The sequence below is a fragment of the Thalassospira sp. ABL2_045 genome (assembly GCF_056161285.1).
Map to the genome: position 1 here is coordinate 1 of NZ_JBSWYV010000014.1, position 57,671 is coordinate 57,671.

The window sequence follows — 57,671 nt, forward strand, 5'->3', positions numbered from 1 at the left end:
GGATCCGGGAGCCTGCGTATACGCAGGCTCCCAAATGAAAAGAGGCACGAACATCATACCAAATGTTCGTGCCTCTCAATGTATAAGGGCGGAAGAGACGCCAAGCGCGACCGATCCACTGAACGGTATCGAAATTACCAGTTACGTCATAGACAATACCACTCATCTACGCACCAAAGAAGATGGGCGCATGATCAATTTGTTCTTCGATGCGAACAACCATGGGATACTCAATCCGCTTACGCAGGTATCTTACGCGCCGGTCAATTTCGCGCAGGCATTTTGCCATAGATTTAATCCCCGTTTTCCGAACGGTCCTCATTGCGGGCTGCCCAATGGACATGGCCACGGTTTCCGCCGTTCCTTTTTCCAAAGGAGGTCTAGTTCGGATTTAAGGGCATTGAGCCCTTTGGGAGTGATGTAAATCGGTCTGTCCATGGACTGCGTTTTAGCGCAACTATCGATGTTCGAAAAGATGCAATGAAAACGCGGCTGGCAGGGCGGTGTGATTGCGGCAGAGGCTAAAGACTTTGACGATAACGGGCTTCCATTTCCGATTGGGTTTCGGTTGGTCCATCAGTGTTCATCTGGTCCCTGAGCATTTGCCCCATGGTCGGGAGTTCTGAACGGTCAATAATGGCGTCGGCTGACCACAGCGCGGATCGCATGAACGCCTTGGCGCAATGCAGAAACGCACATGTTACCGTGATGCTCAGGACAGAACGTGGCGCGATATCATTTTCGGCGAAGCGCGCGCAAATTTCAGGGGCAGTCACCAGCTCTGCCGTTCCACGGATGCGCAGGGTTTCATTGACGCCGGGGATCATGAAAAGCAGGGCAATTTGCGGGTTTTCGGCAAGGTTTCCCAGATTGTCCAAGCGGTTGTTGCCGGGACGGTCAGGCAGGATAAGGGTGTTGTCGTCTTGGATATAGACAAAGCCCGGTAGTCCCCCGCGCGGACTTAAGTCCGGCGCTGCATCTGGTGTCGCTGTTGACAGAATGCAAAAGGGCGAAAGCGAGATGAATTTCTTGCAATGGATATCAAGCTTTTCAAGCTCTTTTGCCTTTGCCCGTGCACCAGCCTCGGGATAGTGCGACAGGATTTGAGAACGCAGTTTGTCCGCTGACGACATCTGGGCGCTTCCTTTGTTCTAAAAGTAATATTTAACAATGTCTTGGAACTTCATCCCTGACAACAGATGAACTCGGGATTCGTTCATTAAAAGATCAAATTATTTTCACAATCACAGACATGTCTTACGGATACAAAACGCAGCGACAAGCAAAACTTGTCGCTGCGTTCACCGATCATGATCGATCAAAACCGAACCTGATCAGGCAGCCTTTGCCGTACTGCGTAACTCCCGGTCATCAATCGGCATATGGACCAGGGCGGCAAAGACACCAAGTGCAACCGAAACCCACCAGACGGCATCGAAATTACCGGTCATGTCATAAACAATCCCGCCCATCCAGGCGCCAAAGAACGCACCGATCTGATGGCTGAGCATGACGATGCCAAACAGGGTGGCCATATAGCGCGGGCCAAAGACCTGTGCGATCAGGCCACTGGTCAGCGGCACGGTCGACAGCCAAAGCGCGCCCATGGTGGCCGAGAACAGCAAGATGGTTTCTGATGTTTTCGGCGCAAAGATAAAGATCAGAAGGACGACAGCGCGCATGCCGTAAATAAACGACAGGCCGTATTTCTTGCGCCATTTGCCGCCGGCCCAACCCGACGTAAGGGTGCCGATAATGTTAAACAGGCCGATCAAGGCCAGACCTTCGGCGGCAACCGAACGCGGCAGGCCGCAAAGCTCGGTAAAGGTCGGCAAGTGGGTGGCAATCACCGCGATATGGAAACCGCAGACAAAGAACCCGGCATTGAGCAACACAAAGCCGCGATGTTTGCGGGCTTCGTGAAATGCGGCCATCAGGCCTTGCGGACCAAGGTCGGGGGTGGCGGTCGGGCTATTGCCTTCGGCCTTGCCGGTCATGGCAAAAGCGGCCGGGACGATCAGCATCGAAATACCCGCAAGGATCACCAGTGCGGCGACATAGCCAAGCGAACTGTTCAGTGCCTGCGTGGTTGGTGCCATCACCAACTGCCCAACCGATCCCCCGGCCGATGCGAGACCCAGTGCGAAGCTTCGCTTTTCCGCGCTGAATACCCGACTGATGGCGGCCAGAACAATCGGGAAGCTTGTTGCGCCGACCCCGGTACCGATCAGGAAGCCTGCGGTGAAATGCAACTCACCGGGTGATTGCGACGTGCCCATCATATAAAGGCCAAGGCCATACAGAACCGCCCCGCCAATCAGGGTGCGGGTGGTGCCAAAACGGTCGGCAAGCGCGCCAGCAATCGGGGCGGAAATGCCCCACATCAGGTTCTGAATGGCAAAGGCCAGACCAAAGGTGGCCGCGTTCCAGCCGGTGTCATTGAGCATATCGGGGATAAACAGGCCAAGCGACTGGCGCACCCCAAGATTGAGTGACAGAACAAGGCAACCTGAAAGCAGGACCAGCCACGGGAACCATTTGGTGGCACGTAACAGCGCCATGCGGGCAGGGCTTTGAGTGGGGCTCATGATGACATTTCTCCGGCAGGCTATTTGTTTTATTGGTGGCGATATTGAACGCGTTGGTGGCATGCGTCCAATTCATTCCGATTATGATGCTGATAACACTTGTGCATGATCAATGTTGGATATTTTATCCGCCGCAATCACGAGTTCGCCAACCTTGTCGATAATGTCATCAAGATCAGAGCTTGAGGCGGGCCGGATCAGCGTGATGGCCATGCCCCAGTTCATGCCGGGAATATCAAGAACCTTGATCCGGTCACGGGCTGGACTGTGCAGACAAAAGCGTCGCGCCATGATGCCGTAGCCCGCCCCGGCCGCGATCATTTCTATCTGCAATTCAAGAGCGGAAACTTCCAGAACCGAGGTGAATTCAACACCGTTTCGATGTGCCCATGCATTGCCAAGGGCACGGAACATGCAACCTTCGGGCATCAGGATGAGCGGATTTTGGGCGAGCTCGGCGATATCTTTCGGGTGGAGGTGATCCGTGTTGGGGCCGATGGCAACGATTTCATCATCAAGCAGTTTTTGCGCCGACAGACTTGCCGGAAGATCGCGGCTATGCATCCCGCCAACACTGCTGTTTGGCCCTTCCAACGACAGCATGGCATCAATTTCGCCCCGGCGCAGAAGCGGAAGGAGTTCCACCGACCAGCCCATTTTGACCGACAGCGACATATCCGGGAAAGCCTGATGCAGGGCGCGCAGTTCGTTGGCGGCCAGAAGCGGTGCCGCCCCGTGACTAAGGCCCAGCCGGAACGGGCCATGGCGTTTGGCGTTGCCGGCAACGGAATCACTGAACCCATCAAGCCGACGCAAAAGGTCTCGCGCCTCGGTCAGCGCCCGGTGCCCCGCGATGGTGGGTTGCAATGGTTTGGTTGTGCGATCAAACAGGCTTTTGCCAATGCGTTCTTCAAGGCGCTGGATCCGGCGGGTCACGGCGGGTTGGGTCAGGCCAAGATGATCCGCCGCACCGTGAAAGGATTGCGCGTCGGCAACGGCGATAAGGGTTTCAAGCTCGCGGGTGTCCATGGGGCTGTCCTGATCATTCCGGGATCAGGCGATTGTCCGGCAAACCGATCGGTCATGCAAGAAATCTATTATTTTTAGGTAGTCGATGCATTCTATGCATTGGCGGTGGCTTGTGCGCCTTTTCGTTTTGCCTTGAACGCCGTTGCCGCCGCCGTGTAGCCACCTTCGCCGCCATCCAGAAAATGGAAATGGGCATCGCTGGTGATGGAGGGTACGATGCAGGTCATGATGGCGCTGCGTTGGCGATGGGTGCCGAAATGAACCGCACCGTCCAGTTCTGCTGCGTGCAGATGGGCTTCGACTTCTTCGGCGCGCGCCTTGCTGCAATTCACCGTCATCCACAGCCCGTCGCCAAATTTGCGAAAGTCGGTGTTATAGCCGGTGTAATCGCGGTAACGCCTTGGATCAAACGCGCCCAGTTTCCAGCCGGTTTTCATCAGGATGGCCGCAATCAGGGCGATATAAAGCGCCTTGAGCCAGGCCTTGATATAGCCGCCTTCGTTATGTTTGGTCGCCTCGGCTTCAAGATGCAGACCGGGTGGCGGGAAAGCGACATCGGGACCGCTTGCCGGGATCGGGCTGCTTTTGCGCGGGCTGTCATCGAGGATGGCAAAAAGCCCGCTGACCGTGGCATCAAACCGGGCGCGGTCATCGCGCGGGGCCACAATGATTGACAGGATCACATCCGCGCCATCAGCCCGGATCGGTGACCAGCGACAGGACAGCCCGGTCAGGTCCGGGCGACTGCCGGGCGGAGCCGGGTCAATCAGGTTGTTGCCCTGTTTCATCTGGTCTTCGGCCCATTGCATGCCGCCACCGGCGAACATGGCATAGGATACCGGATCGGATACCGCGTAGCGGGCAACGCGGACATCGTGGTTTGCCGCGCGGATATCAGAAATCCGGACCAGACCGACGCGGAGTTCAAGGCCCAGCGTTTCAACCGCCCAGGTGGCGGTGGCGGCCATGGCATCGCGCACGGCATCGATCCGGTCTGGCGCGCAGGCAAAGCTTGCCCCGTCGCCGCCAAACAGAAACGGATAATCCGAATGGCCAAGCGCGTTGCTGACCGCGCAAATGACCGACGCCCCGACCATATTGACGTCCTTGTAGCGGCCGGCCTCAACCGCCTTGGTCGATCCGATGACATCAGACGTGCCCACCCACCAGTCATCGGGCAGGCCATGATAGACGCTGCCATCAAGGACTTTGCCGAAATCGTCAAAGGTGGGAATGTCGAGATAAAAGTTGGTCACATCGGTCTCGCAATTGCGCGGAATGGCGGCGGAAAACGACAGACCCGGCCCGCGATCAATAATGCGGCGGCGGTGCGTCGTCTTCCGGTGCTGTACGCAGGAAATCGATCATGCGTTTAATATCAGACGTCATTAATTTGTTCTGACGTTCCAGCACATCAATGCGATCCCACTGGGATTTGATCATGTCAGACAGGTCGCTGACGATGGTTTCCATATGGGCAAGCTGTGTTTCAAGCTCGGTAACGCGGCTGTCGATTTCTTCGTGGCTCATGACTTCGATCTTTTGAAAATGGTGTCATTCGGGATGTATGCCGTCACTTGCGGTCTGCGCAAGCCTGTGGCACCACTGCCCGGCGCGGACCGTAACACAATTGGATGACTGATGACCGATTTATCCGTACTGGCCCTTGTCGGAATTATTTTGGCGTTGATTGCGGTTTATGCAATCCGCCTGCGGGCGGTGCCGATGCCTTCATCGGCCAAGGCGGCGGACGAAATCATCGCCTATATCCCGAGCGACACCAAGGAGGTGACGGATTTCGGATCGGGGTGGGGCGATCTTGCCTTGGCAATTGCGCGTGCGCGGCCGGATGTCAAAGTTACCGGTGTTGAGCTGTCCCCGATCCCCTATGCCATCAGCCGCATGCGCAGCGTTCTGGCCGCCAAACCCAATATGGATTTCATCCGGGCGGATTTTCGTACCCTTGATCGTGATCCGGGTGACGTTGTTGTGTGTTTCTTGGATCCACGGGTGATGGAAGATGTGGGAGACGTTCTGGCCGAGCGGATGGCAAATGGCGGTATCGTGATTTCACGCGCCTTTGCCATTCCGGGCTGGCAGGCCTTTGGCGAGGTGCCGATGAAAACCGGGCCGGACCGCCTGTATATGTATCGGATCGGCAGTCACAAGCCCGGTTGATCAGAGCCCAATCAAAGGCGATCAATCTTCTTCATAGACCTTGATCAAGGCGGAATGATCAAGATTGCCATCGCCCATTTCGATCAGTTCGTCATAAAGTTCCATGGCAAGGCGGGTGATGGGCAGCTCGACACCGAGCTCGCTTTCGGAAAATTCAAGCGCCTGGAACAAGTCCTTGCGCTGAGTGACCACCTTGCCGCCCGGGACGAAATTGCGTTCGATCATGCGTTCGCCGTGCTTTTGCAAAATGGCGGAATCGGCAAAACCACCGGTGAGCGCCGAACGCAGCTTTTCGAGATCAACATTGGCCTCATCAGCCATGGAGAAGGCTTCGGCAACCGCGCCGATGGTGATGCCGACAATCATCTGATTAGCGGCCTTGGCAATCTGACCCGAACTGACATCGCCAACATGGGTGACGCGTGCCCCCAGCACATCAAAGATGCGGTGAACACGCTCAAAGTCTTCCTGATTCGCCCCGACCATGATCGACAGGGTGCCGGTTTCTGCCCCGTGCGTGCCGCCGGAAACCGGGGCGTCAATCCATGTGCCGCCCGCCTCATCAACCGCATCGGCAAAACGACGGGTCGCCTCGACCGAGGTGGTGCCCATGTCAATCACAATCGTGCCTTCTTCCATGCCATCAATGATGCCGTCTTCGCCCAGAAGCACGTTTTCAAGGGCGACAGTATTGGCGACACAGATGATGACGATATCGGCCTCGGCCACGGCATCGGCCGGGGTGCCGGCGGTGGCGATGCCAAGGTCTTCAAAAGCATTGAGCGTTTCGGGATTGCGGGTGTTGACGGTCAGAACCGCACCGGCCTTTTCAAGATTAAGCGCCATCGGACGCCCCATCAAACCAAGTCCGATAAAGGCAATATTTTCCCCGGAAAGAGCGGTCATGACAGCAGTCCCTTTGTTTGGCGGTATCAAAATCTTGGTCGGCGACGCAAAACCGGCCCGCACAGGATTGTGCGCAACCGGCAAAATTTCGTGGCTAGGCCATATCACATTGCGAAGGTCCTGAAAGCAGCGATTTCAGGGCGTAACGCCCACCATGCGCTTTGGGTTCCACAATTTCGATTAAACAGGCCGAACAACTGTCGGAATGCTGAGTAAAGTCCGTATCGTCAATCAGGTGTCGCAATCAAGGCGCCCCGTCATATCCAAAAATCAGAAATCACCGGGCCGGACATAGCGTGCCGCCATGGCGCGTTCGATCGCCGATCCAACCAGCCGGTCAAGATCAAGCCGGTGGCGCAGCAATTCGAGAATGCGGAGTTCTTCCTGACTGATTTCGCTGTCGGAAAGGACAATTTCACAGGCAAAAACATAGGCGGTTTCGCGCAATTTGCGCGGCAGGGCATCGCGGATCAGATCCAGCGCGCGGTCCATGCCATCTTCTTCGCCAAGCAGCTTTGCACAATCGCGGGCAACGCTGGTCACGCCATCATTGTCAAATCCGGCAAAAATCGGGAGATAACGGACCCGGCGGCCCATTGCGGAAAGTTCGGCGTCGGTAATATCGTTATCAGCGGCCGATACCATAACCATTGTGTAGATCAAGGCGTCCTGATGCGAAATCACGTTGGTTACTCCTTATCGAGAATGGTTCCCTGAACGCTGTTTATCCAGACATTTGACGATCTTGTCCGGGCAGTGTGAAAACCACCGAGCAAGAGGATGGTATGCTGATAACCATCCATGGGCAACAGTTAAGCGATGAAATTTCAGGGTTTTCATGGCGATTTTAAGGAATACGTAGTGAAATCGTTGGCATTCTGTTGTCATCGGTCGTGCGGGGTATATAAACCGCGAAAAACGAGGGGTGCGCGATCGTCAGAACAAAAATGAAGCCGCGATAAGAATACAAGCGAAATGATTGGGGTTATTGGCTCTGGTCGGGGAAAATTTGGCTTTGCACTGCATGGGGTAGCAGTTATGGTCGCGCAGCGACAACAAACATGACGAATAAAGCCGCTATGGGAGACATCAACGCAATCAATTCCGTCGGTACGTTGACGGCGTTGATAAGCCACCTGTGTTTGCCGTCTGGAGCGTATGATCCAGACGAAGGGCGTTTACTGGTAAATGCGGCCTTACGCGATGCGTGCAATGGTGAAATCCCGGCTGAAGAATGGATTGCGCTTGATCAGGCAGGTCCGCTTGCCGAACCAATCACAGAACTCACCCAATATTTTGCGGAAAATGGCGGCTATCAGCATGTTGCTTGCGGCTATCAAGACAAGCCGCAGGTCATGTTTGGCTGGAAACTGAAGATCGGTCATCGGTCCTATATCCGTTTCTCAGCCGTTCCGGCGAATGTTTCTTCGGGGATCGGGTCACTGATATCGCCGCAACCGGTGTTGCTGGTGGAGCCGAATGGCCAACTGCGCGCGGCCAACTGTGCGGCCGAGCAGCTTACCATTGAAATGGGGCTTTCATCGCCCCTTGATCTGACCCATCCCAGTGATCAGCGCGCACTGGTCAGTGAAAATGGCCCGCAATTTGATACCGACCATACCCGTACCGTGCATTACGGGCAGCGCTTCTTCCAGTGGCAGTATATCTCGCTTGATATCGCTGGTTGTCTGGTGTTGTTCGGCCAAGAACGCACGCGCGAGGAAAGCTATCGCCGCGCCCTTGAACATGCCGTTCATGGTATTATCGAGCTGAGTTCCGACGGCAATATCACCAGTGTGAACGCCGAAACGGCATCGTTGTTCAATTACGATTCCGTGCGCGAACTGACCCAGGCCTATTTCCGCCATCCCGAAACGTTTTATGCCAATGACAGTGATCGCGTTCAGCTCAGGCGTGATCTTGCATCGGGCAAGGGCGTGCATGCGCGCGATATCGAGATGCGCCGGGCCGATGGCAGTCAGCTTTGGGTGCGGGTCAATGCCACCGAAATCCGGGGCGAGGGCGGTGGATTGCTGGGCTACAGCGTCACCATCACCGACATCACCAAGAACCGGCAGGCCGAATATGACCTGCGCCGTCGTCAGGAACGCTATCGCGCGCTGGTGCAAACGGCTGGCAGCGTGATCATGTTCCTCGATGCCGAGGGACGCATTCTTGAATATAACCGCGAATGCGAATGGACGTTTGGCTATTCCTGGATGGAAGCGGCCGGGCAGAACTTCTTTGATTTCCTTCTGGTCGAGGATGAGCGTGCACGGGTGCGCATGGCGGTGCGTCGCCTGCTGTCGGGAGAAATCATCAAGGACGAGGTGTTTTCGTTCAAGCGCCGCGACGGGGAAGTGCGCCTGTTGCAATGGAATGCGCGCGCGCATTTCGGCGAGGATGGCGATGTTGCCGGTGTGATCTGTATTGGCCAGGACGTGACCGAAAAGCTGTCGGTCGAACGCGCGCTGCGCCATGCCGAAGAAAAATTCCGCGGCATTTTCGAAAACTCGGCCGAGGGACTTTATCAGAGCCTGCCACTCGGCCCGATGCTGTCGGCCAACCCGGCTTATGTCTCGATCCTTGGATATGACGCGGTTGATGACCTGTTTGCGCAGGAACAGGATGCGACCTTGCATTATCTGAACCCGGTCAGCCGGTATCGCATTACCGGGCGGCTGTTGCGTGATGGTTCGGTGCACGGGTTTGAAACCGAAATGCGCCGTGTCGATGGCAAGATCATCTGGGTTGAGGAAAATGCCCGCCTGATCCGCGATGATCAGGGACGCCCGTCCCTGATCGAGGGATCGATCACAGACATTACCGACCGCAAACGTAGCGAAGCCCGCATTCAGTTCCTGGCCCATCATGACGGGCTGACGGGGCTTCCCAACCGAACCCTGTTCCAGGAACGGCTTGCGGCAGCGGTTGAGCAAAGCAAGCGCGAACGCTGCCATTTCGTTTTGATGATGTTTGATCTTGATAACTTCAAGGACATCAATGACACGCTCGGGCATCCGATTGGCGACCTACTCTTACAGGGTGTGGGTGAACGCATGCGCGTCTGTCTGCGCAACGAGGATGTGGTCGCACGTCTGGGCGGGGATGAATTTGCCGTTCTGATCCAAGAGCCGGGCTCGATCGAGGAAGTGACCTTTGTCGCCCAGCGATTGATTGAACGCGTCTCGGAACGTTTCATGCTTGATGGCAATGAAGTCCAGGCATCGACGTCTGTGGGTATTTGCATGTATCCGCAGGATGGTCGCGATGAGAAGGATCTGCTGCGCAATGCCGACCTAGCGCTTTATTGCTCCAAGGCGGAGGGACGCAATCGCTATCACTTCTTTGAACCGAAACTCCAGGTCGAGGTTCAGGAACGCAAGGCAATGGAACGTGACCTCAGCCATGCGATTGAAAATGATGAGCTGGAGCTGTTCTATCAGCCGATCATTGATATTGGCGGGCATCGCATCATCGGCATGGAAGCCCTGGTGCGCTGGTTCAATCCGTCGCGCGGGCAGGTCAGCCCGGTTGATTTCATACCGGTGGCCGAACGCATGGGCATCATTGCCGATATCGGCAAATGGGTTTTAAACCGTGCCTGCGAACAGACCAAGGCATGGCGCGATGCTGGTTACGGCGCGCTGACCATTTCGGTCAATCTGTCGCCGCTTGAACTTGCCCGTCATGAGGACCTGATTGAAAGTGTCGGCGAAACCCTGTCCCGTACCGAGCTTGATCCCCATCAGCTGCAGTTCGAAGTTACCGAGGGTGCGGTGATGGATAACCCGCGTGAAGCGGCCATCACGCTGGGCATCCTGCGTAATCAGGGCATCCGGATTGCGATTGATGATTTTGGCACGGGTTATTCATCGCTCGCTTATCTCAAACGTTTCCCGGTCGACAAGATCAAGATCGACCGATCATTTATCATTGATATCGACAGTTCAGATGGCAATGCCGCCATCGTGCGGGCGGTGGTGTTCCTCGCGCGTTCATTTGGCATGGCGGTCAATGTCGAAGGCATCGAAACCGAAACCCAGCTTGAACATATCGCATCCGAAGGCGTGGACGAGGTCCAGGGCTTCTATTTCAGTCAACCGATCAGCGCGACGGATATGGAAAACCTGCTCAAAGCCAATCTGAGCTCGCCGGCACGGTTTCCCGTCGCCCAGCCTTGAGCCCGACCTGATCTGATCCTGCGCGAAACGCAGCCCAACAAAAAACGCACCGGAACATTGCCCGGTGCGTTTTGTCGTTTCATGGGGGTTGTGGTTTTCAGGCCGCGGATTGCTGTTGCGGGTCGCCTGCGACCTTGCACAGCTTGTCGCGGTCAATACGCATTGTCGATGGCATGCGCGGGTTGCGTTCAATCGCGCCTTCGCGTTTCAGATTGGCGATCATGCGACTGGCCGTTTCGGTCGTGGTGGCCACGATATTACCAAGCTTTTCACGGTTGGGCAGCGACACCAGATCGTTGTGGGCCGACCACAACAGGAACCGGCAAATCCGGCGCATGGCCGATCCGGTGCCAAAACTGATCTTGAGCTGCTGCCCATCCATGACCTCGCTTGCCAGAAGCGACATCACGGCGGCTTGTGCGCGGGCATCGTTTTGCTGGGCAAGGCGCACCCGCTGGATCGGGATGCGCTTGATGACCGAGGGTGCGATGGTTTCAATCACCAGCGTCGGGTCGGTCACGGCCAGCATTTCAAGGCCGATCGCATCACCCGGGCGATAGACGCGACAGACCTGTCTTTCGCCCTGTTCGGTGTATTTGCAGCGTAACGCCAGTCCGGATTGCACAATGTAAACATATGTGTGGTCCTCGGCGTGGTGGCCGATGCTGGCATCAGATGGCAATGTCAAAACGCAGGGTTCGGCAAGTTTTTCCAAGAGGTGCAAGGCGTCGTCTTTGTTCATGGGGATCTCCCATTGGCAAATTTACGGATACGCGGCAAAGCCGTCGCGTATCGACACCAGTCTGTGAACCGGGCTATGCCCGGAATATGCCGGTTTTCGGCGGGAAAAAGGGTTCAGATCGGGGGAATGCCGACATGCTGCAGATACAGTTGTGACGTTACAGGGCCATCAAGCCCGTAATGATCTGCGAAGGGCCACGATCATAACCCGATCAGATGGCAACGGGCGGCGCACGCGGTGACGCTGCAATCGGGCAGAAGTCATGCAGACGTGCGGTGATATGAAGGGCGGTGACCTTGTTCGATAGCCGTACGCGATGAACCAGTGGTAATTCCGGTTCGACCGGCATGCCGGCTGCATGGTTGCCAAGACCGCAACTCGCACACTGGAACCCGTCAAAGGCATCCGAGCTGTGCGGATTGGCGGTGCGATCTTCGGTAAGGTCGGCTGGGACCGAAATGGTTTTGATGCCATTCGCGGTACAGATAATCAGCGGGACATAGGTCTGGGAAACTTGCGCGTCGGCCGTCGGCACTGCTTCAAGGGCGACAGGCGCATGCATGAAGCCGAAAAACAGCGCGTTGACCAGCAACAGCCACGCCACACAAAGCGACAGCGTGCGTCTGGCAGCCAGGCAGTTTAACGGCGTGAAATACACGTGTTTCCATCCCGATTGGAAAGCTTGTGAATTGGAATAAACCCTTGAAAGCGCACTGTCAAAGCCTGCGATAGTGAACCAGTTATCACCATTTTTTTATAATCGTTCCGATGTGGTGAGCAAACCCGCCGCATCCTTGATCAGGCGGTTGCCTTGCGGGGGGTTCTGGCCATCGAAATGCGCAACATGACAACACCGGTGATCGCCACAATGCCACCGATCAAGGTCAGGATATCGGGTTCAATCCCGCTAAGCACCCAAGCCAGCATCACGGTAATCGGGGGGACGAGATACAAAAAGTTTGCCGCGGACGCCGGGCCAAAATGGCCAATCGCATAGCTCCATGTTGCATAGCCAAGGGATGCGGAAATGAGTCCAAGGAACATTACAGCGGATATGACGGAAACCGGTGCCACATTGATTTGCGCCAAGCCACCCGGCAGCCAGGGGGTTAACCAAAGTGCGCCGGTTATCAGCGTCCAGCAGGTGCAGTTGGCCGGGCCATAACGGGCAATCAGCCCCCGAACCAGAACGAAATAGGTCGCCGACAGGATGGATGCCAACAGGATCAGCGAGCTGCCATTGCCAAATGTCATCGGGCCCGGCTGACCAAGCGCGATCAGCACCACGCCGGAAAAACTCACCGCTGTGGCAATCCAGGCGCCAATCCCGAACCGATCGCGCAGGAGTACGGTCGCAAGCATTGCCGTCCAGATCGGCAATGTATTGATGATAAAACTTGCCGCGCCGGGCGAGACGGTTTGCTGCCCGGTATTAAGCAGCCAGTTATAGATGCTGATGCCAAGCGCACCGCCCAGACCCAGCCGGGCAAGGTCAATCAGTTTGGGCATTCCAGGACGTTTGAGCACAAGCCAGATGACAGCCGGACAAGCCGCCAGCGCAAAGCGCAGGGCGGCAAGCGACAGGGGATCAAGCCCTGCAAGTGCAACTCCGATCAGCGGGAACGCCGCAGCCCAGGACAATACAGTGACAAGGGCGCAGGCAAGGCCCAGAGTGGCGCGTGAAAACATCGGCTTATCCCCGTTTGATGTGAATCGATCTATCTCCTGCCTTGTTGATAGTCGGTTCATAGATGTTGACATAGAACATGGCTTGGGGATCAGATGTGCATATGATGCACAGCAATGATCTTTCCTTGCCACCCCTTGCATTGTTGCCGGCCGTGATGGCAGCGGCGCGCAACGGGTCCTTTTCGGCCGCGGCCAACGAAATGGGCGTGACGCATAGCGTGATCAGCCGCCATGTCGCACAGGTCGAACAGTGGCTTGGTTATGATTTGTTTGAACGCTATGGCCGTGGCGTGCGTCCGACACCCGATGGCCAACGGTTTTTGCGCGAAGCCCAGGCGGCGATTGATCTTTTGTCACAGGGGGCACAGCCATGGCGGCAACGCCGTGGACCGGATGTTGTCAAGATCAGCCTTCTGCCATCCTATGCCCGGATCTGGTTGCTTGACTTTGTGCCGGATATCGAGCGGGATCTGAATGTGCGGCTTGAGCTTGAAATTACTGAGCGGTTGGCGGATTTCGATGGCAAGCAGACCGACATCGCCATTCGCTGCGGCAAGGGGCACTGGCAGGGTACCAAAACAAGCTTGCTGTTTTCCGATGATCTTGTGCCGCTGATTTCACCGAAATTTCTGGCCGGGCGGCCCCCTGAAACCCTTGATGCGAAGGAGATTGCAGGCCTGCCACTGCTTAATGACAGCGATGCGACGGGATGGCGCCATTGGTTGGCTGAGCACGGCGTTAAGTATCGGCCCAAGCCATCTGACCGCCGATTTGAAGATTACAGTGTCGGGTTGTCTGCGGCGGATGCCGGGCTTGGCGTGATCCTGGCGCGCTTGCCCTTTTCGCGCAGTGCAATTGCAAAGCACGACCTGATCATGTTGCCTTTTGTGCCGGTTCGAAGCCCGCTTGGGACCTTTTTGGTGCAGCCCACCTATGATCAGCGCCCGGCGGTTCGCGCAGTTGCGGACCGCTTCGTCGCGGCGGCAAGGGCCTGTGAATAGGGAACTTGTTCTATGTCAGATGCGTTAGATGGGCTATGATTCGTCGCAATTTCAAATTGATATTGCGGCGCCCCACAGCAGTCAGGAGCACCTTACCATGACCTTGATCGTAAATGACGGAACGCCGGAAATGCGTGGCCTTTTAGAAAAGGGGCGTAAACGCCTGCGCACGGTCGGTGTGGTGATGCTGATCTTGGGTATTTTGGCGGTGGCTTTTCCCTTTGTGACGACGATTGCGTTCAAGACCGTGATTGGCTGGCTGTTTCTGATCGGGGCGCTTGGCCATTTTTACGGCGCCTGGAATGCCGATACGCCGACACGCCGCAGCCTTGATGTTATTCAAGGCGCCGTCTTTGCGCTGATTGGTGGTTGGCTTGCCTTCATGCCGACCGGCGGCATTGTGACGCTGACCGTTTTGTTGGCGATTGCCTTTGTCCTGCACGGGCTTTTTGAAACCATGATGGCACTTTGGCTTAAACAGTTTCCCGGCTGGAAATGGATGGTGGTTTCTGGCGGGATTTCGGTTCTGGCCGGTATCCTGATCTTCGCCGAATTGCCAAGTTCGGCAACATGGGCAATCGGTTTGTTGCTTGGCATCAACCTGCTATCATCGGGGTTCAGTTACCTGATGGTGTCCATGGCGATGGGCAAGGTCGCGCGCCCTTAAAAATGCGCGCATTTGAGGGATAAGGCATGGCAAAGGCGGCACCGGTTGGTGTTGAGACGGGCGTTCTGGACCGGTGGGACGATGCCCTGTCGTCCCCGGCCCTCAACCGTTCCATTCTGATTATCACCCTGCTGGCCATGGCGGCCCATTTCGTTCTGATGTTTGCCGGGCCAGAGATGCTTTTTGGCCAGCGCACAGCCGACCTGCCGCTTTTCATCCTGTTTGTGTTCGGCGGGCTGCCCATTTTGGGGCAGCTTGCTATCAAGCTTCTGCGTCGTGAAATGGGGGCGGATTTTCTGGCCGCCATTTCGTTTGTTACTGGCGTGGTGTTGGCGGAATATCTGGCTGCCAGCCTGATCATTCTGATGCTGACCGGTGGGCAGGTTTTGGAAAGCTTTGCCATGCGCAAGGCGTCCTCGGCGCTTAATGCGCTGGCCAGCCGCATGCCCAGTGTCGCGCATCGAAAATCGGCGGACGGCGAAGTAACCGACATTGCCCTTGATGAGGTCGAGATTGGTGATCTGATTGCGGTCTTTCCCCATGAAACCGCCCCGGTTGATGGGACTGTCGTTGATGGTCATGGCAGCATGGATGAAAGCTACCTTACCGGGGAGCCCTATGTGGTGGCCAAGGCACCGGGAACCAATGTGCTGTCGGGCGCGATCAATGGCGAGGCGGTCCTGATCATTCGCGCGGAAAAGCGCGCACGCGATTCCCGCTATGCCCAGATCATGGATGTCATGGCCGAGGCCGAACAAAAACGCCCGCGCATCCGCCGCCTTGGCGATCAGATCGGGGCGTGGTTTGCCCCGGCGGCCCTTTTGTTTGCGATATTGGTCGGCTATCTCAGCGGCGATTCATCACGGTTTCTGGCTGTTCTGGTGGTGGCAACCCCCTGTCCGCTTCTGATTGCCATTCCGATCACGGTGATGAGTGCGATTTCCATTGCCGCCCGGCGTGGCATTGTCGTGCGTGATCCGACCGTGCTGGAACGGTTGCCGACTTGTCAGACGGCGATCTTTGATAAGACCGGGACGCTGACCTATGGCCGACCGGAGCTAGTCGATGTCCTGCCCGGACCGGATTTTAGTGGCGATCTTGTCTTGCGGCTGGCGGCCAGTCTGGAGCGCTATTCCAAGCATCCGCTGGCCTCGGCGGTGTTGGCGACGGCACGTGCGAAAAAACTGCCGCTAGATGAGGTCAATCACGCCTCGGAAAAGCCGGGGCAGGGGCTAAGCGGGCAGGCCGATGGTCATGAAGTGGCTGTTACCCATCGCAACAAGCTGATGAAATCCGATCCCGAAATTGCGCGGCTTTTGCCCGAAACGGCGGCGGGGCTTGAATGCGTGGTGCTGGTTGATGGCAAATACGGCGCAACCTTCCGCTTTCGCGATACCCCGCGCGCCGAGGGCGAGAGCTTCGTCGGCCATCTCGGCGAAATCCATCATTTCAACAAGGTGATGTTGCTTTCGGGCGATCGCGAAAGCGAGGTCAGCTACCTTTCCGAACTGCTTGGCATTTCCGAAAGTCTGGCATCGCAAAGCCCGGAACAGAAAGTCGCAATCGTGCGGGCCGAAACCGCCAAGGCCCCAACCCTTTTCATGGGGGATGGCATCAATGATGCCCCGGCACTGGCCGTTGCCACGGTTGGTATCGCCTTTGGCAAGGAAAGTGCGGTGACCGCGGATGCTGCCGGCGTGGTGATCCCGGAGGCATCCTTGGTGACGGTGGATGAGCTGCTGCATATCAGCATGGCGATGCGACGTATCCTTCTGCAAAGTGTGATTGGCGGCATGGTGCTGTCCATACTTGCTATGGGTTTTGCCGCCGCAGGCTATATCACGCCGGTCGCAGGCGCGCTTTTGCAGGAGGGCATTGATGTGATTGCGATCCTCAATGCGCTCAGGCTGGCGCTTCAGCATGATATCGATGCTGATATTCACGATGATTGAGGTCTGAAGGTTTAAGAACGCGGCCCGATGTAAATCGGGCCGCGTCTTGTTTGATGGCGTTAGGCTGCGCGCAGTTTACGCTGTGGGCGGGCGACCAGCATATAATCCAGCAGCCAGATGACGATCATCGATGCCCCCACGGTCGGGTAGATGATGCCGCCAATCGCAAGGATGGCGGTGACGACGGCAATCCTGCTTCTGTCACGCGGCATGGGTGGGACGCCAAGTGCGCCCGATGGGCGGCGTTTCCACCACATCACGCCTGCCGAGATCGACATGAAAATGACCAGGGCACAGATCACCAGCAGGATAATCTGATTGGCGATGCCAAATTCCTGACCCATGTGAACATTGATGCCAAATTCCATGATCTTGCCAAACGGGCCGTAATCGTCATAGCCCATGTCGATCAGCGCCCGGCCGGAATATTGATCAAGATGGATGACCCGTTGCAGGGACAGATCATCTGGATAGATCGACGCACTGTAAACGCCGCTTTCACCGCGCGGCAGTGAAAGTGCATAGCCCGGCGTTAGTCCCATGCCGTCAAAGGTGGCGATGGCCTTGTCGACTCCAATCGGCATGGGATCGGCCATGGTGTCATGGCCGCCATCAACAGATTGCGGTAGCGGAATGTTTTCGTTGGTCCAACTCACGTCGCCGAAGGCATCAATCATCGGAATGGTCGAAAGCGGCACATCGACGCGAACCCCGGACGGATAACCATTGGGGGTGCCATTGGCAAACTGATTGGCATATTTGCCCCAAAACACCGACCAGAACATGCCGGTTGCCGCCATGAAGATAATGAAAACCCCGATAAAGATACCGGTCACCGCGTGGGCATCACGCCACCAGATGCGACGTTTGGGTGTTTCGCGAAGCGTCACAACCCCGCCTTTCTGCTTGCCGCGCGGCCACCACAAATACATCCCGGTCAGAACCAGAAGGATCGCCCAGCCCGAGGCAATTTCAATGATGTAATTGGGGATGGTGCCAAATTCCGCCAGACTGTGAATGCGCCGCACGACCCACATGATCGTGGTGCGATCGGGCATATGCCCCAAAACCTCGCCGTTATAGGGATCGACATAGACCGCTTCGCGGCCACCGGCATCGGCCGCGATCACGATTTCACTGCTGCGATTGGGGCTGGACGGGGGCAGTACCTTGGTAGCATGACCCGGAACCGCACGCAGGGCTGCTTCGATCTGGGTGCTCATGGGAAGGGCAGAGGATGCGGAGACTTCAACGAATTTGAGGTCGGCGTGATACCAGTCATCAATTTCATCACGATAGATATAGGCCGCCCCGGTGATCGACATCAGGATCATGAAGGGCAGGATCAAAAGACCGGCATAAAAGTGCCAGCGCCAGACAGCCCGATAGAGGCTTGTGTTCCCCTTTGATGCAGGGATTTTGGAATTTTCAGTCATGTTTCTTGTCCATAAGCGTGCGGGCGCGCGAAAGGTTTTCGACGCGGTAAAGCACAAGGAATTTCAGAAAAAGCAGACAGGAAAACGCCATGAACCGCGAAGGCGGTCACACCGGTTGCGTTTTCTTAAAGCTGCCTAAGAATGGATCAGGAAACAGCGGGCGGTGCGCGCGGCGATGGCGCAATGGCGCAGAAAACATGCTTGCGCGCGGTAATGTGCAGGGCGCTAACCGCATTGCTAAGCGCGATGGCTTCGAGTTGGGGAAGTTCCGGAGTGACCGGCATGCCAAAGGCATAATTGCCCAAACCACAAAGCGCACATTCATAGCCGGTTTGCGGATCGCTATTTTGCGACGGCTCATCGGGAAGACCGTCGGCACGCACCAGAATGGTTTTGAACGTCGATCCGGTGCAAATCACGATTGGAATGCGCACCACACCATCCATCACAGAGGCAAGCGATGCGCCGTTGGCCTTTGCCATCGGGATATGCATGAAGCCGAACATGATGGTATTGGCGAGGAAAAACACAGCCACCAGTGCCGAAAGGCCCTGTCTGATTATCAGACTGATCTGGCGTTTGTGCTGCACGTGTCGCGGTCCATCAAGGTTTGTCTTGATGTTCTTTATGCGCTTTGCCGAAAGGTGTCAAAGGCTTCCAGTCTTGGGAAGGTCGGTTTCCTTAACTGCTTGCGTGATTTCGGCAATCGCATTTGCGATACCGTCTTCTGCGGCAATCTGTTTTGCCAGGTGTTCGGCTTTGTCGCGATAGGATGGCGTTTCAAGAACGGTTTTGATCTGCTCAGTCAGCAGTTCAGCGCTCAGTTTCGCGGGCTTTATCGAATGGGGTGCGACGCCCAGATTATGAAGACGTTTTGCCCAAAAGGGCTGATCGCCGAAAAACGGAATGACGATGGATGGCCGACCGGCGCGCATGGCTGCTGCAGAGGTGCCAGCCCCGCCATGATGAATGACGATATCGATCTTGGGGAACAGCCAGTCATGGGGGACCTCTTGCACCGCAAGGATATTGGACGGCCAATCAATGTCATCCATCGCCCCCCAGCCGGTTGCAACAATGGCAGCGACATTCTCCTCACCGGCTTGCGAAACGGCGGTGGCAATCATCTGTGCCATTGCGGTCGGATCATTGCCACGCATTGACCCGAAGCCGATATAGATCAGCTTTTTGTGACGTTCGACAAAGCTTTGCAATGCCGGGTCGGGAAGGCTTGCTTGCGGGGCTGTATCAAGGAACCAGTATCCAGTGACACTGGCATTTTCCGGCCAGTCAGTCGGGCGCGTGATGACCGCGTTGCTAAAGGCATGGACGATGCGAAGCGCACCCGATTGGCAGGACTTAACAATGTCCAGGGATTTGGCATTGATCCCGTTCTGACGCCGTGCGGCCCAGCGGCAAAATTGCCGACGCAGCATTGCGTTCAAAAGCCTGTAGACAAGTTTTCCGGTCAGACGGTTATAGCATCGGCCAAATCGATTTGGCAGTTCGAGATCGGGCACCCCCATATGCGGGTAATCACCGGTCGGGATGAAGGACGGGATCAGTTGCGCCATCACGACCGGGATGGCGAAATGCATGCCAATCGGGAGCGCACCAAAGGTTTTGGGATGAAAAACGATGACGTCGGGTTTGCCCTGATCAATGGCCCGGAATATGTCATCAAGCAGCGTGTCCTGAAGACTGCGTGCCTTTATGCCAATGGCAAATAATGATCTCAGCTTCTGAAAGGCTGACGCCTTCGGATCTGACGCGCGGGCAAAGTGCTCATCATCCATCAGCGCAATTAGCGCATCACTGAGGGCGGTGAACCCAAGACCATGATCCGTGACAAAGCCGGCAAAACGTTCGGGCGCGGCAACGGTCACTCGGTGCCCCTTTTCGAGCAGCCCACGACCAAGCGCGACAAAGGGCTGTATGTCGCCGCGCGTCCCATAGGTCATCAGCATGACATGCATGGTCCGTCCTTCCGCCGTCACAGTCGACAAAAAAGAAACCGCTTAACCTTCGCTATCCTTGTCGTTGCCAAGGAAGCTTCGCGTTTGTTCAATCGCTTCACGCAACCCGACACGCTGCACATCGACGTCTTCGGGGAAGGCGCCCAGAAGCCTTGATGGCATGCGGTTATCAAGCAATACAAACACCCCGCGATCTTCGGCGCGCCGCACCAGGCGGCCAAAGGCCTGCTTCATCCGCAAACGGGTGAGCATGTCGTCATAGCGCGCACCATGAAACGCGGACTTGCGCGCACGGTGCAGGATGTCGGGGCGGGGCCAGGGCACGCGGTCAAAGACGATCAAGCGCAGACTATCGCCCGGCACATCCACGCCATCACGGACGGCATCGGTGCCAAGCAAGCAGGCATCGCGTTCGACCCTGAAAATGTCGATCAGTGTTGAGACATCCATGCCATCGATATGCTGAGCCAGAAGCTGCAAACCTGCGTCATCCATCGGCCCGGTCAGGCGTTCATATGTGGCCCGCAATCGTGTAATCGCGGTAAACAGTCCAAGCGCACCGCCACCCGATGCCAAAAACAGCTCGCGATAGGCCGCCGCGATATGGTCCGGGTTGTCGCGGCCCAGATCATTGACGATGAAAACGCGGGTTTGCTCGGCGTAGTTATACGGACTTTTCATCGCCGCCCGGATCGCGGGCAGCGGCATGTGCGCGGCCCCCGTGCGGTCCTGGGCCACGGCCCAGTCGAAATCTTCATCCCCCGTGCCATCGCGAAGGGTGGCGGATGTCACCACCATGCCATGTGCGGTGGGGGCAAGCGACGTGGTTAGCGGGATGGTCGGGTCAAGGTAATGACGATGCATGCCGACATCGAAATCACGGCCAAACTGGCGTTCAATCGCAAACCAGTCGACAAAGGTTTTTGGTGTTTCCTCGACCAATGATGCCAACATTTCCCGCCATGCGCCGACCTGCATGATGGCCCGGCGTTCTAGCGACCTAATGGCGGCATCCAGGCGCTGGCGTTCAGCAGAATCAAGCTCGTCAGCCTTTTCATCGAGCATATGGGCGATGATCTTGATCAGCGACTTTGCCGGTTTTTCCATGGCCTCCAACGCGCGATCGAGATCAGCTGCACTGGCAAGAACCTCGGTCACGGCGGGTTTGCAATCGGTCTCGATCGAGTAGCCGCGATCCCCATCAGATGAGCGTGCCAATACCTGCGCCCGCACATGGGCAAGGAAGGTTTCGGCCGGGCCCTTGGCATATTGTGATCCATCATGAATGCGCGATAGCCAGCCTTGCTCGGGAAGGCACTGGGCGGCGACAATCACCGCATTGACGGCATCGCGCAACTCATCACGATCCAAAATCAATGTTTCAAGCCGCTGTTTGAGGCCGCGCGCACGCGATGATCCCTTTTGCTCAGCACCGAGCAACCACCGACGGAGTTCCTGCCCCTCCATTCCGGTCAGATGCGATGAGAATGCCTTGTCGGCGGCATCAAAAAGATGATGGCCCTCGTCAAACACATAGCGTGTCGGCATGGAGGCATCATCAAGCCCGCCAAGGGCGGCCTGCACCATCACCAGTGCATGGTTGGCGACGACGATTTCGGCCGAACGCGCACGGCGCACCGTCTTTTCGACAAAGCATTTGGAATAATGCGGGCAGGCGGCATAGATGCATTCGCCGCGCTGATCGGCCAGCGCGCCGGTAAAACGATTGCCGAGCAATTCGGTCAGCCAGGCCGGGAAATCGCCGCCGACCATATCGCCATCGCGCGTGTGCGATGCCCAGCGGGCAATCAGGCCCAGCGGGGTGGCTTGATGCGGTTGCTGGGCAAGCGGCCTTTGGGCTTCTTCGAAATTCAGCAGGCAGAAATAGTTTTCCCGCCCCTTGCGTACGACGGCTTTCAGGCATTTGTCCTTGGGATCGTCATACAGGCGATCGAGTTCCTGATCGATCTGGCGTTGCAGGTTGCGGGTATAGGTCGAAATCCATACCGCACCATCATTTTTCTGGGCCCAAAGCGATGCCGGGGCGACGTAACCCAATGTCTTGCCAGTACCCGTTCCGGCCTCGGCCAGGACAATATTGGGCGCACCGTCATGCAGGCGCGGGCCAAAGGCAGAGCAGACGGACGAGGCATAATCGGCCTGTTGCGGGCGTTCCTCCGCCCCTTCGCCCAGAAGGTCCTTGAGCCGCTTGCGCGCATCCTTGGGATCAACCGGATGGTTGGCCGGTGGTGGCGGCGGGGCATGTTCGGCCCATTCACCCAGTTTCTTCCAGACCTTGAGACCCTCATACACCGCATAACGATGCGGGCCGTCGCCATCCGCCCCAAGGGCGGCCAGAACCGAAACACCCCACGGCCAATGTCCGCGCGCCATCGGCCACGCGATCGAAAGGGCCGGGCTGCGTTTGTTGCGATGAAGGGTAGCCAGTTCCTGTAAAAGGCGCTTCATGGCTTCTGCCAGGGCCTCTGCCTGACCGATCAGGTCATCTGCCGGTTTCTGGCCCGTCGCAAGCGCAATGCCGCGCGGGGTCGGCACACAAAATTGCGCCGGGCGGACAAAGGCAAACAGCTCCAACAGGTCATGGGCCGGAAACGGATCGGATTTCAGACGCCGGGCACAGGCCGGGGTATGGACCAGGATGGGGCGCGATGACCGGGCGCGCTTGGCAGCAGCCCCGTGCGGGAGTTCCTCGATCTCGCCATCGGGCGACAAAAACACGGCATGACGCAATCCAACGACCATGACAGGGGCGTTGGGCGGCATGAAACGCGGTTGGGACTCTTCGGAACGATCATCGAACATTTGGGGCACTATAAGCAGACAGCGACAGTGGCGCCACCGGGGAAATTGACCTATCTTGGAATTTATAAAGCAAACATCCGATGACAAGGCGACAGACCGCAATGGCAGCCCCCAATACCCGCAATCAGCATTTCTGGCGCGACGACGCGATGCCGTTTGTCGAGTTGCGGCGCGTGGCGGATGGGCATTCGGTTTGTTACGAGCGCCACAGCCACGATACCTTTTCGATTGGCACGGTGAAGGGCGGCTTCAGTACCTATTGGAACCGGGGCAAGACCCATGAAACCCAAGAAGGATCGGTTGTGATCCTTAATCCCGAGGATGTTCATGGCTGCAACCCGGTCAAGGGGGCGGACTGGGTCTATGACATGCTGTTTGTTGACCCGGACTGGCTGCTTGATTTGCAGATTGAACTCGATGCCGATGCGGCCGGGAAGTTCGCAATGTTTTCCGATACACTGAGCCACGATCCGCATCTTTATGACGGGTTGCTGGATCTGGCCGATACGCTTGCCAATCCGGATGTGGATATCCTTGGCAAGGAAACGGCGATGGTGTCGTTCTTTGGCGATCTGCATGTGAAGCTTGATCGGCGCGGTGTGCTGGATCGTGCGGCCGATGTCATCAATGCGACCCAGGATCGCAAGATGGCCGATGTGGGCGCGTATATCCGGGCCCATTATGCCGAGACTATCGGACTTGATGAGCTGGCCGGATTGGTTGGCTATTCAAGGTCGCATCTGGTGCGCGCGTTCAAAAACGCATTTGGTATGACGCCCTATGCCTATCTGATCAATTGCCGGGTGCAGCGCGCCCGTCATGCGCTGCGGCAGGGCGAAAAGATCGTTGATGTCGCTCTTGAAACCGGCTTTGCCGATCAGGCGCATTTCCAGCGCATTTTCAAACGTCTGATGGCGGCCACACCCCGGCAATATGCCCGGGCGCAGGCCGCCTGATTTCGGCAAAAAAGAAGGCGGGTGACTGAGACCCGCCCGGAGTTTCCACAACCCGACTATGGGAACGGGGTGCGGGGGAATGGAATGTGGTACATTATTCCAAAATCAGATAAGCCGCACTGGCCGCCAGCAACACGGCCATCGCCCGGTTGAAGGCGCGGATGCGCGACGGTTCGCCCAGAAAGCGCGATAAAAACGCACCGGTATAGGCCCAGCAGGCGACCGAGGCGAAGCAGACCACAAAATAGATCGCGGTAAATTCCCAGATCAATGCGGGCGCACCAGACGCGGCATAGGCGCCCATCCCGGCAATCGATGCCAACCAGGCCTTGGGGTTAACCCATTGCATGATGGCCCCGGTGATTGCCTTGGGCCCGGATGCGGCATCGCCTTTACCCAACTCGCCGCTGGACGTTGCCAGCTTCCACGCCATGAACAGCAAAAACGCCACTCCGGCCCATTGAATGACGATGGTCATTTGCGGGAAGGCCTCAAGCATTTCATGCAAGCCCAGCCCGATCATCAGCAACAACAGGCAAAAGCCCGCCGTCGCGCCAAAGACAAGGCGAAGCGAGGGGCGAAAGCCATATTGTACCCCTGAACTCAGCACCAGAATATTGACCGGTCCCGGCGTGATGGAGGCGGCCAAGGCAAAGGCCGCCATCGAGAGATAAAGACTAAGTGTGGCGCTGAGCATGTATGTCGTTTCCTCATTGACCGGCATTGATCGACACCCCGTGGGGCGGTGCCGTGTTTGTTATCAAGGAGGATGACGGATGTGCGCCGGGAATTATTGAAGGATATTGCTCTGGCGGTCTTAAAGACCGAATGCTTGGGCCAATGCAGACGCGCCGCCGGCAATCATGACATAGCGCGCCGCCTTGCCAATCGTGACCAGAATGATGAAGGGCACAAAGCGCACCCGCATCACCCCGGCAAACAGGGTTAATGGATCGCCAATGATCGGTAGCCAGGCCAGCAACAGCGACCATAGGCCGTATTTGCCAAACCAGTGCGAGGCACGCTCAAGCGCCGCGGCCGAGACGGGAAACCAGCGCTTGTCTTTGAAATGCTCAATATAAAGCCCAAGCCACCAGTTGATCACAGATCCCAGAACGTTGCCTGCTGTCGCCACAACAACCAACAGCCACACCGCATGATCGCCAGACGCAATCAGGGCGGCCAACGCTGCTTCGGACGTGCCGGGCAGAATGGTCGCCGATGTCAGGGCCGAGAAAAACAGCCCGACAAGAAGGGTAAATGTCGTGGTCATGGGGTTTCGATAGACCGGAATGGCGGGAGCGTCCAGCACAAGTATTTCACGTCGCTGGCTTTGGTGCGTCATTCAAACAATCAGAATGAAATTCAGATGAAGGATGAGACATGCAGGTCACGCGAGCGGGCACTAATGGTGCTGATTTCCTGCTGGATGGAGATGCCTATTTTGAGCGGCTTCACCAGACACTGGAATCCATCCGTCTAACGGGTGGTGGCGGGAACCAGTTTGTTCGGATGGCCTTTTGGCAGTTTTCGCCCGATACATTCTTGCCAGCATGCACATCCCTTGCCGGTGTCGCGATGCAGGGGCGCTATTTGTGCGACATGCTTGAAGACATTGCCACGCTTGGCATCCCGGTGCAGTTGATTGCTTGGTACGGCACGACAGCGGTGAATACTTTCAATCCGGAAATGTCGTCAAACTGGGCGATGAACCGATGGGTTCAGAACGCTAATCAGCGCAATGGCGCGGTTGTCGGATATCGCCCGATCCAGATGTATATGGAGAGTTATGGCGGGCGTCGACATATCGGGATGAGTACGCATCAGAAAATCGTTATCGCCTGTACCGGGCCTCTCAAGGAAGCATTTGTTGGCGGGATGAACCTGGCACAGAAGTATCTTTCATCTGATCAACATGACCCGGTCAATCACTGGCATGACACGGCGCTTCGTGTGACAGGCGTGATCGTCGACGATATTGAGGCCGAGTGGCTGCGGCGTTGGAACAAACAAAACCCGGCACCGGCCCCCAATGGTGTCATCATCCCGGCGGCCCCTGTGATGGGGGGCATGACCATGTCCATGTTTACCACCAACATCGAAGCCAACCCGCCTGAGACCGATATTCGCACACATATGTTGGCCCGGATCGCCGGGGCGGGGCAGTTCGCCTATCTGGAAAACTATGCGCTAACCGATCCGCAGCTGGTCAGTGCCTTAGCGGCCCGCCGGGCGCCGGGCGCCGGGCAAATTCCGGTTATTCCGATGGTCAATCATCCGCGCAACCGGACTCAGGAAGGTTTCGAGATCTTCTCCTATATGATGTTTTACACGTTTGTTGAGCTCGGCCTTGCCGATTTCGTGAGCTTTGATGCCGTCGATACGTGGTCTGCGTGGTTGCGGAGTGCCCCGGTTACCTATCCAACAGCGGGTGTCAACGGACCGGTCGTCCAGAAACTTGGTTTCCAGCCCGGCCAAACAGCGGTTTTTAATCCGGTCAACGGCTTTCGATTGCAATATACCGATGCCACAGGCGCGCAGAGACGCGTCTGGTTTCGCGATATCTGGAATCTAACACCCACGGGGTCCGTAATGTATGCGCCGCAGAATAATCATGCGCGCGTATCGGATCACTGGACCTATCTGCATTCGAAGTTGGCCCTGTTTGATGACCGGTACGTTCTGGTTGGCACCAGCAACTGGACATATCGCAGTATGCAATATGACGGTGAAATAACGCTTGAAGTCGATGATCCGACAAATGTGTTTCCACAAGCGGTTCGTGCGCAACTTTTCAATCACTGGCAGATGCCAACGGCAGCGGCCGCTGCCACGGCAGGTGTCGGTGCAGCGTGGACCGGCGATGCTGCGGCTAACCCTGCCAATCTGGGAACGAATGGGCTCGCGCGTGCCGTGCCACTGCAGATCGATGATTTTATCAACCCGACGTCGGTTCAGGCGTGGCGCAGCCTTGCGACCAACGGAACGATGGTTTCGGCCTACATGTAGGCCGTGCCGGGGCGGAGGTGCAAAGTTGAAAAGAGGATATCATGAGTAGCAATGTTTATCAGACCCTGTCACAGCAGGCGTGGAAGCAATACCAAACGGTTACCGGACGTCCTGAGAAGGAAGTCAAACAGATGCAGGCTGCTTATGGCACCTTTGAAGAGGCCGCGAAGAAGCTTGATGCAGCGGTGGTATTTTCGTCTCCTCCGACGAAGGAGCAGCTTGCCACGGCGAGTAATGCGGTTACTGTTCTTGAAAGCGCGTTTAACGGTGTGGACGCCATTGTCGCAAAACTCGCGCAGACCGATAGTGATGCGGTCAAGAATACCGGCACTGTGTCACAAGGTCAGAAAGCCGATAGCGTCAAGCGCGAGCAAGAACACGACAACAATTTTGAGCAGGCACTTGGAAACGTGCTGTATCAAGGACAGTTGCAGGTCGCAGCTGCGCTTGCCAGTGCACCAAAATAAAAGAAAAGGCCCGGTGCGGGGTAACACCGGGCCTGAAATTGCCGGTCAGCAGTTTGGGGGGAGCTGACCAGCAGGGGGGAGCTTGTGCTTTACGCGATCACGGATTTGACATCGACATTGCCGCGCGTTGCATTGGAGTATGGGCAAATCTTGTGGGCTTCCTCGACGAGTTTTTCCGCCTCGGCCTTATCAAGGCCCGGAAGCGACACATTCAGCGTCACGGCAAGGCCAAAGCCGCCGGCGTCGCGCGGGCCGATCCCGACTTCGGCCGTAACCGAAACATCATCGGGCACCTTCGGGCCGCCCTGGGACGAGACGAATTTCATCGCACCGATAAAGCAGGCCGAATAGCCCATGGCAAACAGCTGTTCGGGGTTATTGCCCTCACCGCCTGCGCCGCCAAGTTCCTTGGGGGTCGTCAGCTTGACATCAAGCGAGCCGTCTTCGGTTTTCGCCCGGCCATCACGGCCGCCGGTGGCAGAAGCGCTTGCGGTATATTTTACATCAACAGACATGGTTTCATCCTTTGTTTGAACGTTGGTTCGACTTGGTGAGAACCCGGCTGCGTTACCTTGATATGTCGCCGGGTGTGGACAGGTGCAAGAGCACCTGCCCGAAAGAGGGTGAAAGTTTTGTGTCACTCGCCGTGCAAGGCGTTGTGCAGGTACTGACCGGCCTGTGCGATGGCTGCTTTGGCGGCCGGGGTGTCAGCAAGGGCATTGAGCATGACAAAGTCATGGATCGTGCCGTTGTAGCGGGTAACGGTGACATCAACGCCAGCCTGGCTGAGTTTGCGGGCGTATGCCTCGCCTTCGTCACGCAGGACGTCGTTTTCTGCGGTGATCACAAGGGCCGGGGCCTGTCCGGAAAGCTGATCGGTGCTTGCATGGATCGGGGTAATTTTCGGATCCGTACGATCAACGCCTTCGGGCAGGTACTGGTTCCAGAACCATTGCATCGCGGGCTCGGTCAACCACGGACCATTGGCAAATTCGGTGTAGGATCCGTTGCCGAAATCAGCGTCGGTTACCGGGTAAAACAGAACCTGGGCTGAGATTTCCGGGCCGTTGCGTTCTTGTGCCAGTAGCGACACCACGGCTGTCATGTTGCCTCCAACGCTGTCGCCTGCGATTGCCAGACGGGTCGGATCGACATTAAGCTGTTCACTGTGATCAGCAACGTATTGGGTGACAGCATAATCCTGCTCGATCGCAATCGGATAGCGGGCCTCGGGGGAGCGTTCGTAATCAACAAACACCAAGGCCGCATTGGCGCGCACAGCCAGTTCACGTACCAGTCGGTCGTGGGTGCCGGTATCGCCCATCACCCAGCCAGCGCCATGAAAATAGACAATGACAGGAAGGCGATCAGTGTTGCCCGCCGGGCGAATGATGCGGACTTTGGTTGCGCCGGTCGGGCCAACGCCAAACACGGTGTCCGTGATATCAACGGCGGGTTTGTCGATTTCGCCAGACTGCGCGCCAGAAAGTACAGTGCGGGCTTCAGCCGGGGTCAGGGTGTAGATGGCCGGTCCACCAGATGCTTCAAGAACGTTGATGAAGTCCTGGGTTGCAGGTTCAAGAACCGGATCTGCGGTGGCAGCAGAGCTTGCCAATGTTGCGGAAAGTGCGAATGCAGCAGCGGCAACTTTTGATTTGAATGGGCTCATGGGTCTTATCCTTTACTGGGCCGTCCGATGGGCGGCGTTACGTTCTGTTGAATTATTAATCGCACACAATTAAATCGTGCACGATATAAAATTGAGAAAGTCAGCCATGCAATAAAATCGCTTGTGATTAAATCGCGAACGATATAAATTATATGGCTTTGATTTTTTTGATGCCCGTTCTTGATGCCGCCATTCTCATGAATGGTGTTTGGCGCCGCCGGGCAGTTTTGCTAGGTTCCGCAAAAACTGTAGTCACACAGCCAACCAGACAGACAGGACAAGACCGATGAATGACGGTTCCAAAGACGATTTGCTCCAGCTCGAGAAGTTCCTGTGCTTCTCGGTTTACTCGGCAAGTCATGCGTTTAACCGCATCTATAAGTCACTGCTGGATGGTCTGGGCCTGACATATCCACAGTATTTGGTGATGGTCGCTTTGTGGGAGGAAGACAATCAGTCGGTGCGCCACATCGGTGAAAAGATGTATCTGGAATCAAGCACACTGACGCCTTTGCTCAAGCGTCTTGAAACTGCTGGTCTGGTAAACAGAAAGCGTGATCCAAAGGATGAGCGGTCTGTGCGCGTCAGCTTAACCGAGGCGGGAAAGGCGCTCCGCGCCAAGGCCGAAGAAATTCCGACCTGCATTCTTGAGGCGACCGGCCTTGATATTGAAACCGCCAAACGGTTGAACCGCGATTTGCGCACCATGCGTGATCAGATTGACGCGGTTGTTCAAAAGCTTTGATCGGGGTTATTTGCCGGGCGTCTTGCGATCGCGGTGGTAGGTCAGCGCCCAGCCAAGGGCGGTTTTGATCGCCGGTTCGGGCAGGGGGCGATCAAGGGGGAGGAGGATCGCACGGTTGCCTTCGGTGGCAAGGTCGTCTGAGAGCAGACTGCGCGTGCGATCAATCAGGTCGGTTTTGCAATCAAAAAAGATCATTACCTGATCGGGTGTCTTGGGTTTCCAGTCGGCCCGGATGGTAATGCCCGATCCCGATTTCGGGCGCCAGGCCGGTTCCCCCCATTTAAGGCTTTCGGCTACGGGACCAACCCCGTCGATTTCGCCAGCCAGTTCAAAGATCCAGTCGCGTATCGACATCAAGGCGCGCCGGGCCGCAGCCGGGCAGGCATTGAATTTTGCTGCAACGTCGGAGCTGGCGAAATCCCCTGAACCCATCACATACCTGCAGAACTCAGGTTGCCAAAGGACTGGATCAGCAGCCAGACGCCACAAATTGCCAGGGTGATGTGTTGCATGACCATGGCCGGTGCGATGATCCTTTTGGAACGTTTAAGCGTACCAATCGCATGCAAAATCCGGCTTGCGATCAGAATGGCCGCAACAATCCAGATGCTGTCAGATGTCGCCAGGATCGCCTCAATGGCAAGCACCAGAAGAACACAAAGCGGGGCATTCTCGACAAAATTGCCATGCGCGCGAATGCGCCGACGCAGGGTGCTGTCATCGCCATCGCCACTGAGGGTATTGAGCTGAAAGCGCCGGACGGAAACCATCAGGCTGAGCACGGTCAGCATCAGAACGAAGACGGCAGTTATGCAGATTGTTACAGGAAGTGGCAGCATGAACGGTTTCCCGATTTGTTGGGGCAAATTGTAATAGGTGAGGGTAATTCAATCACTGAATGACGTGTTGATCAAACAAAAGGACGGCACCCAAACAGATGCCGTCCTTTGTGGTGTGTTACTTGAACTTCCCGGAAGCCTAGATGTTCCGCAGGCGATCAAGGAAGTTTTTGACCTGTTCATCAAGATTGCGGGCTTCTTCGGCAAGTTGGGTTGCACCTGCCTGCACGTTGGAGGCTGCTTCACCGGTTTCCTGCGATGTGTTGCGCACAATTCCGATGGAAGAAGATACCTCGTTCGTGCCTGCGGCAGCCTGTTGCACATTGCCGGAAATTTCGGCGGTGGCAGCGCCCTGTTCCTCGACCGCAGAGGCAATGGCCGTGGCAATTTCATTGATGCTGGAAATGGTTTCCGTCACCCGTTCAATCGCCCCGACTGTATTTTGCGTCTCGGACTGGATGGAGCCGATCTGCTGGGCAATGTCCTCGGTCGCCTTGGCCGTCTGATTGGCAAGGTTTTTGACTTCCTGGGCCACAACAGCAAAGCCCTTGCCCGCTTCACCGGCACGGGCCGCCTCGATCGTGGCATTAAGTGCCAGAAGGTTGGTCTGGGCGGCAATGTCATTGATCAGGCTGACGACTTCGCCAATGCGATCTGCGGCCTCGGCAAGGCCGGTGACCATGGCATTGGCGCGTGATGCTTCGTCAACAGCCGTGCTGGAGATATCCGACGACTTCGCGACCTGGGAACTGATTTCCTGGATAGAGGCAGACAGTTCTTCGGTGGCAGAGGCCACGGTCTGGACATTGGCGCTTGCTTCGTCCGCAGCCGCGGCAACGACAACCGCCTGTTCCGAGCTTTCATCGGCGGCACGGCGCATCTGGCGTGATACGGTTTCCATGTTGCCCGCACTGTCAGAAACATTGACAACGATGGACCCGACCGACTTTTCAAATTCGTTGGCCATCTGCAGTCGCGTGCGGTTACGCGCATCGCTGGCCTTCTGTTCGGCTTCAAGCTTTTCGCGTTCAGCCATCTGCATGCCAGCGGAGGCTTCTTTGAAGGCCTCAAGCGCCTTGGCAATTGCCCCGATTTCATCTTCGCGTTTCAGATAGGGCACAGTGACGTCAAACTGTCCTTTCTGAAGATGATCGATGACACCCGCGACACGGGTCATCGGGCGGGACACGAGGCTTCTGGTCGACATAAGAACAACGGCAATCACAATGGCAAGCAGGATCAGGCCGCCAATCAGGGTTGTGTTGCGCAGATTATTCGCCGGCGCATAGACCGTTGCCAGTGGCACATTGACGACCACGCCCCACTGATTGGGGTATCCGGCGATTTCGACCGGGACAATCATGTGCATGGTGCTGTCGTCATCGATGCGGCTTGGTGTGCCGGTTTTCATCGCGTCTAGAATGGCGGCATGGGTGCTGTTCTCGGGATCAAGCGTGGTTCCGCGAATTTCCGGATCTTCGTGTGCCACCCATGTGCCTTGGGCCGATACAAGGTTGACCGTACCGTTGCCAAATGGTGTGAGTTCGGAGAACCGTTCGGAAAGCGCGTTGAGTTCAAGATCCACGCCCAGAACGCCAAGAAACTGACCACTTGGGTCTTGCACCGGATAAACAAACGAGGTCAGAACAACGTCACGCCCCTGAATGTCATAGGTGATGGCATCGGTGACATAGGGCTGATTGGTATCGCGCGGGGCGGTGTAATATTCATTGACCTCGGGATTATCAAGGCCGGTCAGGTGATAGGGCGTAATGCCCTCACCGAAATTATAGTAATAGGTCACGTATTGGCCACTGCCATCGCCAAACGGTTCGCCTTCGTCCTTGTAATCGGCATCCTTGCCGTCAAGGGCATTGGGCTCGAAGCCGGACCAAGCACCGGCAAGGGTCGGATTGTCGATCAGCGTGCGGTTGAGAATTTCATTATAGGCACTGCGATCCGCACCCCCTTTTTCGCGGACGGCACGAAAGGTGCCAGCAAGGTTTTTGGCAACCAGCATACCGCCATTCAAAACGCCGCCAGCCTGTTCTGCGTGATGGTTCGCAACGGCGCGGGTTTCTCCGACGATCAGTTCCTCGGTGGTTTGGTTGGTTTGCACGGTTTGAAGGGAAATGCCTGCTATCAGGCAGAGCGCAATGGCCACTGCACTCACGAGGGTGAGTTTCGCGCCGAGAGACAGGGAGGAAAAGTTCATTCGGCTGTCCTTCCGACCTATGCTTTCGTATTCGAATTCTAAAATGGGAAATATGCCAGACAGCTCAGTGGCTTGGCCCGGCAAACAGGCACGGCACGCATTGCACTTATTCTAAAGTGGAATGCGTTGGAAGGGAAGCTTGTAGGTAGATTTAATCGCTAAGGACTAGAATCTTCTGGTTTTACCGATAACTGGTGCAAAGACTTCGTTGGCCGGGATCGGTTTGCCAAACAGGAATCCCTGCAATTCGATGCCGGGTACTTCACGCAGGAATGCATACTGCTTTTTGGTTTCGACCCCTTCGGCCGTAACCTGCAGGCCCAGCGCATCGGCCATCGCCAGCATCGCTGTGATCAGGGCGACATCATCGCCGTTATCGGGCAGGCCTTTGACAAAGGCACGGTCGATCTTGAGACGGCTGATCGGCAGGCTTTTGATCGACCGCAGGCAGGAATAGCCCGTGCCGAAATCATCAATCGCCAGCGACACCCCGACCGCACGCAACTCATGCAGGGTCTGGATCATGCTGGCTTCGTCCTGGATCATGCTTTCGGTGACTTCGATTTCCAGGTCATCGGCCGGAAGGCCCGCCATCGCCAGTTCATGGGCAACGGTATCGGCAAAGCCTGGCTGTTGCATCTGGCGCACCGAGACATTGACAGATATGCGGATTTTCTCGCCAAACTCATCCTGCCATTGACGCGCCTGTTTGCAGGCTTCGCGGATGACCCAGCTGCCGATTTCAAGAATAAGTCCGCTTTTCTCGGCAATCGGAATGATTTCATGCGGGCCGACAAGCCCCTGTGTCGGGTGGTGCCAGCGCAAAAGCGCCTCGACCCCGACCATATCGCCACTCGCCCCGTCGATCTGCGGCTGGTAATGCAGGGCCAATTCATCGTTTTCAAGCCCGCGGCGCAGTTCAAGCGAGCGGGTCATGTAATGGGCGGCATTGGCCGTCATTTCCGGCTCATACAGCGCAGAGGTCCGCCGACCGCGATCCTTGGCGGCATACATTGCCGTATCGGCAAGGCGGATCAGGTCGTGCGATGAATGGCCATGCAGCGGATACATTGAAATGCCCACACTGGCCGAAATGTTCATTTCATGACCGCTGATATAGAACGGGCGTTGCAGTTCCTGAATGATCTTTTGCGCCAGATTGGTGGCCGCCGTTTCATTGGGAATGTTTTCGCGAATGATCAGGAATTCGTCGCCACCCAGTCTGGAAATCGTATCGGTGCGTTCGGTAATGCCCTTGATCCGGGTGGCGGCAATCAGAATGACCTGATCACCCGCCGCATGGCCCAGCGTGTCATTGATCGTCTTGAAGTTATCAATATCCAGAAACAGGCAGGCCACCATTGTTCCGCTGGGTTCACAGCGTTCGATGGCGCGGTTCAGCCGGTCCGTCGCAAGCAGACGGTTGGGCAGGCTGGTCAGCCCGTCATACTGGGCCAGATAGTGCAATTCCTGTTCGGCCTGGCGGATGGCGGTGCGGTCCGAGACGATCATGACAAAGTGGGTCAGTTCGTTGTCTTCGTTTTCAACCGCGATGACCTGTAAGGCGAGCGAGATCGGGTTGCCCTTGGCATTGCGCGTATCCAGATCGCGGTGCCAGTGGCGTCGCGCGCCGATGCCGGAAAACAGTTCCTGAAAGAACTCGGCGGGATGTTCCTCCGGCGAGAAGAAATAGGGCGGCTTTTCCAGCGTGTTTTCTTCGCTGTCGCCGGTAATACGGTAATAGGCGGTATTGGCATTGGTGACATTCAGGTCGGGGTCAAGGATCAGAATGCCGTCCTGGGTGGTTTCAAACACCGTCATGGCTTCGCGCAGTTTGTCCTTGGTCATGCGCTGATCGGTGATGTCCTGCATCATGCCGATGATACGTTTTGATCCCTTGCGCTCGTCGCCAAATGACTTGCCGCGTGCCCGAAACCAGCGATAGTTGCCATCACAATCAAGACTGCGAAAGACAACGTCGTAAAACTCGCCGTGGGCAACCGCATAGGCAAATGCCTTATGGACCATATCGCGATCCTCGGTCGCCACCCGTTCAAGGAAGGCATCCCAGCTTTCCGTGACGGTTTCGGGTTCCTGAAGCATGTCGAAATTGCCAAGACTGGTGCTGTGCATCTGCCGTGAACCGACATCAATTTCCCAGCAGCTCATCTGGGCGGCATTCATGGCAAGTGACAGGCGATGCTGACTTTCCGAAAGGGCAAGTTCCGCCGCACGGCGTTCAAGTGCCATCTGGATGGTGGCGTGCAATTCACGATCTGAGAACGGTTTGATCAAAAAACCATAGGGGCGGGTTTTCTGTGCGCGGGCCAGTGTCGCGTCTTCGGAGTGGGCCGAAACATAAATCACCGGGATCATCAGGTTGGGCGGGATGCCGGCCGCGGTTTCAATGCCATCGATATCGCCACCAATGCGGATATCCATCAGGATGATGTCGGGCGGGTCACGTTCGATGGCCTCAAGTGCGTCTGCGCCGCGTGTATGGGCGCTTGTGCGTTTATAGCCGAGCTTTTCAAGCTGCTTGCGCAGATGCAGAGCGATGATCCGCTCATCCTCGACAATCATGACATGGATCGGATGTTCCATCCCGATCACTTCTCTAATGTGAATGTAATGACAAAGGTGGTTTCACCTTCGGTAACAACATCAAGTGTGCCGCCAATCTGAGCGGCCAAAAGTTCGATCAGCTGCAGGCCAAGGCCATCGCTTTGTCCCGGGTCAAAGCCACCGGGCATGCCGCGCCCATTGTCGGACACGCGCAAAGTGACAACATCGCCGTCACTGATGCGGGTCGATACGTCGATTTGCCCGGAGCTGCCACCCGGGAAGCCGTGCTTGAGCGCATTGGTAATCAGTTCATTGGCAATCAGGCCGCACGGGACCGCCTGATCAATGGCAAGTTCAACCTGGGCGAGGTCGCTTTCGACCCGAACACGGGTAATGTCGGTGTTGAAGGTTGCCAGCAGGGATGAAATCAACCCTTCACAGAAATTGGCGAAATCGACCTTGGCGATGTCTTCGCTTTGATAGAGCGACTGGTGAATTTGCGCCATCGAGCGCACGCGATTGCAACTGTCAATCAGGGCTTCGCGGGCCTGAATATCAATCACCGAGGATGTCTGCATATCGAGAAGACTGTGGATGATCTGCAGATTGTTTTTCACCCGGTGGTGAACCTCAGACAGCAGGGTTTCCTTTTCACGCAGGGAGCGGGCAATTTGTTCTTCGCGGTGCTTGCGTTCGGAAATATCGGAGATCGCTGCAAGGATTTGCTGGTTTTCCCCATCCGAAATCGGATTGAGGCCGATCTCGACGGGGAATTCGCTGCCATCCTTGCGCAGGGCATAAAGATCCCGACCGGCCCCCATCGGGCGCGGGTTGGGATGATTTGTATAGGATCCCCGTAATTTGGGGTGACCGGCGCGAAAGCGGTCGGGAACAAGCATCTCGATCGGTTGGCCGAGCAATTCACTGCGGGCATAACCGAAAATGATTTCGGTCTGGGCATTGACCATTTCCATGGTCCCGTCAGTGCCGATCAGGATCATGGCATTTGGCGCGTATTCAACAACGCGCTCAAACCTTTGGTCTGGACTTCCCGTCGGAAAGGCGTTGGCGGTGATGTGTTCACCAGTCTCTCCAAACGACATCAACACACTCCAGTCTTCGTGCTTGGTTCGTCGGTCGGGTTTGCCTTCGCTTAGAAATTGATCACAGGTATTAACTTATAATAATTCCGCACTGTGGTTCAACCATATGTATTTCATAGGAAATATTTATGCGATTTAAGCGTGGGGTCCCTTGGAGGGATATTTGAATACAAATGGTGGAATTCAACTACACTTAGGTGTAGCCGCTTATCGGGTATTTCAAGCAAGAAGCCCGCAATAAAGTTCGGTGATTTCCCCACCAATTCCGCGATTATTTGGCTGCCATGCGCAACAGGTGCTTGATCTTGGCCCGAAGTGGGGTATAGCTTCGCGCAAACATGCGATCAGAGTGATCGCGTGTGAGGGTTTAGGCCCAACGCATATTTCCCGAGAATTAAACGATACAACTGACAAACAAGGTTTCAAAAATGACAGCCGATCTTCGAGATGCCGCACTTAACAGCAACGTCTGGGCCTTTCAGGAAGCCAGCAAGCTGGTCAAGCGGTATAAACAGAAGGCGCCTGAAAAGGGCTATGTCCTTTTTGAAACCGGTTATGGTCCGTCGGGTCTGCCACACATTGGCACCTTTGGCGAAGTGGCACGTACGACCTATGTCCGTCGTGCGTTCGAGACCATGTGCGATATTCCGACCAAGCTGTTCTGCTTCTCCGATGACATGGATGGCCTACGCAAGGTCCCGGACAATATTCCGAACAAGGACATGGTCGCTGAACATCTTGGCAAGGCGCTGACCAGTGTTCCCGATCCGTTTGGCACCCATGAAAGCTTTGCGCATCATAACAATGCCAAGCTGCGCGAATTCCTGGATGGGTTCGGGTTTGAGTATGAATTCAAATCATCGACCGATTGCTACAAGTCGGGCATGTTTGACGAAGCACTCCTGCGATTGCTCGAGCGCTATGAAGCGATCCAGAAAATCATGCTGCCGACCTTGGGTGAAGAACGCCGCGCGACCTATAGCCCGTTCATGCCGGTTGAGCCGGGTACCAACAAGGTCCTGATGGCCAAGGTCACCGAGCTTAAGCCGGAAAGCGGCGGCATCGTTTACGAACATCCGGAAACCGGTGATCTTGTCGAAACGCTCGTCACGGGCGGCAACTGCAAGCTGCAGTGGAAGCCGGACTGGGCGATGCGCTGGTATGCGCTGGGCGTTGATTATGAAATGGCCGGCAAGGACCTTATTCCGTCGGTCGAGCTTGGCAACAAGATCGTCAAGGCACTTGGCGGCACTCCGCCGGAAGGCTTCAACTACGAGCTGTTCCTTGATGAGAACGCCCAGAAGATTTCCAAATCCAAGGGCAATGGCCTTTCGATGGAAGACTGGCTGAAATATGCGCCGGAAGACAGCCTGTCGCTGTTCATGTTCCAGAAGCCGAAAACCGCAAAGCGTCTGTATTTCGATGTCATCCCGAAAACCGTGGATGAATATCTGACCTTTGCCGAAAAGCTTAAAACCGAAACCGACCCGACCAAGATCCTGCAAAACCCGGCTTGGCACATTCACGCCGGGACCGCACCGGATCGTGACATTCCGCTGTCGTTCGGCATCCTGCTGAACCTGGTTTCAGTGTGTAACACCGATGACCGTGACCTGCTGTGGAAGTTCATTTCGCGCTATGCCACGGGTGAGACGCCGGAAACGGCACCGTATCTTGATAAACTGGTCGGCTATGCCATCAACTATTACCGCGACTTCGTCAAACCGACGAAGAAATACCGTGCCCCGACCGAGGCAGAGCAGGCCGCCCTTAAAGACCTGCGCGATGCGCTGTCGAAAGTTGCCCCGGGCACAGAGCCGGCCGACATTCAGACCGAAGTTTTCACCGTGGGCAAAAACCACAATTATGAAAACCTGCGCGACTGGTTCAAAGCGCTGTATGAAGTGCTGCTCGGTCAGGAACAGGGTCCGCGCATGGGCTCCTTCATCGCGCTTTACGGCCTTGATGAAAGCGTTGCGCTGATCGACCGTGCGCTGGCGGGCGAAGACCTTTCGGCGTAAGCACGTGATCAGATAAAACTTGCAAGCGGCTCGCCATCTGGCGGGCCGTTTTGCGTTTTGGGTCATATCATTCAATAATTCGCCAACCGGATCGGTTATGGCGGGGCTTTGCGTCACCAGCAGGGAATTGAATGAGATGGGCTTTTGGCAGAAATCGATGATTGCGGTCGCGTGTTCCAAGCCGCTGCGCGCGATTGGCGAGGCGGTTGGCCGCAAAACGGGACTGGCCGCACAGTTCGTCAGTGCCAATGATGGTGTCGGGCATGTCGCACGGGCCAAGGCGCTGTCAAAAAACGGGATCGGGATTTCCAGTTTTTATCTTGGCGAGTATGTCACGGATATCGCGCAGGTGCGTGAAACCGTTGATCAGTTGCGTGCGGTGATGCCAAGCCTGCGTCAGGCCGGGCTTGATGTGCATGTCTCAATTGATCCGTCCCAGCTGGGCTACATGCAGGATGCAGCCGTGCTGGCCAAACATGTTGATGAGATCGCCGGTCAGATCCGCGATCTCGCGGCAAAGGCCGGCCCATCGCAAACCGTCCGGCTGATGATCGATATGGAAGATTTCGATATGGTCGATGATACGCTGGCGCTGCATCATCGGTTAAGCGACGCCGGTGTGCCGGTTGCCCAGACCCTGCAAGCCCGCCTGCACCGGACAAAGGCGGACATGACGGAAATGATCAAGCGCGGTGCGATGGTGCGACTGGTCAAGGGGGCAATGGCCCCGCCGGCCAGTGTGGCCTTTACCGAGCGGTCAGAAATTGATGCCAATTACCTAGCCCTTGCCGGGATGATGTTATCAGAGTCCGCCAAGCAAAACGGGTTTTTCCCGGTCTTTGGCAGTCATCATCGTGAACTGGTGCTTAAGATCGCAAGGCTTGCCGATCAAAATGGCTGGGCGCGTGATCGGTTCGAATTCGAGATGCTGTATGGCGTCAATCAGCCGTTGCAACGCGAACTGGTTGCGCAGGGGTATCGCCTTCGGCTTTATGCGCCGTTTGGCAAGGATTGGTGGGCCTATGCCTGGCGCAGGGTGGGGGAGAACCCGCGCAATCTGTCGCTGTTGCTGAAGTCTGGGCTTCATCGATAAAAAAAATGAGGCCAGCATAAGTTGCTGGCCTCACTATTTTCGATCAGCTAGGCGGCAGGTACCGTCGCAGCGGATGATGTTCAAATGGCGCAAGCAGGATGTGCCGCGCACGTTGCCAGCCAACACCAAATGCCATCACCAATCCGCCGACGATAAAGCAGACCAGAACAATGGTCATGGACGGATCAATCGCCGCCCCCTCGAACCCTGATTGCAGCAGATAGCCGACATAGATCAGGCCGCTGATGATCGGCGAGCGGCGATCCAGGATGAGGGAGAGCAACATGGCAATGATGATCACCGGGATCATGGCAAGCGCGGCGGCCTCGAACGTTGCCGCAATCGAATGGATGGTCAGCGGCGCGCCAAAGACATAGAGCCAGAACGCACATTCCGCCCAGCCATTGACCCGGTTGGGATCGCGACTGTCGATAAAGATCGCAAGGGCGAGCAACAAGATACCTGTGACGGTGATCAGATAGGGGATATAGGGCTCTGCCGCCGGGCCGAAGGTCGCTAAAAGCGCTGTCCAAAAGACACCGACGATGCCAGCAGCAATCAGGGAAAACGAGACCGGCAGGCGATAACGCAGGAAAAAGCCCAGCTGGAAGGCAAATCCGATCACCGCAACAAAGACCAGCACATTCATCGACCGCTGGCCGAAATCAATGACCGTATCAAGATCCGATAGCTGCCCCGCCGGTCCGGCAAAGGACATGTAAATCGCAATCGCGTAGATCATCAATGTCGCACCAAGGGCGGCCATAATCGCGATCGAGGGCAGGGACGCCTTGAGCTTGCCTGCGATATATTCCGCCAATGCAACATAGGCCATCATGGCAAGCGGTGGGGCGATCCAGAAGGCCGGACCATTGGCAAGCAGGCCCCATAGCACAAACCAGCCAATGGTCAGTGCCGCGATGCCCAGCGCAATGAAGATGTCATTCATGCCACGAAACAGGGTGAATTTTTCTGTTTCGGGGGAGTCCTGGATTTGCTCGGTCAGGTACCCTTCCAGCCGTGCAAAGGCCTCTTCGCTGAGCACGCCCGCCGATACCGCATTTCGGATATCGGCAAGGGTGAATTGATTGTTTTTCACGGTGGCTCCGTTTTTGGTCTTGTGCCGTTGTGGCGTGTGTCCGATGTGCTTAGTGATACACGCCAAAGGACGGGCTTTCAAACGCCGCGATAGCCTTAATCGGGAAATAAGACCGTGAAAAGGCGATTGACAGGATGGTCGCAATCAGTATTAAGTGAGTTAACTTACTTAAGAGATGGTGATATTCATGGCCGAAAAGCTCAAACCCGAAGAAAAGCGGCAAAAGCTTGCCCGCGCGGCAATGAATGTGATCTGGCGCGATGGTTATCATGCCGCCACCATTCAATCGGTTGCGAACGAGGCCGGATTGCCCGCCGGTGGGGTGTTTTACCGTTTCCCCAAAAAGCATGATCTGGCGCAGGCCGCCCTTGAGACCATGCAGGGCGAGTTCATCCCGCTTTTGGACAGCATCAAGTCCAAGGGGACAGTCGGGGATCGGTTGTCGGTATTTTTTGACTATCTTGATGCCATGACGCCCCGCCGTGTCAGCCATGGCTGCCCGCTTGCGCGTTTGATGCTTGATATGCCAGCGGATGCGGATTTTGATCCGGCGCGCAAAATCGGGCAGGGCGTATTTGATGCCCTGATCGACTGGGTGGCAGATCAGCTTCGCGAAGGCGGGCTGGATGCGGACCGTGCCGCGATCGAGGGCCGCCGGATTGTGCTGCGCTGGCAAGGGGCGATTGTGCTGGCCCATTCGATGAATGACCGCGCCATCCTTGATGACGAGATCCATGATCTGCGCCAGACAGCAGCTGCCTTGATCGGCGGGAACTAAGCCGCACTTTTCCGGATTTGCGACCCGTTTTCCCATATCATGAAAGTGCCACCATGCCCCGCGCGCTGACCAAAACCCTTGGGCGTGATCCCAAGGCTGCCTTGATTTTCAATTTTGCCCTGCTTGGCATTCGCGACAAGTTCTATGCCCTGCGACAATCGATTGGCATTGGCCGACCCGATCGGGCTGTGCTGGATCATCTGGGCGTGCCCGATAGCGCCATGGCGCAAAAGGTGACGGCCTGGGCAGCCTCGCTTCAGCCGGAATTTGTGCAATATCACGGCCTGCGCAGCTTCGCCTTTGGTGTGGCGCTGGCCGACTATCACGATGTGCGGTTCGATCAGGAGATGCTTTATATCGCAAGCATCCTGCATGATATTTCACTGGCGTCCTCCGCCTGTGACGGGCCCGGCTCGTTTGAGGTCGAGGCCGCCGGGTGTGCCCATCGCTGGCTGGGTGAACAGGGTTATGATCCCGAGAAGGCCGATATCATCCACGAGGCCATGGCCCTGCATTCGGCCGTCTGTCATACCGGTTCACGCGACCCGGAAGGATTGCTTTTGCATTTGGGGGCCGGGGTCGATGTGGTCGGCATGCAGGTGATGAATATTCACCGCGATGTTCGCGCGCAAATCCTGCGCGATTATCCTCGTACCGGCTTTGTCCGCGATTTCGGAAAACTGGTCGCCGATCAGGCTGATCTCAAACCGCAATGCCATATTGCCGGGCTGGTAGGGGTCGGGTTTGCCAAGGCACTGGCAAACAACCCGCTGGATCGTGCCTGATCGCGAACCTGATCCCATGGTTTTTGCAGCTTTTGGTTGTTTTGCCATGATCAGTTCATTTTCTGATGATGAAATCAAAGCCATGAAACGTCATACTATTATCAAAGCCGCAGTCCTTTGGGCTGCGCCAAACGATAAAGGACACGGGCAATGATCGGACTGAGAACAGTAAAATTTGCGCTGGTCGGGGCGATGGCACTGGCATTGTCGGCCTGTGCGAGTGGGCCGCGCGTTTATACCGATGCCGACCCGGCGGCCGATTTCGCGCAGTTCCGCACATTCGCCTTTGTCGAAAGTGCCGGCAAGGATGCCGAAGCCGAATACAAAACCCTGTCCGGTCAGCGGATCGAAGATGCGATCAATCTGGCGATGGTGTCACGCGGCTATCAGCTTGATATCCATAACCCGGATCTTCTGATCAACTTCCATCTCAAGACCCAGGAAAAGACCCGCTCGTCGCCGCCGGTCTATATGGGTGGCTATTACGGGTATCGCAGCGGGATGTATGTTGGCTGGCCAGGCTATGTCGAGCCGGGCTATGTCGATACCTATACCGAGGGGACGCTGAATATCGATCTGGTTGATCGGCGCACCCGTCAGATGGTCTGGGAAGGAACGGCTGTTGCCCGTGTCACCAGTGCGGTGCGCGAAGCGCCAAATGAAACGGTGCGGAATGCAGTGGCATCGATCTTTGCCAAATATCCCTATCGCGCCGGCAGCAACGTGATGGTGCCATTGCCTGAATAAGGGATGTTCAGAACCCAAAACAAAACGGGCCGGAATTCCGGCCCGTTTTCATGTGCGGTGATGTTTGATGATCCGCGCGATCAATCTTCGCTGGCGTCAACAAAGCTCATGTAAAGGTCCTGCGCGCGGCGGGTGATCGGGCCGGGTTGCAGGTTGCGGTCATCGAGTTTGACGCACGGGGCGACCTTGTAATAGTTGCCGGTGCCAAAGATTTCGTCAGCCGCTTCGAGTTCCTCGTATTTGCAGGTCTTTTCCACGACATCGACGCCGTCTTCGCGAAGCAGTTTGATCACGCGCTGACGGGTCAGGCCATTGAGGAACGTGCCATTGATCGCTGGGGTATAGACCGTGCCGTCCTTGGCAAAGAACAGGTTGGCATAGGAAAACTCGGCCACATTGCCAATCGGGTCGAGCATCACACCGGTATCAAAGCCCGATGCGGTTGCCTCGGTCACGGCGCGGCCGACATTGGGATAGAGGCAGGATGCCTTTGCCTCGGTCGGGGCGCTTTCCGGCGACGGGCGGCGGAAGGTTGATTTGCGTGCGCTAAAGCCGGTCTGAACGGCTTCGGGCATTTCAGTCACGGAAATGCACAGAACAAATTGCGCGCTTTCGGGCGTCGGGGCGATGAAGCCTTCGCCGCCAAAGACGATCGGTTTGATATACAGGGCCAGTTCCGGGTCGAATTTCTGAACGCCTTCCTTGACCAGGGCGACGATTTCATCGACCGTGATGGTCGGTTTCATACCCATCAGTTCGGCCGAGCGGATCACACGGGCACAGTGCGGATACAGATCCGGCATTTTGCCATTCATGCGTCGCGCACCGTCAAAGACGGTCGAGGCCATCCAGACACCATGGGTTTGCGGGCCCATAATGTTGGGGTTGCCTTCGTGCCATTGACCCTGATGCCAGGTCCAGGTGGTGACGGTGCTATCAGTGGCGGCGTGACCCATTTTTATGCTCCTGATTGTGTTGGGGAATGCGCCTGTGGGGCGGTCCTTAAAGCGGCGCATAGCATAGGGTTTTTGCCCAAGGATGGTCAAAGAAAACATCTCTCTTGGTGATGCCTTTGAAATGTCATGAAAGCTTGCAAGCAGTTATGCGATAGGTTTTTCTGTAGAAGATTGATTTCGAGACGTTTTCTGCCACCATGGCGGGATGCTGACCGTCACTTTGAAAGGAACACACGATGGGTGATGACATCAAACTTGATCTCGACGCACGGTTTGAACATGCCCGTGATGTGATCCGCCATGCCGGAAAGCGGGCAATGGAATATTTCGATGGCACGGCCGGCGATCTTGAGGTCGAGGCCAAGGACAACCCGCTTGATATGGTCAGCATCGCCGACAAAAATGTCGAGGCGATCATTCGCGATCAGATCGGGGATAGCTTCCCCGAGGACGGTTTCCTCGGCGAGGAAATGGGCATTGAGAAGGGCGATAATGAGTGCCTGTGGGTGATTGACCCGATTGATGGCACGGCCTGCTTTGTCAATCAGATGCCAAGCTGGTGTATTTCCATCGCCCTTGTCGTTAAAGGCAAGATTGATTTGGCGCTGATTTATCAGCCGTGCGGCAAGGAATTGTTCACCGCAAAGCGTGGCGAGGGCGCGTTTGTTAATGGTGAGCCGATCAAGGCCAGCGATGCCAAAACCGTTGGCGATGGCGTGATGGGACTTGGCATGTCACATCGCACCAGAAGTGACGCGATCACACCGTTTATCACGGCACTTCTGGACAGCGAGGGCATCTTTATGCGCAACGGGTCGGGCGCGCTTTCGATGGCCTATGCCGCCGCCGGGCGTTTGATCGGCTATTACGAGCCGCACATCAATCCGTGGGATTGTCTGGCCGGTATCCTTCTAATGCAGGAAGCCGGTGGCTGGGCCAATGATTACCTCGCTGTACCTAATGCGCTGGAAGACGGCGCGCCGATCCTGACCGCGGGGCCGAATGTGGCGGAAGAGCTGCGCGAGATGACGGGCGTTTCCCACTAAGATAAGACGTTTCTGGCGCCAGATCCTAGGTGTCTGGTGTGTCGTTCTCGGCCTTGCGGTTTTCCAGTTTGCGATGGGTCAGGCGCGCCAGTTCCGAGCTGATCATGTCGATATCAAGCGGCTTGGTGCAATAGGCGTCAAAGCCGGTCTCATGGAATGTTTCGAGATTGTCGTTTGAAATATCCGCGGTCAGGGCCAGGACCGGAATGCTCGCCTTGATCGGTTCTTCGAAATTGCGGATCTGACGGGTGGCTTCGATGCCATCGAGAACCGGCATGTGCAAATCCATCAGAACTGCATCGAAATCGGTACCAGCAAGGATATCGAGCGCAATCTGACCATCTGCGGCGGTGGTGATGGTATGGCCCTGCGCTTCAAGCAGTTTCTGGGCAAGGATGCGGTTGATTTCGATGTCTTCCACCAACAGCAGGTTCCAGCTTCCCGGATCGGAGGGTTTGGTTGTTTCTGCGGGGCCGCTATCGGCGTCTTGTGCCTGACCGTCATGTTCGGCCAGGGCGGCTTCGCTGCTACGCGGCAGGGTCAGGTCAAACCAGAACAGACTGCCGCTGCCTTCCTGACTTTCGACCTTGATCGTTCCGCCCATGGCCTGAACCATGCGCTGACAGATCGTCAGACCAAGACCGGTGCCGCCATAGCGGCGCGTGGTGGTGGTGTCGACCTGGGTAAAGGCCTCAAAGATCGATTCAAGCTTGTTGCGCGGAATGCCGATCCCTTCATCCTGTACGGAAATGCGGAACGAAACCGTGTCGTCGCCAAGTTCAAGCGGGGCTGCCGACACCTGTACCTTGCCGTATTTGGTGAATTTGATGGCGTTTGAGACAAGGTTGGTCAGCACCTGTTTGAGGCGCACCGGATCGCCAATGACATGGCGGGGCAATGCCGGGTCGATCGTCAGTTCAAGCTTGTTTTCCTGCGCGCGCGCCGGGACAACCATCATTGACACCACTTCTTCGCACAACTGGTGCAGATCGACCGGGGCTTCTTCGAGGACGAGTTTGCCTGCCTCGATCTTGGAGATATCCAGAATATCACCGATCAGCGACAGAACATGGCGCCCGGCCCCGCGAATGGTCGAGAGGTAATTGCGCAATGTCTCAAGCGAGGCGTTCTTGTCCAGACTGTCGGTGGCAAGTTGCGCATAGCCCAGAATGGATGTCATCGGAGAGCGGAATTCGTGGCTCATATGGGCGATGAATTCCGACTTGGCGCGGTCGGCCTGCTGGGCCTGGTTCATTGCGCTTTCGGCAGCCATTCGGGCATCTTCGAGTTCGCTTGTACGCGTTGCCACCAGATCGACAATGTGCTTTTCAGTGCGGTTGAGCGAACGCAGATAAATCAGAAGCAGGACACTGATCGTGCTGCCAAAGACGAAAATCGCCCAAGGCTGCCAGTAGACCAGCGAATTGAAGCCTTCCACACGCTGATGCAAGACAATCGTCCAGTCGCGATACCCGAAGGTGAAGTTGGAAATATTCGGATTGAACGGGATCGTAAGTTCTTCGGCGATATGATCAAGCGCGTACTGGGCATCACGGGTGGAATATAAAAGCCCCGACTTGCCCGGTGTTTTGGCGTCCGCCAGATGCAGTTCGTAATCAAGTGGAATACGCGCAACCCGGGCCGCACGCATGATCATGTCGGTAATGCGCAAAACGCCAACCGCAATGCCAAGTGGCGGTCCCCCCGGATCACGCCGGTTTTCAACGGCGAGAAACGCCAGCGACGAGACAAGCGATGCGTTTGACTGAGCGGAATTAAGCGGTTCTGTCAGGGTGACATTGTTGGTCTTAAGGGCGGTTTCCATGGCGCGTTTGCGCGATGGTTCGCTGGCAAGGTCAAAGCCGACCCGCTTTTCATTGCCCGAGCGTGGAAAGACATAAAAAATCGGGAAGTAACTGTCGCGCTGTGCGGCGGGCTGCAAGGTGCCATCGCCCATTTCGCGGATCGCGAAATTGCTGACACCGCGCAGTTCTGCGGTTTCCTCGACCAGGGTGCGGGCACGTTTTTCGACAAACGGCGCCCATTCCAGGGCGGCAACACCGGGCCTGCGATTGACCCATGGGGCCAGCATCGCATCAAAGGTGCTGGCCGATACGCTGCCATGAACGTCAAACAATGTCCGCACGGCAATCAATGCATCGGTTGCGCGGCCCAATTCTTCGCGCAGGTACGCCTCGAACGACAGTCTGTATTGTTCGGTCGCCAAGCGGTCGGCCTCTTCGAGCTGGTTATAGGTATACCAGGACGCAACGCCCGATACACCGAACCCGACAACGCCGATAAAAACAGCAAGGGCGCGGCGCAGACGATGCACATCATCAGACAGGCGTCCATCGCGGGTGCGCATGGTAACCGTGGCAATCCGTTCGATCCCGACCGCCAGAAACAGGGTGCCGACCGAACAGACGATGATATAGACAAACAGATTGCGAAAGCCGGTCTGTAACTCGATCCCGATAAAGGTGGCGTTGCCAAGGGCGGCAAAGGCAATGATGTCCAGCGCAATCAACGCATTGGTAACCACGGCGCCGAGCAGGCCATAGCGCACTGTTCCCCAGATCACACAAGGCAGGGTGACAAAGACAAACAGAAATTCCGGTCTGGCAATGAGCGGGGTGGTCTGAACGGCAGATGCCAGAACCACACAGGCAAGGCCGATAAAGCCTAATTCGGCATAATGCAGCAGCGGACGCGGCTTGATCCGCCAGTTCAAGAGCCGCAGGGCGAGCGGCCCGATGACGGTAATGCCGACCACATCCCCCTTGAACCAGCCCAGCCAAAGCAATTCATAGCGACCAAAACCGCCCATTTCGGTGACGCTGACGATAAACGCGCCGAATGTTGCGGCAAGTGCCGGGGCGAGAAGGCCGCCAATCAACAGATAGATCACGATGTCGCGCAGGCGGCTAAACGGATAGCGTCCGACAAACTTGCTGATCAGAAAGGCCGGGATCACGGCGGCAAGGGTAGTACCGACAGCCACCAACACCATCGCGGTCAGGGTTTTGGCAATGACGATATTAAGCAGGAAGGCGGCGATATAAACCGCCGGGAAATACCGCCAGCCCCAGAAGATCAGGGCGGCCAGGATGATGCCCGCCGGGGGCCAGATCAACGTGATGCTGGTGCCAAAAAATGGCAGATGAATAGCGGCATAGCCCGTGACGAAATAGGCAAGGATAATCACCAGAGAACGCACAATATGATGGCGCTGCAGCGTCAAACGGTTCTTCCTTTTCCCATCAGGTGCCAGCCGGTTTTTTTATTGATGAGGATTAATGTAATACGCCGCGCACCGGATTTGAATAGAGCATTGATCGAATGTGGGGATTTGGTCAATTTCACCAAGTCTATTGGCTGCACCACAAAACCCGTGCGACCCAGTCAATTTGATCGGCGGGAACAAAGCGGTCTTCGAATTCCGGATTGAAGGATTTCAGCTCCACACCCAGAGCGCCACGCCGCACCAGTTCCTTGGCCATGACTTCGCCGTCAATGGTTTTGACCACCACGCGGTCCTTGGGGCGGATGTTTGATGCCGGGCTGACAATGATCAAGTCACCATCGCGAAACACCGGCGCCATCGACTCACCCGAAATGCGCAAGCCATAGGCGGTCGGGTCGTGCAGGGCGGGAAAAGTGATGTCTTCCCAGGATCCACCGACCGGATATCCGGCATCATCAAAAAAGCCGCGATTACCAGCCTGGGCAAAGCCGATGACGGGAATGCGCCCGGCGCCATTGCCATCGACCAGTTCGGAAAATTCACGGAAACTGACATCTGTGACGGAAAGCACCTTGGAAATGCTTTCGGTCGAAGGCCAGCGTGCCTTGCCCTGGGCGGTGGTACGCTTGGACCGGTTGAACGTGGTCGGGTCCAGTTGCGCCAACCGTGCCAGTCCCGACGGTGTCAAACCGTGGTCTTTGGCAATCTGGTCAAGGGCGGCCCAAATTTGTTGATGTCGGATCATGGCGCATCCTAGCAGGACGCAAGACGATTGCGAAAGAAGGAATTAATTCCTTGATCGCCGCATCAGGATTTGGTGGTAACTGGCAGGGCAGCGATATTGTCAAACAGGGTCGGTTTGCCCATCTGCCCGCCCTTCAAGAGCATCGGCAGGCCATCAAGGTTGGTATGCGTTGAATGGGCGCAAATGATCGGCGCACCGGCATCGAAATCAGCCGCGAAGGACAGGCTGTCGATGCCCAGTTTCTGAACCGCAAGGCTTGAGGTGTCGCCACCGGCAATCAGCAGAAAGCCAAGGGCGATTTCGGTGCTGATGTGGCTTATGAAGTTGGCACTGGCGCGCGCCAGATCGTGGCTTGCGATATCAGGGTCGCGCTCATCAGAAAGCGCGACCAGAAGGTTCTTGCTTGAGGCGAGGACAGATACGCATTCATCGCGTAGCTTCTCGCTAGTTTTGGGGGCAAGAAGATCGGTCGGGCGGACAGTCCGTTTTTCATAGGCCTTGGCTTGCGCCACCTGATCGGCGGTCAACGAGGATCGGCTGCCGGCAAAGGCAAAAACCGGGCCTTCGCGTCGGCCTAGTTTGGGTTTGGGGTCATTGGCCGTCTCAAAGGACGGGAACATCGCCTGTGCGACGCTGCTGGCCCCGACACACAGAACCGGCATTTCTGCGGTAATTTCGCGCAGTGCTTCGCCAATGGTCAGAAGATCGGTTTCCTCGGCCACGTCAAACAGGGTTTCGGTTTCCCCATCGGCAATGCGACGGCGGATTTCATTGACCAGAGCCGAGCGACCCTTACGGATAATCGTGAAATCAATCAGCCCGACATTGGCCCAGCCCTGCTTGGCCAGATGACGGCACAGGTCGGCCTCGTCCATCGGCGTCACAGGGTGCTGGGCCATGACCGGATGGCGATCAATGCGATAAATCCTGCCGTCACCCGCCCCGGCAAACAGGTTGCCCAGCAGGCAAAAGCGCCTAAGGGATGGCTGCCCGCCAATGACGGCTTTCCATGGCGCGCCAACCGCCATGGCATAGCGATCAGCGATGGCGGCGATATTGCCAGTAGTGGGTGAGCTGTCAAAGGTCGAGCAGACCTTGAAATGATATAGGTTGCAGTCGGGCGACTTGAGGTGATCAGCCAACGGAGAAATGGTTGCAACGCCGTCTTCGACCCCCAAAGCGCGAAGGGACGTTGCAACCCCGAAGGCATCAAGGCTACCAAGGTCGGGACCAAGCGACCCGTGACCAGCATCATTTTCTGGTTCCGAGGATTGCGGGGCGTTCAGATACAGCCGTGCAGACAGTCCGGAACGGGCCACTGTCGCAAGGGTATCGGATGCCCCGGTAAAATCATCGGCACAGAAAATGAACTTGGTCATCGTCAGCCTCGCGCCCCATAAAATGACAGCGCCTCGGCCAGGGCTTTGTTGTCCTTGGCATGTTTTTTAAGGCTGATGCCGGCTTCGCAGGCTTCCCATGCCTGACGCAGGCTGGTGATGCCGGCCGCCGGGCCGGACGGATGGGCAAGGATGCCGCCGCCGGCAAGGAACATGAAATCAGCTGATCCGACCGCCTCATGGGTGGCCGGAACCGTGCCCGCCCACTGACCTGATGAGAAAACCGGCAGAACGCGGTCTTCATCGCCATTGCCCTCAGCCAGCGGTTTGGCGCACAGCTCGGCGGAGGCTGCGACTTCGCTGTCCTCGTCACAGAACTTGCCGCCCATGCCATGAACATGCATGTGATCCATCCCGGTCAGACGATAGAGCGTCTGATAGGCCGGGAAGCTCATGCCGATCAGCGGATGACGCGACAGCGCACCAAAGCCGTTGCGATGCCCATGCAGGACAAGGTCGGTTGATTTGCGCAAGGTCTGAAGGGCGGAAAGACCGGCCCAATTCATGCTGACCATGGCGCACGACCCGCCTTCCTTTTCGATCAGATCGGCATGGCGGCGCATGGCATCGGTTTCATCGGTGATGTTAAAGGCAATCATCACATCGCGCCCGGTCTTGTCGCGATAACGCCGCACCCGATCCATGACGGCCGGAATACGTTCCGCCAGCGGGGCACTTTCCGGGTTGGCGCAAATCTCGTCGTCCTTGATGAAATCAACACCGGCGTCGCACAGCTGATCGATCAGATCGGCGATTTCGTGGCTGCGCAGGCCAACATTCGGCTTGATAATGGTGCCAAAGAACGGGCGATCATGGACATTCATGCGATCACGTGTGCCTTGGGTGCCGGCTACCGGATAGTCATAAAGATCGCGATAGGCCTTTGGCACCGTGACATCAATCAGCTTAAGACCGGTGATCTCGCCCAGGTCATAAAGATTGCCCGACACGGTGGATGCCAGCGTTGCCAGATTGCGCCCGATATTGCCGGTCGGGAAGCCGATGCGGATTTCCGCCCGGCGATAGGGGCCCTTGATCCCGCGCGCCTCAAGATAGGCACTGGTAAGGCTCGGGTGGCTGGCCGGGGTCAGTTCGCGAATGCCCAGAATGCGGGCCGCACACCGTTCGCGCAGCTCGTCGGTTTCTCCGGCAACGCGAACAAACGTGCCGCTGCTTTGCTCACCGGCCATGATGGCGGCGATCTTTTCCGGGTTCATCGGCGTTTCGATAAGGTAACGGGCTTCGATCAGGTCCATGGCTCAGATTTCCGAAAGCGACGGGAACGGACGGATCGGATCAGCGCCATCCCAGTCGATAGACGCTTCATAGATGGATTTGAACAGGCGGCCTTTCGGACCGACAACTTCGGAAAGTTCGATCACGGTGCCCGGGTGGTCTTCCTTGTCGAAATAGACAAAACGCCCATTGTCGCCGACCTTGCCGCTCATCTTGACGTTAAAGCCCTTGCTTTCCATCAGCGACAGATCGTCATCGAACTTTTCGGTCCAATAGGCGACATGTTGCAGGCCGGTATTGCCCGCCTTAAGGAAGTCGCGATACATCGACGGCGCATCGTTGCGCGTCTGGATCAGTTCGACCTGGACATCGCCGGAATTGGCAAGGGCCACGGAGTTATGCACCTCATAGGACTGGCCGTCATAACGGTAATCCTCGATCGGAACTTTCGGGTTGTAGTACCAGGGGCCGACACCCATCGTTTCCGACCAATATTCCATGGCGGCCTCGATATCGGGCACGACGTAACCCAGCTGGCGAATTTCACCAAGAAATCTGCTCATAGTTCCTCACTTAATCCAGAATGTTGGGCAACCAGACAGAGATTGCCGGTATGCAGGTCACTGCGAGCAGTGACAAAAACAGCGGTAACAGGAAGGGAAGCGCACCACGGATCACCCGGTGCAGCGGCATCTTGGCGATGATGCTGACCATATAAAGGCTCATGCCAACCGGCGGGGTCAGAAGACCGATCATCAGATTGAGCACAAAGACAATGCCAAGCTGCAGCGGATCAACACCGGCCGCCGTCATCGCAGGCGTAATGATCGGGGCGATGATCAGGATGGCGGCAATGGATTCCAGGAACATGCCGACCACCAGCAACAACACATTGACGATCAACAGCAGCACCAGCGGTTCGCTTGAAAGCCCAAGCAGGAACTCACTCGCCGTCGCGGGCAGGCGGTCCATGGTCAGGACCCAGGCAAACAGGGCCGCGGTCGAGACGATAAACAGCACATTGCCCGTGGCATCGACACTGTCGCGCGCAGCCGTCAGGACGCGTTTGACATCAAGCTGGCGATAGACAAATTTGCCGATCAAAAGGGCATAGGCCACGGTGACACCGGCCACTTCGGTCGGACCGAAATAGCCCGATACCAGACCGCCAATCAGAATGACCGGGGCGGCAAGGGCGGGCAGGGAAATCACGAACTTCCGGGCAAAGGCGGCGATGTTGAATTTCACTTCATCGCGCGGCAGCTTATAGATGCGCGCCATGACGCCCACCTGCAGCATCAAAAGGGCGGTGATCAGAACCGCTGGCACAATCCCGGCAATCAGGAGTTTGACTGCCGATACATTGGCGACCGAGGCAAAAATAATGATCGGAATGCTGGGCGGGAAGATCGGACCGATGGTGGCAGCCGCCATGGTAATGCCCGATGCAAATTCGGCCGAATAGCCCTGCTTGCGCATCATCTTGATCTGAACCGCGCCAAGGGCGCCAATATCAGCCAGGGCCGCACCCGACACGCCCGAAAAGATCAGGCTGACCAGAACGCTGACCTGTGCGGTGCCACCCCGGATCCAGCCGACCATCATGCGGACAAGCTCGAACAGATGGTTGGTCACACCCGACAGACTGAGCAGGTTGGCGGCAAAAATAAACAGCGGCACGGCCAGAAGCGGGGTGGAATCCAGCGCATTGACTGTGCGCTGGGCCAGGACCGTCATCGGCAGGTTAAACAGGATCATGACAATCGCAGATGACAAGCCAAGACAGACCGCAATCGGCAGGCGGATGATCATCAAGGCCAGAAACAGGATAAGGAGGGTCGCGCTCATCATTTGCGGGGCTCCTCCGGGTGCTGGCTTTGTGCCATTTCTTGTTCAATTGCGTCGGCAATCGCGTTACCGCCGTCATCATAGTCATATTCCGTGGTGGTCTCGGTGCGCGAAATCAGGCGATAAAGCGCAACGGCCAGCAACAATACGATGGCGATCACCACCGGCGCATAGACCGCATAATTGGGCATCGAAAGCGAAGGCGTGGTGAATTTGCCCGCACGCATCAAAAATTTATAAAGACCAAACAGGAAGATGGCGGAAAAGAAGGTAATCAGCGTGTAATTGGCAAAGCGCAGGATCGCCTTGCCCCGCGTGCCCAGTGCGTTAAACAGCAGATCAATCGCGATGTGGCGGTTATGAAGCATAAGTGCCGGGACCGCGAAAAACACCAGCGCAATATTGGCAATGCGCGACAGCTCATCCGCCCAGGGCAGGCCAAGATCAAAGAAATTGCGCAAGATCACCTGACCAACCACCAGGACTGACATCAGAGCCAGCATCACCATGGAAAAGGCGGTCAGAACCCGGCATATCCGGTCAAGCCCCTTATATATCGGGGAGTTCCTGTACGGCATCACGATACCTGAAAACAAAGGCTTGGAAAAAACGGGCGGCATCCCTGAACGTTTCGTTCCCTGATACCGCCCGAAGACGATCGATCCTGCTTATTTCACAGCAGAGATCTGCTCGTAATATTTGCCGTATTTGTCGTCAAAGCGCTCATGCACCAGCTTTTCAACGCCTGCGCGGAAAGCGGCAACATCAAGACCATCATCCGGACCAATGATGGTCATGCCAGCTTCTTTAAGCTTGGCAAGATCGCCGGCCTCTTTATCAAGGATGGTCTGGGATGCTTTCATGCGCACCGTCTCGGCCGCCTTGGTGATGCCGTCCTTGATGTCATCGGGGAAGCTCTGCCACAGGTCTTCGTTGATCACGACGATTTCGGCAGCTGAAATATGGCCGGTCAGCATCATGTGCGACTGAACGTCATAAAGCTTGTGGTCGACGGCGACGTTGACCGGGTTTTCCTGGCCCTGAACGATGCCGGTGGCGAGCGCCGTCGGCACTTCAGACCAGTCAACCGGAACCGGGGCGGCACCAAGGCCCTCGACCGCGGTCAGGTAAACCGGGGACGGGATGGCGCGGATTTTAACGCCGGAAAGATCAGCCGGGGTTTTGACCGCCATGTTTGCGGTCAGCTGACGGGTGCCGAAATAAAACGCATAGAGCACGCGCATGCCGGTATTTTCAATCAGGCCCTGATTGAGTTCGGCCATGACGGGCGAGTCGATATCAACCACATTCATCAGGTGATCATAGTCGCGATACAGATACGGGGTATCAAGCACGCCGAAATCTTCATAAAGCGAGCTCAGCGCACCGGCCGTGTTGTGCGACAGGGCAATGGACCCCATGGAAACGCCTTCGGCGAGTTCCTGAATCTTGCCAAGCTGGGAAGACGGATAGACGTCGATCTTGACCGCACCATCGGTGTTTTTGGCGATTTCCTCGGCCAGCCAGTCGGCCTGCATGCCGACAACAGAAGTCGGCGAATTCATGTGACCGTAGCTCAGTTCATATTCCTGTGCACTAGCGGCATGCGCCACAACAGAAAGCGATGCAGCAGCGACGAGTGTGCTCGCCAGATGGCGAAACTTGCTCTGGATGACCATTGGTTTCCTCCCGTGATGGTCTGTGTGTTTTATTCTATATCGGGCGTTGGTTGTTGTTCTTTTCCCTTGAATGATCCCAGAGTACGTGAAACATATTGCCTCATCAAACATCATAAAATGATGTGTTTTGATGTTTTTGAGGGTGCGATGCCAAAAACAAGCGGACCAATCATCAAGGATATTGCCGACCTTTCCGGGGTGTCTCCGGCAACGGTCGACCGGGTGCTCAACAAGCGCCCCGGTGTGCGCGAACGCACGGCAAAACGCGTGCTTCAGGCCGCAAGCGAGCTTGGCTATCTGCCCGAAACCGACACCCACGAAGTGTTCCGACCCAAACCGATGCGCGTGGTGTTTCTGTTGCCATCGGGCACCAACCCGTATCTCAAACTGCTTGGTGATCGCATCAAGACCGCGGCCGAGGCAACAACGGGCTATAACGTCCGCGCCCGCGTCTATTTCATCGACAGTTTCAATCCGCAACTGCTGTCCGAGGCGCTTCGTCAACACGGCGAAAAGGCCGATGGCATTGCTTTCATGGCGATTGATCATCCGCTCGTGCGTGAAACTGTGGCCGATCTTCAGGACGCGGGAAAACACATCATTACCGTAGTTTCAGACATTTCCGGTGTGCCGCACGCGGCCTATGTCGGGCTGGATAACCGGGCGGTCGGGCGCACAGCGGGCTATTTGCTGGGCCGGTTCATGGGGCCTGCGCGCGGTCGGGTTGCGATGATTGCCGCCAGCCGCACCTATCGCGCCCATGAAGAACGCGAAATGGGATTCCTGTCGCTGATGGAGGAAGACTTTCCTGACATCCGCGTGGTGGCGGCCCGCGAAGGCCATGATGATCGCAGTGAAAACTACCTGCACACCAAATCGCTTCTCGAAGAATATCACGATCTGGTCGGGATCTATAATGTCGGCGGGTCGTCAGACGGGGTGGCGCGGGCCCTGCGTGAAAGTGGCCGGGGACGTGACATCATCTTTATCGGTCATGGCCTGACCCCTGATACAAGGCGCTTCCTGCTTGAAGACATCATGGATGTCGTCATCACCCAAAGCCCCGGCGTGATTGTGCAAAACGTGCTGCGGATTTTTGAAAACCTCCGCAACGGCCAGGCGGCCGACGAGGACGTCGCCAAACTCACGATGCAGGTCGTGGTGAAAGAAAACTTGCCATAACCTGCTTAGCGTTTGTTGCGTCGCGGGTTTCTACTCACAAAAGACACTAGTCTGTCGGTGCTCTTCGACTATGTAATCGTCGCCAACCTTCCGCGCTGTCAAAGTGTGAATGCAGGAGTCCGCGTAGGGAACATAGGTCGTTGTAGTAGGGCCGGAAACCGGTTTGACTCCACTATCGACAATCTTCCACTGATAGGCCCTGCGGCCATCATTAAGCTCAAGGATGTTTATGGGGGGCCCATAGTCCAAGATCGGTTCGGTTATCGACTGGCCAATATAGCCTTTCATGATTTGCCCAGTGCAACTTATGAAGAGCAAAACCGCTAGCAGAGCGAAATATCTCATGAATCCCCCAGAAACTGTGCTTTTTAGAGTGAACGCAGCCATAAAAGTGTCTCACAATAACTGACCGAAATCGAGCTTCGGTTGTTTAATGTACTGCAAATTAATCAGAAATAGAAATTAGGAAATTAATCCTTTACAATGAGAACAAAAAGGGATTATAGCTTGCATATCAACACCGGAATTGCATCTGGAAGTAAGTCGGGCCGGGTTAAGGTCGGCTGACAAGGCGGCGGTCAAAGCTGCTGATTTGCGCGGGCGGAACACCGCCCTTGGGGACATCACAAACCATTCATCGCACCGGCGTGCATTGCCAAATGCGCGGGCGGGATTGCTGTATCCATTTTCTGGATTTGGCGCGGTGATGGCGCGCTAAAGGTGCGGTTGCAGGCCCGGTGGAATGAACAGGTATTACCTAGCAGGAGGGCGACGTGACCGAACAACGACTATTTCCCAAACCACTTTCTGCGCGCGACATCACCCCTTTTTCCAGTGCCCCGCAGGCATGGTTCTGGTTCGTGCGCTGTCAAACCGCGCGGATTGAAGGCGCGCGCGTGGTGACCGACGCGGGCGAGGTGGTCCGACCGTGTGACCCCGATGATGTTTATAACGCGGTGATGCGCCTTAAAAAGGGCGGTATTCTAGGCGATCGGCATTTGCAGGTTCTGGAATATTTCGGCCTCGTCGAACGCGAACCCGATGCCCGCGATCCGCGCGAAAAGGGCAAGGGT

The 57,671-nt window shown here is 56.4% G+C and carries 52 protein-coding genes (1 of these 52 running past the window's edge); 19 read left to right on the forward strand and 33 right to left on the reverse strand.

Going from position 1 to position 57,671, the window contains the following annotated elements:
- Positions 1-424 (forward strand): hypothetical protein (locus ACXAIA_RS17065; protein WP_475350389.1); only part of this gene is annotated, 424 nt, incomplete at its 5' end.
- A 97-nt stretch (positions 425-521) separates the two neighbouring features.
- Here ACXAIA_RS17065 and ACXAIA_RS17070 read toward each other — a convergent pair.
- The 5 genes from ACXAIA_RS17070 to ACXAIA_RS17090 all read right to left on the reverse strand — a co-directional run bounded on the left by ACXAIA_RS17070 (position 522) and on the right by ACXAIA_RS17090 (position 5,147).
- Positions 522-1,133 (reverse strand): pyridoxamine 5'-phosphate oxidase family protein, encoded by a 612-nt coding sequence (locus tag ACXAIA_RS17070; RefSeq protein WP_475350390.1) that lies wholly within the window; start codon positions 1,131-1,133, stop codon positions 522-524.
- Between the two features lie 201 nt (positions 1,134-1,334).
- On the reverse strand, positions 1,335-2,588 hold the full coding sequence (locus ACXAIA_RS17075) for an MFS transporter (RefSeq protein WP_475350391.1): 1,254 nt from the start codon (positions 2,586-2,588) through the stop codon (positions 1,335-1,337).
- Between the two features lie 81 nt (positions 2,589-2,669).
- On the reverse strand, positions 2,670-3,617 hold the full coding sequence (locus tag ACXAIA_RS17080) for a LysR family transcriptional regulator (protein WP_475350392.1): 948 nt from the start codon (positions 3,615-3,617) through the stop codon (positions 2,670-2,672).
- A gap of 92 nt (positions 3,618-3,709) precedes the next feature.
- Positions 3,710-4,873, reverse strand: a complete 1,164-nt coding sequence (locus ACXAIA_RS17085) for a DUF3095 domain-containing protein (RefSeq protein ID WP_475350393.1) — start codon at positions 4,871-4,873, stop codon at positions 3,710-3,712.
- Between the two features lie 55 nt (positions 4,874-4,928).
- Positions 4,929-5,147 carry a SlyX family protein gene (locus ACXAIA_RS17090; RefSeq protein ID WP_475350394.1) on the reverse strand — a complete coding sequence of 73 codons (219 nt, stop codon included), beginning with the start codon at positions 5,145-5,147 and terminating at the stop codon, positions 4,929-4,931.
- Between the two features lie 111 nt (positions 5,148-5,258).
- On the opposite strand from ACXAIA_RS17090, the gene ACXAIA_RS17095 reads away from it, so the two are divergent.
- Entirely contained in the window at positions 5,259-5,795 is a 537-nt protein-coding gene (locus ACXAIA_RS17095; protein ID WP_475350395.1) for a class I SAM-dependent methyltransferase, read from the forward strand.
- Between the two features lie 21 nt (positions 5,796-5,816).
- Here ACXAIA_RS17095 and ACXAIA_RS17100 read toward each other — a convergent pair whose 3' ends face one another.
- Both ACXAIA_RS17100 and ACXAIA_RS17105 read right to left on the reverse strand, forming a co-directional pair.
- On the reverse strand, positions 5,817-6,701 hold the full coding sequence (locus ACXAIA_RS17100) for an NAD(P)-dependent oxidoreductase (protein ID WP_475350396.1): 885 nt from the start codon (positions 6,699-6,701) through the stop codon (positions 5,817-5,819).
- Positions 6,702-6,971: 270 nt separating this feature from the next.
- Complete coding sequence (locus tag ACXAIA_RS17105) at positions 6,972-7,385, reverse strand: tellurite resistance TerB family protein (protein WP_475345215.1); 414 nt, start codon at positions 7,383-7,385, stop codon at positions 6,972-6,974.
- Between the two features lie 377 nt (positions 7,386-7,762).
- Here ACXAIA_RS17105 and ACXAIA_RS17110 point away from each other — a divergent pair, with 377 nt between their 5' ends.
- Positions 7,763-10,885, forward strand: coding sequence for a sensor domain-containing protein (locus ACXAIA_RS17110; RefSeq protein WP_475350397.1), 3,123 nt, complete (start codon positions 7,763-7,765; stop codon positions 10,883-10,885).
- 97 nt (positions 10,886-10,982) lie between these two features.
- Here the strand turns inward: ACXAIA_RS17110 and ACXAIA_RS17115 are convergent, their stop codons facing one another.
- The 3 genes from ACXAIA_RS17115 to ACXAIA_RS17125 all read right to left on the reverse strand — a co-directional run bounded on the left by ACXAIA_RS17115 (position 10,983) and on the right by ACXAIA_RS17125 (position 13,316).
- Positions 10,983-11,627: a Crp/Fnr family transcriptional regulator gene (locus tag ACXAIA_RS17115; protein ID WP_475350398.1), complete on the reverse strand. Its 645-nt coding sequence runs from the start codon at positions 11,625-11,627 to the stop codon at positions 10,983-10,985.
- A 211-nt stretch (positions 11,628-11,838) separates the two neighbouring features.
- Positions 11,839-12,285 (reverse strand): DUF2946 family protein, encoded by a 447-nt coding sequence (locus ACXAIA_RS17120; RefSeq protein ID WP_475350399.1) that lies wholly within the window; start codon positions 12,283-12,285, stop codon positions 11,839-11,841.
- Positions 12,286-12,425: 140 nt separating this feature from the next.
- Complete coding sequence (locus ACXAIA_RS17125; protein ID WP_475350400.1) at positions 12,426-13,316, reverse strand: DMT family transporter; 891 nt, start codon at positions 13,314-13,316, stop codon at positions 12,426-12,428.
- A 77-nt stretch (positions 13,317-13,393) separates the two neighbouring features.
- On the opposite strand from ACXAIA_RS17125, the gene ACXAIA_RS17130 reads away from it, so the two are divergent.
- From ACXAIA_RS17130 to ACXAIA_RS17140, 3 genes are all read left to right on the forward strand, one after another.
- Positions 13,394-14,317 (forward strand): LysR family transcriptional regulator, encoded by a 924-nt coding sequence (locus tag ACXAIA_RS17130; protein WP_475350401.1) that lies wholly within the window; start codon positions 13,394-13,396, stop codon positions 14,315-14,317.
- A gap of 97 nt (positions 14,318-14,414) precedes the next feature.
- The gene (locus tag ACXAIA_RS17135) at positions 14,415-14,984 is read left to right on the forward strand and encodes an HdeD family acid-resistance protein (protein ID WP_475345219.1); all 570 of its coding nucleotides are present in this window, start codon (positions 14,415-14,417) and stop codon (positions 14,982-14,984) included.
- Positions 14,985-15,010: 26 nt separating this feature from the next.
- Entirely contained in the window at positions 15,011-16,936 is a 1,926-nt protein-coding gene (locus ACXAIA_RS17140; RefSeq protein WP_475350402.1) for a heavy metal translocating P-type ATPase, read from the forward strand.
- A 59-nt stretch (positions 16,937-16,995) separates the two neighbouring features.
- Here the strand turns inward: ACXAIA_RS17140 and ACXAIA_RS17145 are convergent, their stop codons facing one another.
- From ACXAIA_RS17145 to ACXAIA_RS17160, 4 genes are all read right to left on the reverse strand, one after another.
- A complete protein-coding gene (locus ACXAIA_RS17145) occupies positions 16,996-18,372 on the reverse strand; it encodes a PepSY-associated TM helix domain-containing protein (RefSeq protein ID WP_475350403.1) in 1,377 nt (458 codons plus the stop codon).
- A gap of 146 nt (positions 18,373-18,518) precedes the next feature.
- Entirely contained in the window at positions 18,519-18,962 is a 444-nt protein-coding gene (locus tag ACXAIA_RS17150) for a DUF2946 domain-containing protein (RefSeq protein WP_475350404.1), read from the reverse strand.
- A gap of 57 nt (positions 18,963-19,019) precedes the next feature.
- The gene (locus tag ACXAIA_RS17155; RefSeq protein WP_475350405.1) at positions 19,020-20,348 is read right to left on the reverse strand and encodes a glycosyltransferase; all 1,329 of its coding nucleotides are present in this window, start codon (positions 20,346-20,348) and stop codon (positions 19,020-19,022) included.
- A gap of 42 nt (positions 20,349-20,390) precedes the next feature.
- Positions 20,391-23,171 carry an ATP-dependent DNA helicase gene (locus ACXAIA_RS17160; protein ID WP_475350406.1) on the reverse strand — a complete coding sequence of 927 codons (2,781 nt, stop codon included), beginning with the start codon at positions 23,169-23,171 and terminating at the stop codon, positions 20,391-20,393.
- 80 nt (positions 23,172-23,251) lie between these two features.
- On the opposite strand from ACXAIA_RS17160, the gene ACXAIA_RS17165 reads away from it, so the two are divergent.
- Positions 23,252-24,127 (forward strand): AraC family transcriptional regulator, encoded by an 876-nt coding sequence (locus tag ACXAIA_RS17165; RefSeq protein WP_475350407.1) that lies wholly within the window; start codon positions 23,252-23,254, stop codon positions 24,125-24,127.
- Positions 24,128-24,221: 94 nt separating this feature from the next.
- Here the strand turns inward: ACXAIA_RS17165 and ACXAIA_RS17170 are convergent, their stop codons facing one another.
- The gene (locus ACXAIA_RS17170; protein WP_475350408.1) at positions 24,222-24,824 is read right to left on the reverse strand and encodes a LysE family translocator; all 603 of its coding nucleotides are present in this window, start codon (positions 24,822-24,824) and stop codon (positions 24,222-24,224) included.
- A gap of 120 nt (positions 24,825-24,944) precedes the next feature.
- Complete coding sequence (locus ACXAIA_RS17175) at positions 24,945-25,439, reverse strand: YqaA family protein (protein ID WP_475350409.1); 495 nt, start codon at positions 25,437-25,439, stop codon at positions 24,945-24,947.
- Between the two features lie 71 nt (positions 25,440-25,510).
- Between ACXAIA_RS17175 and ACXAIA_RS17180 the strand changes: the two genes are divergently transcribed.
- Both ACXAIA_RS17180 and ACXAIA_RS17185 read left to right on the forward strand, forming a co-directional pair.
- The gene (locus ACXAIA_RS17180; protein WP_475350410.1) at positions 25,511-27,136 is read left to right on the forward strand and encodes a phospholipase D-like domain-containing protein; all 1,626 of its coding nucleotides are present in this window, start codon (positions 25,511-25,513) and stop codon (positions 27,134-27,136) included.
- 41 nt (positions 27,137-27,177) lie between these two features.
- Positions 27,178-27,603: a hypothetical protein gene (locus tag ACXAIA_RS17185; RefSeq protein ID WP_475350411.1), complete on the forward strand. Its 426-nt coding sequence runs from the start codon at positions 27,178-27,180 to the stop codon at positions 27,601-27,603.
- An 89-nt stretch (positions 27,604-27,692) separates the two neighbouring features.
- Here ACXAIA_RS17185 and ACXAIA_RS17190 read toward each other — a convergent pair whose 3' ends face one another.
- Together ACXAIA_RS17190 and ACXAIA_RS17195 are read right to left on the reverse strand one after the other, a co-directional pair.
- The gene (locus tag ACXAIA_RS17190) at positions 27,693-28,118 is read right to left on the reverse strand and encodes an organic hydroperoxide resistance protein (protein WP_475350412.1); all 426 of its coding nucleotides are present in this window, start codon (positions 28,116-28,118) and stop codon (positions 27,693-27,695) included.
- Between the two features lie 122 nt (positions 28,119-28,240).
- On the reverse strand, positions 28,241-29,272 hold the full coding sequence (locus ACXAIA_RS17195; RefSeq protein WP_475350413.1) for an alpha/beta hydrolase: 1,032 nt from the start codon (positions 29,270-29,272) through the stop codon (positions 28,241-28,243).
- A gap of 286 nt (positions 29,273-29,558) precedes the next feature.
- Between ACXAIA_RS17195 and ACXAIA_RS17200 the strand changes: the two genes are divergently transcribed.
- Positions 29,559-30,017, forward strand: a complete 459-nt coding sequence (locus tag ACXAIA_RS17200) for a MarR family winged helix-turn-helix transcriptional regulator (RefSeq protein WP_475350414.1) — start codon at positions 29,559-29,561, stop codon at positions 30,015-30,017.
- A 6-nt stretch (positions 30,018-30,023) separates the two neighbouring features.
- Here the strand turns inward: ACXAIA_RS17200 and ACXAIA_RS17205 are convergent, their stop codons facing one another.
- From ACXAIA_RS17205 to ACXAIA_RS17225, 5 genes are all read right to left on the reverse strand, one after another.
- Positions 30,024-30,449 (reverse strand): DUF1801 domain-containing protein, encoded by a 426-nt coding sequence (locus ACXAIA_RS17205; protein ID WP_475350415.1) that lies wholly within the window; start codon positions 30,447-30,449, stop codon positions 30,024-30,026.
- On the reverse strand, positions 30,449-30,856 hold the full coding sequence (locus ACXAIA_RS17210) for an MAPEG family protein (protein WP_475350416.1): 408 nt from the start codon (positions 30,854-30,856) through the stop codon (positions 30,449-30,451). The genes ACXAIA_RS17205 and ACXAIA_RS17210 overlap by 1 nt, the downstream gene beginning before the upstream one ends.
- 139 nt (positions 30,857-30,995) lie before the next feature.
- Positions 30,996-33,071: a methyl-accepting chemotaxis protein gene (locus tag ACXAIA_RS17215; protein WP_475350417.1), complete on the reverse strand. Its 2,076-nt coding sequence runs from the start codon at positions 33,069-33,071 to the stop codon at positions 30,996-30,998.
- A gap of 165 nt (positions 33,072-33,236) precedes the next feature.
- Complete coding sequence (locus tag ACXAIA_RS17220; protein WP_475350418.1) at positions 33,237-35,675, reverse strand: two-component system response regulator; 2,439 nt, start codon at positions 35,673-35,675, stop codon at positions 33,237-33,239.
- 5 nt (positions 35,676-35,680) lie between these two features.
- Complete coding sequence (locus ACXAIA_RS17225; protein ID WP_475350419.1) at positions 35,681-36,739, reverse strand: sensor histidine kinase; 1,059 nt, start codon at positions 36,737-36,739, stop codon at positions 35,681-35,683.
- Between the two features lie 428 nt (positions 36,740-37,167).
- Here ACXAIA_RS17225 and ACXAIA_RS17230 point away from each other — a divergent pair, with 428 nt between their 5' ends.
- Both ACXAIA_RS17230 and ACXAIA_RS17235 read left to right on the forward strand, forming a co-directional pair.
- Complete coding sequence (locus ACXAIA_RS17230) at positions 37,168-38,760, forward strand: lysine--tRNA ligase (protein ID WP_475350420.1); 1,593 nt, start codon at positions 37,168-37,170, stop codon at positions 38,758-38,760.
- 136 nt (positions 38,761-38,896) lie between these two features.
- Positions 38,897-39,853, forward strand: a complete 957-nt coding sequence (locus tag ACXAIA_RS17235) for a proline dehydrogenase family protein (protein WP_475350421.1) — start codon at positions 38,897-38,899, stop codon at positions 39,851-39,853.
- A 43-nt stretch (positions 39,854-39,896) separates the two neighbouring features.
- On the opposite strand, the gene ACXAIA_RS17240 is transcribed toward ACXAIA_RS17235, so the two are convergent.
- Positions 39,897-40,952, reverse strand: a complete 1,056-nt coding sequence (locus tag ACXAIA_RS17240) for a hypothetical protein (RefSeq protein ID WP_475350422.1) — start codon at positions 40,950-40,952, stop codon at positions 39,897-39,899.
- Between the two features lie 187 nt (positions 40,953-41,139).
- On the opposite strand from ACXAIA_RS17240, the gene ACXAIA_RS17245 reads away from it, so the two are divergent.
- The 4 genes from ACXAIA_RS17245 to ACXAIA_RS17260 are packed head-to-tail and all read left to right on the forward strand — an operon-like array spanning position 41,140 to position 43,262.
- Positions 41,140-41,730, forward strand: coding sequence for a TetR/AcrR family transcriptional regulator (locus ACXAIA_RS17245; protein ID WP_475350423.1), 591 nt, complete (start codon positions 41,140-41,142; stop codon positions 41,728-41,730).
- Between the two features lie 53 nt (positions 41,731-41,783).
- Positions 41,784-42,515, forward strand: coding sequence for an HD domain-containing protein (locus tag ACXAIA_RS17250; RefSeq protein WP_475350424.1), 732 nt, complete (start codon positions 41,784-41,786; stop codon positions 42,513-42,515).
- Positions 42,508-42,669: a hypothetical protein gene (locus ACXAIA_RS17255; RefSeq protein ID WP_475350425.1), complete on the forward strand. Its 162-nt coding sequence runs from the start codon at positions 42,508-42,510 to the stop codon at positions 42,667-42,669. Before ACXAIA_RS17250 ends, ACXAIA_RS17255 begins: the two co-directional genes overlap by 8 nt.
- Positions 42,666-43,262: a DUF4136 domain-containing protein gene (locus ACXAIA_RS17260; RefSeq protein WP_475350426.1), complete on the forward strand. Its 597-nt coding sequence runs from the start codon at positions 42,666-42,668 to the stop codon at positions 43,260-43,262. The genes ACXAIA_RS17255 and ACXAIA_RS17260 overlap by 4 nt, the downstream gene beginning before the upstream one ends.
- Positions 43,263-43,342: 80 nt before the next feature.
- Here ACXAIA_RS17260 and ACXAIA_RS17265 read toward each other — a convergent pair whose 3' ends face one another.
- Positions 43,343-44,218: a branched-chain amino acid aminotransferase gene (locus tag ACXAIA_RS17265; protein WP_475350427.1), complete on the reverse strand. Its 876-nt coding sequence runs from the start codon at positions 44,216-44,218 to the stop codon at positions 43,343-43,345.
- 236 nt (positions 44,219-44,454) lie between these two features.
- Here ACXAIA_RS17265 and ACXAIA_RS17270 point away from each other — a divergent pair, with 236 nt between their 5' ends.
- On the forward strand, positions 44,455-45,264 hold the full coding sequence (locus ACXAIA_RS17270) for an inositol monophosphatase family protein (protein ID WP_475350428.1): 810 nt from the start codon (positions 44,455-44,457) through the stop codon (positions 45,262-45,264).
- 25 nt (positions 45,265-45,289) lie between these two features.
- Here ACXAIA_RS17270 and ACXAIA_RS17275 read toward each other — a convergent pair whose 3' ends face one another.
- The 8 genes from ACXAIA_RS17275 to ACXAIA_RS17310 all read right to left on the reverse strand — a co-directional run bounded on the left by ACXAIA_RS17275 (position 45,290) and on the right by ACXAIA_RS17310 (position 55,416).
- Positions 45,290-48,508, reverse strand: coding sequence for an ATP-binding protein (locus tag ACXAIA_RS17275; protein WP_475350429.1), 3,219 nt, complete (start codon positions 48,506-48,508; stop codon positions 45,290-45,292).
- A 127-nt stretch (positions 48,509-48,635) separates the two neighbouring features.
- Complete coding sequence (locus ACXAIA_RS17280; RefSeq protein WP_475350430.1) at positions 48,636-49,256, reverse strand: LexA family transcriptional regulator; 621 nt, start codon at positions 49,254-49,256, stop codon at positions 48,636-48,638.
- A 62-nt stretch (positions 49,257-49,318) separates the two neighbouring features.
- Positions 49,319-50,635, reverse strand: coding sequence for a four-carbon acid sugar kinase family protein (locus ACXAIA_RS17285; RefSeq protein ID WP_475350431.1), 1,317 nt, complete (start codon positions 50,633-50,635; stop codon positions 49,319-49,321).
- A 2-nt stretch (positions 50,636-50,637) separates the two neighbouring features.
- Complete coding sequence (locus tag ACXAIA_RS17290) at positions 50,638-51,909, reverse strand: ribulose-bisphosphate carboxylase large subunit family protein (protein ID WP_475350432.1); 1,272 nt, start codon at positions 51,907-51,909, stop codon at positions 50,638-50,640.
- A gap of 3 nt (positions 51,910-51,912) precedes the next feature.
- Positions 51,913-52,452, reverse strand: a complete 540-nt coding sequence (locus ACXAIA_RS17295) for a VOC family protein (protein WP_475350433.1) — start codon at positions 52,450-52,452, stop codon at positions 51,913-51,915.
- A 10-nt stretch (positions 52,453-52,462) separates the two neighbouring features.
- Positions 52,463-53,740, reverse strand: coding sequence for a TRAP transporter large permease (locus ACXAIA_RS17300; protein WP_475350434.1), 1,278 nt, complete (start codon positions 53,738-53,740; stop codon positions 52,463-52,465).
- Entirely contained in the window at positions 53,737-54,315 is a 579-nt protein-coding gene (locus tag ACXAIA_RS17305) for a TRAP transporter small permease (RefSeq protein ID WP_475350435.1), read from the reverse strand. The genes ACXAIA_RS17300 and ACXAIA_RS17305 overlap by 4 nt, the downstream gene beginning before the upstream one ends.
- A 90-nt stretch (positions 54,316-54,405) precedes the next feature.
- Entirely contained in the window at positions 54,406-55,416 is a 1,011-nt protein-coding gene (locus ACXAIA_RS17310) for a TRAP transporter substrate-binding protein (protein WP_475345251.1), read from the reverse strand.
- Positions 55,417-55,563: 147 nt separating this feature from the next.
- Here ACXAIA_RS17310 and ACXAIA_RS17315 point away from each other — a divergent pair, with 147 nt between their 5' ends.
- Positions 55,564-56,598 carry a LacI family DNA-binding transcriptional regulator gene (locus ACXAIA_RS17315; protein WP_475350436.1) on the forward strand — a complete coding sequence of 345 codons (1,035 nt, stop codon included), beginning with the start codon at positions 55,564-55,566 and terminating at the stop codon, positions 56,596-56,598.
- A 773-nt stretch (positions 56,599-57,371) separates the two neighbouring features.
- On the forward strand, positions 57,372-57,671 hold the 5' portion of the coding sequence (locus tag ACXAIA_RS17320; RefSeq protein WP_475350437.1) for a hypothetical protein. It continues 141 nt past the right edge of the window; 300 of the gene's 441 nt are visible here — the first part of the coding sequence; it begins with the start codon at positions 57,372-57,374; the stop codon falls past the right edge of the window.

Excerpts from the sequence above, each read along its gene's own strand:
- ACXAIA_RS17265 (WP_475350427.1), bottom strand. The coding sequence starts at position 44,218 with ATGGGTCACGCCGCCACTGATAGCACCGTCACCACCTGGACCTGGCAT.
- ACXAIA_RS17270 (WP_475350428.1), top strand. The coding sequence starts at position 44,455 with ATGGGTGATGACATCAAACTTGATCTCGACGCACGGTTTGAACATGCC.
- ACXAIA_RS17145 (WP_475350403.1), bottom strand. The coding sequence starts at position 18,372 with ATGACTGAAAATTCCAAAATCCCTGCATCAAAGGGGAACACAAGCCTC.
- ACXAIA_RS17080 (WP_475350392.1), bottom strand. The coding sequence starts at position 3,617 with ATGGACACCCGCGAGCTTGAAACCCTTATCGCCGTTGCCGACGCGCAA.
- ACXAIA_RS17075 (WP_475350391.1), bottom strand. The coding sequence starts at position 2,588 with ATGAGCCCCACTCAAAGCCCTGCCCGCATGGCGCTGTTACGTGCCACC.
- ACXAIA_RS17250 (WP_475350424.1), top strand. The coding sequence starts at position 41,784 with ATGCCCCGCGCGCTGACCAAAACCCTTGGGCGTGATCCCAAGGCTGCC.
- ACXAIA_RS17100 (WP_475350396.1), bottom strand. The coding sequence starts at position 6,701 with ATGACCGCTCTTTCCGGGGAAAATATTGCCTTTATCGGACTTGGTTTG.
- ACXAIA_RS17140 (WP_475350402.1), top strand. The coding sequence starts at position 15,011 with ATGGCAAAGGCGGCACCGGTTGGTGTTGAGACGGGCGTTCTGGACCGG.
- ACXAIA_RS17220 (WP_475350418.1), bottom strand. The coding sequence starts at position 35,675 with ATGGAACATCCGATCCATGTCATGATTGTCGAGGATGAGCGGATCATC.
- ACXAIA_RS17155 (WP_475350405.1), bottom strand. The coding sequence starts at position 20,348 with ATGCATGTCATGCTGATGACCTATGGGACGCGCGGCGACATACAGCCC.
- ACXAIA_RS17110 (WP_475350397.1), top strand. The coding sequence starts at position 7,763 with ATGACGAATAAAGCCGCTATGGGAGACATCAACGCAATCAATTCCGTC.
- ACXAIA_RS17210 (WP_475350416.1), bottom strand. The coding sequence starts at position 30,856 with ATGCTGCCACTTCCTGTAACAATCTGCATAACTGCCGTCTTCGTTCTG.
- ACXAIA_RS17215 (WP_475350417.1), bottom strand. The coding sequence starts at position 33,071 with ATGAACTTTTCCTCCCTGTCTCTCGGCGCGAAACTCACCCTCGTGAGT.
- ACXAIA_RS17070 (WP_475350390.1), bottom strand. The coding sequence starts at position 1,133 with ATGTCGTCAGCGGACAAACTGCGTTCTCAAATCCTGTCGCACTATCCC.
- ACXAIA_RS17225 (WP_475350419.1), bottom strand. The coding sequence starts at position 36,739 with ATGTCGTTTGGAGAGACTGGTGAACACATCACCGCCAACGCCTTTCCG.
- ACXAIA_RS17180 (WP_475350410.1), top strand. The coding sequence starts at position 25,511 with ATGCAGGTCACGCGAGCGGGCACTAATGGTGCTGATTTCCTGCTGGAT.
- ACXAIA_RS17295 (WP_475350433.1), bottom strand. The coding sequence starts at position 52,452 with ATGAGCAGATTTCTTGGTGAAATTCGCCAGCTGGGTTACGTCGTGCCC.
- ACXAIA_RS17130 (WP_475350401.1), top strand. The coding sequence starts at position 13,394 with ATGGCTTGGGGATCAGATGTGCATATGATGCACAGCAATGATCTTTCC.
- ACXAIA_RS17160 (WP_475350406.1), bottom strand. The coding sequence starts at position 23,171 with ATGTTCGATGATCGTTCCGAAGAGTCCCAACCGCGTTTCATGCCGCCC.
- ACXAIA_RS17115 (WP_475350398.1), bottom strand. The coding sequence starts at position 11,627 with ATGAACAAAGACGACGCCTTGCACCTCTTGGAAAAACTTGCCGAACCC.
- ACXAIA_RS17230 (WP_475350420.1), top strand. The coding sequence starts at position 37,168 with ATGACAGCCGATCTTCGAGATGCCGCACTTAACAGCAACGTCTGGGCC.
- ACXAIA_RS17235 (WP_475350421.1), top strand. The coding sequence starts at position 38,897 with ATGGGCTTTTGGCAGAAATCGATGATTGCGGTCGCGTGTTCCAAGCCG.
- ACXAIA_RS17300 (WP_475350434.1), bottom strand. The coding sequence starts at position 53,740 with ATGATGAGCGCGACCCTCCTTATCCTGTTTCTGGCCTTGATGATCATC.
- ACXAIA_RS17290 (WP_475350432.1), bottom strand. The coding sequence starts at position 51,909 with ATGGACCTGATCGAAGCCCGTTACCTTATCGAAACGCCGATGAACCCG.
- ACXAIA_RS17260 (WP_475350426.1), top strand. The coding sequence starts at position 42,666 with ATGATCGGACTGAGAACAGTAAAATTTGCGCTGGTCGGGGCGATGGCA.
- ACXAIA_RS17190 (WP_475350412.1), bottom strand. The coding sequence starts at position 28,118 with ATGTCTGTTGATGTAAAATATACCGCAAGCGCTTCTGCCACCGGCGGC.
- ACXAIA_RS17195 (WP_475350413.1), bottom strand. The coding sequence starts at position 29,272 with ATGAGCCCATTCAAATCAAAAGTTGCCGCTGCTGCATTCGCACTTTCC.
- ACXAIA_RS17310 (WP_475345251.1), bottom strand. The coding sequence starts at position 55,416 with ATGGTCATCCAGAGCAAGTTTCGCCATCTGGCGAGCACACTCGTCGCT.
- ACXAIA_RS17095 (WP_475350395.1), top strand. The coding sequence starts at position 5,259 with ATGACCGATTTATCCGTACTGGCCCTTGTCGGAATTATTTTGGCGTTG.
- ACXAIA_RS17135 (WP_475345219.1), top strand. The coding sequence starts at position 14,415 with ATGACCTTGATCGTAAATGACGGAACGCCGGAAATGCGTGGCCTTTTA.
- ACXAIA_RS17245 (WP_475350423.1), top strand. The coding sequence starts at position 41,140 with ATGGCCGAAAAGCTCAAACCCGAAGAAAAGCGGCAAAAGCTTGCCCGC.
- ACXAIA_RS17125 (WP_475350400.1), bottom strand. The coding sequence starts at position 13,316 with ATGTTTTCACGCGCCACTCTGGGCCTTGCCTGCGCCCTTGTCACTGTA.
- ACXAIA_RS17305 (WP_475350435.1), bottom strand. The coding sequence starts at position 54,315 with ATGCCGTACAGGAACTCCCCGATATATAAGGGGCTTGACCGGATATGC.
- ACXAIA_RS17090 (WP_475350394.1), bottom strand. The coding sequence starts at position 5,147 with ATGAGCCACGAAGAAATCGACAGCCGCGTTACCGAGCTTGAAACACAG.
- ACXAIA_RS17205 (WP_475350415.1), bottom strand. The coding sequence starts at position 30,449 with ATGGGTTCAGGGGATTTCGCCAGCTCCGACGTTGCAGCAAAATTCAAT.
- ACXAIA_RS17315 (WP_475350436.1), top strand. The coding sequence starts at position 55,564 with ATGCCAAAAACAAGCGGACCAATCATCAAGGATATTGCCGACCTTTCC.
- ACXAIA_RS17185 (WP_475350411.1), top strand. The coding sequence starts at position 27,178 with ATGAGTAGCAATGTTTATCAGACCCTGTCACAGCAGGCGTGGAAGCAA.
- ACXAIA_RS17280 (WP_475350430.1), bottom strand. The coding sequence starts at position 49,256 with ATGATCCGACATCAACAAATTTGGGCCGCCCTTGACCAGATTGCCAAA.
- ACXAIA_RS17285 (WP_475350431.1), bottom strand. The coding sequence starts at position 50,635 with ATGACCAAGTTCATTTTCTGTGCCGATGATTTTACCGGGGCATCCGAT.
- ACXAIA_RS17170 (WP_475350408.1), bottom strand. The coding sequence starts at position 24,824 with ATGCTCAGCGCCACACTTAGTCTTTATCTCTCGATGGCGGCCTTTGCC.
- ACXAIA_RS17200 (WP_475350414.1), top strand. The coding sequence starts at position 29,559 with ATGAATGACGGTTCCAAAGACGATTTGCTCCAGCTCGAGAAGTTCCTG.
- ACXAIA_RS17165 (WP_475350407.1), top strand. The coding sequence starts at position 23,252 with ATGACAAGGCGACAGACCGCAATGGCAGCCCCCAATACCCGCAATCAG.